Here is a 57671-nt window from a genome sequence, read left to right as displayed (position 1 = left end):
TCACGCATTCCAGTGCGGCGTCGGTGTCGGCCACGTTGTTGAAGGAGAGTTCCTTGCCCTGCAGCTGCACGGCGGTGGAGACGCTGGCCTCGCCCTTCTTCGCTTCCACGTAGAACGCCGCGCTCTGGTGCGGGTTCTCGCCGTAGCGCATTTCCTGGGCCTTGACGAACTGGCTGTTGAAGGTGCGCGGGAAGGCGCCACGGTCTTCAGTGGACAGCGTGTCGCGAGCCTGGTCGATGGTGCCCAGGTAGTTGGCGATCATGCCGTCGTAGGCGGAGGTGTGCTCGAACGCCTTGAGGGCCAGGTCGAAACGCTGGGCGTAAGTCAGGCCGCCGGCCTTCAGGCCTTCGAGGACGCTGGCGTAGTCGCTGGCGTTGACCACGATGGCGACGTCCTTGTGGTTCTTCGCGGCGCTGCGGACCATGGTCGGGCCGCCGATATCGATGTTCTCGATGGCGTTCGGCAGGTCACAGTCAGGCTTGGCGACGGTGGCCTCGAAGGGGTAGAGGTTGACCGCAACCAGGTCGATCGGCTTGATGCCGTGCTGTTCCATTACCGCGCCGTCGAGGTCGCGACGACCGAGGATGCCACCGTGGATCTTCGGGTGCAGGGTCTTCACGCGGCCGTCCATCATTTCCGGGAAGCCGGTGTAGTCGGCGACTTCCACGGCGGCGATGCCGTTGTCCTTGAGCAGCTTGTAGGTGCCGCCGGTGGAGAGGATCTCTACGCCGAGGGCAGCCAGTTCACGGGCGAACTCGACGATGCCGGTCTTGTCGGAAACGCTGATCAGGGCGCGGCGAACGGGAAGGCGGGTGGTCTGGTCGGTCATTTCGGAACCATTCGAGTGGGAGAAGATTTAGCGGTTGGGCCTGAAACCGGAAGCCGGAAGGCTGAGCGTCGGGTGGTGTTCCCGCTTCAGGCTTCCGGCTTCAGGTTCCCGCCTTTCAGAGCAGGTCGTATTGCTTGAGCTTCTTGCGCAGCGTGCCCCGATTGAGGCCGAGCATTTCGGAAGCCTTGGTCTGGTTACCCTTGACGTAATTCATCACGGATTCCAGAAGCGGCGCTTCCACTTCGGAAAGCACCAGGTTGTACACGTCCGTGACGGCGGCGCCCTCAAGATGGGCGAAATAGTTATGCAGCGCCTTCTCGACGCTACCGCGCAGGGTCTGGCCCTCAGCGGTCGGCGCCGTCAGATGCTGCTTCAGGTTGGCGTTGTCACTCACGGGTGTTGCCCCATCAAAAAAATTCTCGGTCATCGTCGTCATGCGGCCCTTTCCCCTTCGTTGTGACGCTCGGCGAAGAACTCCCGAACGTTGGCGCACTGCGCGTCCGTGGACTCCAAACGATTGAACTTGGCGCGAAACTCCCTGGCGCCCGGCAGGGTTGCCAGATACCAGCCGACATGCTTGCGGGCGATGCGAACGCCCATCTCGTCGCCGTAGAAGGCGTGCAATGCGGCCAGGTGTTCCAGCAGTATCCGTTCCACTTCGATCAAGCCCGGCGCCGGCAGAAGTTCACCGGTCGCCAGGTAATGCGTGATCTCGCGGAAAATCCAGGGTCGCCCCTGGGCCGCTCGACCAATCAGCAGGGCATCGGCACCGGTGGCGTCGAGGACCTGCCTGGCTTTCTGTGGCGAATCGATATCGCCGTTGGCAAAGACCGGAATGGACACCGCCTGCTTGATCGCAGCGATGGTGTCGTACTCGGCTTCGCCGGTGTACAGGTCGGCACGGGTCCGGCCGTGGACGGCCAGGGCCTGGATACCAGCCTGTTCGGCGATCTTCGCCACGTTGATGCCGTTCCTGTTCGATCTGTCCCAACCGGTACGGATCTTCAGGGTGACGGGCACGTCGACGGCCTTGACCACGGCGTTGAGGATGTCGGCCACCAGGGCTTCGTCCTTCATCAGCGCCGAGCCGGCGGCCTTGTTGCAGACCTTCTTCGCCGGGCAGCCCATGTTGATGTCGATGATCTGTGCACCGAGCTCAACGTTGGCCCTGGCCGCCTCCGCCAGCATGTCCGGATCACCACCGGCTATCTGGACGGAGCGGGGCTCCGGATCTCCCTCGTGGAGCAGGCGCAGGCGCGACTTGCGGCTGTTCCACAGGCGCACGTCGCTGGTGACCATCTCCGATACCACCATGCCGGCACCGAGGCGGCGGCAGAGTAGGCGGAACGGCCTGTCGGTCACGCCCGCCATGGGGGCGAGAATCACCGGATTGGGCAAGGCATAAGGGCCAATGCTAACCGCCGACATAGGTCTTCCCTGTTTGGGGCCTGCTGAGTGCTGGGGGAGTTCGAAAAAGGGTGGGCATGATACCCGCTCTCGGTGACTGGATAAAGGCTGTTTTGAACAAAATCTGAACAGCCCTGTGCTTATCGCCGGGAGTTAGAAATTGCCTGGAGACTCCGGAATCCGGCGTCTCCAGCTTATTCGGGGGAGTGGAAGCTGAGGCTGTAGTTCACGGCCTTGGTGCCCGGATCGAGGATGTCCAGGCTGACGTGAATGGGGGTTTGCGGAGGCATTTCCGCCTGTCCGGCCAGTTCGCCGGAAAGGTATTCGCCCGGTTTGAAGCGACGGCTGGCCAGCAGTTGGCCATTGATGTCGGCAAAGCGCAGTTCCAGCAGAGGGAACGGCTGCGCGAAGGCGGCGCGGTTGTAGAGGATGGCGTCCACCACCAGTGCGCCGGAGAACTCGGGATGGCTGCGCACCACGAGGTTGCTGCTCTTGATCAGGTCGATATCCACCTTGGAGGGCAGCTGGCAGCCGATTTCCGGGCAGATCTGCTGGAACCAGGGGCGGTACTGGTCCTGTCGGGCCAGTTCATCGAAGTGGTACCAGATGTACTGGATGGCCAGTGCGCCGATTGCGATCAGGTTCAGCAGGAGCCAGCCGATCCAGCGGCCCCAGGGACGCCTGCTTTCCTGCCAGTCCAGCTGCAACGGTTCCTCATTCAGGTCGAGCAGGCCATCTTCGCGAAGGGCGGGCTCGTTCCGCTGGTGCTGTGGGCGCACGGGTTCGGTCGCCGGCGGTGCGTCCGGCTCATCGTCGAAGTCGTCGCGCAGGTCTTCGGGTTCGTCGTCGCGGGCGGAACCCAGGCTGAATTCCGGACCGGGCTCGTCTTCCACCAGGTCCATGGACAGGCTGGGCTCGGTGCGCTCCACGGGGGCGGGCCTGGGCGGTTCTGCCGGCGTGCGGCTCACCGGCTCGGCAACAGGCTCGGCGCGCAGGTCGAAATCGGTCTCAGGTTCGGCTTCGAAATCGTCGTCCCGATCGGCTGCCAGTTCCGCAGACGGCTTGTGCTCCTCGGCCTCCAGCAGGGCTTCGGCCCAGCCTTCGTCGTGACGCGGCGCGGGTTGCGCCTCGGTCCGTAGCGGTGCGGCGGGACCCAGCAGGTCGCGGGACAGGCGCTGTTCTTCCTGTTCCAGCTTGGCGAGTTCTTCGTCCAGGTCGAGGCTGTCGAGGTCCAGGTCGTCGTGAATCCACAGCGTGTCGCTACTGGCGGGCTTGGTCGGCGGCGTGTGCGGCGCGGCCGGCTGCTTGAGCACGGTAGCGACGCTTGGCACGGCCGCGGGGGATTCCTGGGGGGCTGCCGGCCTGGGAGGCACTGCCGGTGCAGCAGGTTTGGGCTTCGGCGTTGTCGGGGTCGCCGCCTGGCCCTTGGCCGCCAACAGCTGCTGAGCCGCATTGAACACATGCAGACAGGCACCGCAGCGCACGGCGCCATGGGCAACGGCCAGCTGTGCGCGGCTGACGCGGAAACTGGTCTGGCAATGCGGGCACTGGGTGACGAAGCTGTCGGTCATGCGGCGATCCGGTCGAAACGAAAGGCTATTTTACTCGATCTGCGGGCTTTCAGCGGCGCACGCCGCTGATGCGTACCCAGCCGTCCTTCTCCGCGGTGGGATCGAGGTCGAAGGCGTCCGCGTAGGCGGCGCGTACTTCCTCGGCCTGCTCGGCAAGGATGCCCGACAGCGCCAGGCGTCCGCCGGGCGCAACCAGGCTGGTGATCTGCGGAGCCAGCGAGACCAGCGGGCCGGCGAGGATGTTCGCCACCACCACTTCGGCGGGTTTGGCTGGCAGGTCGGCCGGCAGGTAGACCGGGAAGCGGGCTGGGTCGATGCCGTTGCGCGAGGCATTGTCGCGGGAGGCTTCCAGGGCTTGCGGGTCGATGTCTGTGCCGACTGCCTGGCGCGCGCCCAGAAGCAGCGCGGCGATGGCGAGAATGCCCGAGCCGCAGCCGAAGTCCAGCACGTCGCAGTCGCCGAGTTCCTGGCCGTCCAGCCATTCCAGGCACAGGGCGGTGGTCGGGTGCGTGCCGGTGCCGAAGGCCAGGCCCGGGTCCAGCAGGAGGTTCACCGCGTCCGGCTCGGGGGCATCGTGCCAGCTCGGCACGATCCACAGGCGGCGGCCGAAGCGCATGGGTTGGAAGTTGTCCATCCAGCTGCGTTCCCAGTCCTGGTCCTCGATGCGTTCGATCTGGTGCTCCGGCAGCGCGCCGCCGGTCAACAGTTCCAGGTGCGCAACCAGGTTGGCTTCGTCGGTATCGGCCTCGAACAGGGCAAGCAGGTGGGTATGGGACCAGAGCGGGGTGGTGCCGAGGTCCGGCTCGAAGATCGGTTGGTCTTCTGCGTCCATGAAGGTTACCGAGACGGCGCCCACTTCCAGCAGGGCGTCCTCGTAGGTTTCCGCCTGTTCCGGGGTGATGGCGAGTCGAACTTGTAACCAGGGCATGGCGGGACCTCTTGAAAATTCAGCGTGCACGTGCGGCAGGCGCGCAAGCTTACTTGAGCACAGGCCGGAAAAACACAAGGGCCGCCATATGGCAGCCCCTGTGTCGTGGATCAGGCACCTTGGATCAGTGCTTGTCCATGCCGAGTTTCTTTTCCAGGTAGTGGATGTTGATCCCACCCTTGCAGAAACCCTTGTCGCGCGTGAGGTTGCGGTGCAGCGGGATGTTGGTCTTGATCCCGTCAACGACGATCTCGTCGAGCGCATTGCGCATGCGCGCCATGGCTTCGTCGCGGTCCTTGCCATAGGTGATCAGCTTGCCGATCAGCGAGTCGTAGTTCGGCGGAACCGCGTAACCGCTGTACAGGTGCGAATCGACGCGAACGCCGTTGCCACCCGGGGCGTGGAAGTAGGTCACCTTGCCGGGGCTCGGCATGAAGTTGTCCGGGTCCTCGGCGTTGATCCGGCATTCCAGCGCATGGCCACGGATGACCACGTCGTCCTGCTTGATCGACAGCTTGTTGCCGGCAGCGATGCTGAGCATTTCCTTGACGATGTCGATGCCGGTGACCATTTCGGTAACCGGGTGCTCCACCTGCACGCGAGTGTTCATCTCGATGAAGTAGAAGCGACCGTTCTCGTAGAGGAACTCGAAGGTACCGGCGCCGCGGTAGCCGATCTCGATGCAGGCCTGGACGCAGCGGTCCAGTACTTCTGCACGGGCTTTCTCGTCGATACCGGGGGCTGGGGCTTCTTCCAGCACCTTCTGGTGGCGGCGCTGCAGGGAGCAGTCGCGGTCACCGAGGTGAATGGCGTTGCCCTGGCCGTCGGACAGGACCTGCACTTCGACGTGGCGCGGGTTGGTGAGGAATTTCTCCAGGTAGACCATGGAGTTGCCGAACGCGGCACCGGCTTCGGTGCGGGTCAGCTTGGCCGACTTGATCAGCTCTTCTTCCTCGAACACCACGCGCATGCCGCGACCACCGCCGCCGCCGGCGGCCTTGATGATCACCGGATAGCCCACTTCACGGGCGATGGCGATGGCGGTTTCCTCGTCTTCCGGCAGCGGGCCGTCGGAGCCCGGCACGGTCGGGACGCCGGAGCGCTTCATGGCGTCCTTGGCCGATACCTTGTCGCCCATCAGGCGAATGGTGTCGGCTTTCGGGCCGATGAAGGCGAAACCGGAGTTCTCCACCTGCTCGGCGAAGTCGGCGTTCTCGGCGAGGAAGCCGTAACCCGGGTGGATAGCAGTGGCGCCGGTGACTTCGGCGGCGCTGATGATCGCCGGGATGTTCAGGTAGGACTGGGCTGCCGAAGCCGGGCCGATGCAAACGGTCTCGTCGGCCAGGGACAGGTGCATCAGTTCACGGTCGGCCGTGGAATGCACCGCCACCGTCTTGATGCCCAGCTCCTTGCAGGCGCGCAGGATGCGCAGGGCGATCTCGCCACGGTTGGCGATCAGGACTTTTTCCAACATCGCAGGCTCTCCGCGGTTCAGACGATGGTGAACAGCGGCTGGTCGTACTCAACCGGCTGACCGTTTTCCACGAGGATGGACTCGATCACGCCACTGGCTTCGGCTTCGATGTGGTTCATCATCTTCATCGCTTCGACGATGCAGAGGATGTCGCCTTTCTTCACGCTCTGACCGACTTCGACGAAGTTGCCCGAGGTCGGGGAGGCTGCGCGATAGAAGGTGCCGACCATCGGCGAGCGCACGACGTTGCCGTTCAGCTTCGGAGCTGCCGGGGCAGCGGCTTCAGCGGCAGCGGCCGGAGCGGCAGCAGCAACGGGGGCTGCGACCGGCGCCGGGGCAGCGGCATAGATCGGCTGGGCTGCGAAGGCCTTGTTGCTGTGACGGCTGATGCGCACGGACTCTTCGCCCTCGCGGATCTCCAGTTCGTCGATACCGGACTCTTCCAGCAGTTCGATCAGTTTCTTGACTTTACGGATATCCATTAATCATCAACTCCCGGGGTGAGGTCAGGGGCGTTCAAGGTGTTCTAGCGCCGCGTCCAGGGCCAGGCGGTAGCCGGTGGCACCCAGACCGCAGATCACTCCCACGGCTACGTCGGAGAAGTAGGAGTGATGGCGGAAAGGTTCACGTTTGTGCACGTTGGACAGGTGCACTTCGATGAATGGGATGCTCACTGCGAGCAATGCGTCACGTAGGGCGACACTTGTATGCGTGAAAGCAGCAGGATTGATGATGATGAAGTCCACTCCTTCACCACGGGCTGCATGAATCCGGTCGATCAATTCGTACTCGGCATTGCTTTGCAGGTACATCAGGTGATGACCAGCCTCGCGAGCGCGGCGCTCAAGATCCTGGTTGATCTCGGCCAGGGTCGTGGCCCCGTATTTGTCGGGTTCGCGGGTGCCCAGCAGGTTGAGGTTGGGACCATGCAGGACGAGCAGGGTGGCCATGCAGTTTGTTCCTTATTGGAGGCCAGGCGGCACTATGCCGGATAGCCGAAAAGGCTGTCCAGTTGCCAACAATAGTCGACAAGATGCCCGGTGTTTACGGCAAATATATGACGTTGCTGCATCAGCGCGATGCATTCGCCTGTTGCAGGCGGGCGGCGAAGGCCATGGCATCGACTTCACCTACGACACGCAGATCGGCCAATTCGTCACCCTTGCCGTTGAAGAACAGGATGGCCGGCGGCCCGAACAGCTTGTAGCGGTCGAGCAGGGCGCGTTGTTCCGCGTTGCTCTCGGTCATGTCGAAGCGGATGAGGCGGTAGCCGCCCAGCTGCGAGGTAACCTCCGTGGCGGTGAGGACTTCACGCTCGATCACCTTGCAACTAATGCACCAGTCGGCATACCAGTCCAGCAGCAAGGGCTGGCCAGAGCCTTTGGCTTCGGCGAGCACCCCGGCGAGTTCCGCCGGGGTCGTGATCGTCTGCCATTCGCCAGCGGTTGGGGCGACGGACGGTGCACCAGCCAGGGGCGCCCGACCCAGCGGACGCAGCGGATCGGATTCGCCCTTGAGCGCGCCCGACCAGGCAGCGACCGCGTACACCAGCAGCACCAGGCCCGCCAGTTGGCCCAGGCGCTCGCGCGGCGCCTTCGGGGTGAACTCCAGGGCGCCGAGGAACAGCGCCACGCCGCCCGCCAGCAGGCCCCAGAGGCCCAGCGCCAGTGGGCCGGGCAGGACGCGTTCGAGCATCCACACCGCGACCGCCAGCAGCAGTACGCCGAATGCATTTCTTACGCTGACCATCCATTGCCCGGCCTTGGGCAGCAATGCGCCGCCGCCGGTGGCAAACAGGACCAGCGGGGCGCCCATGCCCAGGCCGAGGGCGAAGAGCTTGAGGCCGCCACCCAGCGCATCACCGCTTGCACTGATATAGAGCAGCGCTCCGGCCAGCGGCGCAGAGACGCAGGGCGAGACCAGCAGGCTGGAGACGACGCCGAGCAGTGCGGCGCTCCAGATCGAGCCGCCCTTGGTGCTGCCGGCCAGGGAATCCAGCGGGCCGCTGATGAAGCGCGGCAGGCGCAATTCATAGAGGCCGAACATGGCCAGGGCGAAGGCGGTGAAGAACGCCGCGAAGGGCACCAGTACCCAGGGCGACTGCAGGCGCGCCTGAAGGTTGAGTTCGGCACCGAACACGCCCATCAGCGCCCCCAGGAGGGCAAAGCAGGCGGCCATGGGCAGGACGTAGGCCAGCGACAGCACCAGGCCGCGCCCGCCGCCCGCCTGTCCGCGCAGGACCACGCCGGAGAGGATCGGCAGCATCGGCAGCACGCAGGGGGTGAAGGTCAGGCCGAGGCCCGCAAGGAAGAACAGGGCCAGTTCGTGCCAACTCCAGCCCTTGCCGGCGGTGCTGCTGCCCAGTTCGGCAATGCCGCTGCCCGGGCCGGCTTCGGCCAGTTTGATGACCTCGGTCTCCGGCGGATAGCACAGGCCCTTGTCGGCGCAGCCCTGGTAGGTCACCCGCAACTCGGTGGGTGCCTTGCGTGTCGGGTCCACCGGCAGGTTGATGTCGGTGACGCCGTAGTACACCTCGACATCGCCGAAGTATTCGTCGGTCTTGTGCTTGCCGGCGGGCAGTACCGGCTGGCCCAGTCCGCTGTCGGCGGGCTCGGCGCGGAACTGGAAGCGATGGCGATAGAGGTAGTAGCCCTCGGCATTGGTGAAACGCAGTTTCACCAATGTGGGAGTGCTTTCCACGAGGCTGAGGCGGAAGGCCTCGCGAACCGGCAGGAAGTCGCCACTGTTATTGAGGGAGGCACCCAGGGTCGGGCTCGGGCGGTTGTCCAGCAACCCTGCGGCGGCGGGCAGGGCCACCAGCAGAAGGATCAGGCTCAGCAGACGGCGCATGGAGGTCTCTTGGGTGGAAAATGCCCGCATCATAGCGGACCTCGACGACTTCCTGCAGGCTCCCGGCTGTAAGCGGTTTTGTCCTCGGCGTGAAAGGTCGGGTTGCGTAGGGTAGGAGCGAGCTTGCTCGCGAAGAGTGTTTCGCGAGCAAGCTCGCTCCTACGGAAAAGCCAATCGCGCCGTTTCGTCAGACGCGGAAAGCCTGCACGGCGGTGTGCAGTTCGCCACCCAGACGCAGCAGACGCTCGCCCTGGCTGCGGCTTTCGTCGATCCGGGCGAGGTTGCTGCCGCCGAGCTGATGAATCTGTTCGCTATGGTCGCGGATGTCACTCACCGCGCCGGTCTGCTGCGCGGTCGCGTCGGCAATGCGCTCGGCCATGCTGGCGATGGTGCGAATCGCGCTGACCACCTCCACCAGTGCGCCATCGGCGGCAGCAGCCTGTTCGGCACTGGCCTCGGCGTGTTCGACCTGGATACGCATGGCATCGACCGATTGCCGTGCGGCCTGCTGGAGGCGCGCGATCAACTGCTGGATTTCAGCCGTGGCGCCTGTGGTGCGCTGGGACAGGGAGCGTACTTCCTCGGCGACCACCGCGAAGCCTCGACCCATTTCACCCGCGCGGGCGGCCTCGATGGCGGCGTTGAGTGCCAGCAGATTGGTCTGCTCGGCGATGCCGCGGATCACCGTCAGCACCTTGTCGATGGTTTCGGTCTCTTCCGCCAGGCGTTCCACTGCCTGGGCGTTGGTCTGCACTTCACCCACCAGTTGGTGCAGGCCGGCCAGGCTCTGGTCGATCACGCTCTGGCCCTGCTCCACAGCCAGCCCGGCGGCGCGGCTGGCATCGGCGGCCAGGCTGGCATCGCCGGCCACCTGCTGGATGGTGTTTTCCAGTTCGCCCAAGGCGTCGCGAATCTGCGCGGTACCACCTGCCTGGTCTTCGGCGCCGGCGTGGAGACCGTTGTTCAGATCGGCCAGGGTGCTGCTACTGCCGGCGACTTTCTCGGCGTGCTGGCGAATGGTGCCTACCAGTTCGCCGAGGTAGTCGCGCAGGCGATTGAGCGAGTCTTCGATGCGGCGCAGGTCGAGCGTGCTGGAGCCCAGGGCGATAGGGCGGCTGAAGTCGCCAGCGGCCCAGGCTCCCAGGGCGCTGACCAGACGGCCGAGCACCTGGGTCAGGCGGCGCTGGATGCGGTCGATGCACAGGGCGATGAGCAGGATCAGGCCGATCATCAGGCCTTGCATGATGCGCACTTCAGCCTGGATGCGCCCGTGCTCGGCACGCACTTCGGGCTCCAGGGCGGCCAGTGCGGTCTGCAGGGCATCCACGCGCTGGGCGGTGGCCGCGGCGAGTTCGTGGCGCCGCTGGATCAACTCGCGGGTGCGCGCCAGTTCTCCCGGGTAGCGCTTGAGCAGGCCGCCCAGTTCGCGCTTGAGGGCGATGCCGCGATCCTCGGTCTGGCTGGTTTCGTTACTGCTTTCCAGGCCCATCATGGCGGCGAAGTCGTCGGCGGCGGAGCTGCTGCTGTCGGCCACGCCGAGCAGGGGCAACTGGTCCAGCCGAGCGCTGTCGCGACCCAGGGCCTCCAGTTCGCGCTCGACGTCGGCGGCCAGCTCGTCGCGACCGCTGGCCACCAGCTTGGCGCGGGCCTGGCTGAGGCGGTTGAGGTGCTGGGCAGCGGCGAACAAGGGTGCGCGGTAATCGCTCGCAGCCGGCGTACTGGCGGAGTCGGCGTACTGCGCGAGCTGGTCGAGAGAGCCGGCAATCTCCCGTTCGGCCTGGATCAGCAAACCCTGCGGGTCGCCCGCCAGCTTGCCGGCGGCGAGCAGTTCATCGCGGGTGAATTCGCGCAGCTCGTTGAAGCTGGGCAGCAGGTCCCGGGTCAGTTCGCCCGGGAGTTGTGCGAGGCGCTGTTCCAGGCTGTCGATGCCCTGGGTGGCGGCGCTGTGACGCAGCGCATCGCCGCTGTTCAGGTAGGCCTGGACGTTGTCCTCCACCTCCCCCTGGAAGCGCTGGGCCAGGTCCAGGTACTGCTCCATGAGTTGATAGGGACGTTCCAGCGCCCGCTGTGACCACCACAGCGTGGCGCCCAATGCCAGGCAGACGGTGACCAGCAGCAGGGTGATCAGGTTGGTGAGCAGTTTCAGGCGCATCGCGTCCTCGACAGACAACTGAGGGGATGGCCAGATGATATTGCCGTTTAGTGACAGTCCCGTGACGGCGGGGCTCAGTCGCGATGCAACTCCACCCGATTACGACCACCGTGCTTGGCGCAGTAGAGCGCTTCGTCCGCCTGCTTGGAGAGCTGGTTGATGTCGAGATCGTCATGCAACTGGGCGATGCCGCAGCTGAAGGTGCAAGACAGGTCGTGGGGTTGCGCCGGGTAGCGGATTTCCGCGAAGCGCCGGCGGATCTCCTCCAGCACGCGATGGGCCGCTTCGAGGTCGGTATCGGGCAGCACCACGGCGAATTCCTCGCCGCCGTAGCGACCGATATGGTCGGTCTTGCGCAGGCGCTGCTTGAGGAACAGCGCAAGGCTCTTGATCACCCGGTCGCCCATGGGATGGCCATAGGTGTCGTTGACCTTCTTGAAGTGGTCGATGTCGAGCATGGCGAAGCACAGCGGCTTGCCTTCCCGACGCGCGCGGGAGCTGGCGTCTTCCAGCAGTTGCAGTGTGTGGGTGTGATTGAACAGCCCGGTGAGGCTGTCGCGCACCATCCGCGCCTTCAGGCTGCGCGCGCGCTTGGCGCGGGTGCGCACTGTCGCGATCAGGTGGCGCGGCTTGATTGGCTTGGTGAGGAAGTCGTCGCCGCCTTCGCTCATCGCATCCAGCTGTTTATTGAGGTCATCCTCGGCTGACAGATAGATGATCGGCACGCTCACATAGCGCTCGTGCTGGCGGATCACCTTGGCCAGCTCAGTGCCCAGGCACTCCGGCATGTACATGTCGAGGATGATCAGGTCCGGCTGGAATTCGGCCAGGGCCAGCAGGGTCTTCACCGGCTCGGTGATGACGCGGGTGACGATGCCGGCGGAGTTGAGGATCAGCTCGGTGTGGGTGGCCTGGGCGCGGGAGTCGTCCACCACCAACACCTTGAAGGGGTCGTAGTGCGCGGTGCGGGTCAGGGTCTCCAGTTTTTCCAGCAGGCTGGAGGCATCCAGGGCGCCGGTGAAGAACTCCTGGCCGCCGGCACGTACTGCCGCCAGGCGTGTCGGGGCATCGGCCTCTTCGTGGCTGAAGAAGATGATCGGCAGCTTCTGTTCCAGCCCTTGCTGGGCTTCGCGTGCCAGCTCCAGGCCCTTGCCGGGACCGGCGAAATCCACTTCCAGCACGATCGCTGCCGGATGCCGTTCGGCCATGGCCGAGCGGAAGGCGTTGGCGCTTTCGAAGAGCTGCGCGTTGAGGCCGAAGAATTCCAGTTGCTGGGTCAGGCGCTCGGCGCGGTCCTTGCTCTGCAGCGCCAGGTACACCGGCTTGCGCAGGGGCGGCAGGAAGGTCTGCTCGAACTGGTCGCCATGCCGCAGCCCGGTGCGCGACAGGCGCTGCATCAATAGGCTGAGTTCGGTGATCAGGTCGCTGGAGAGTCGTCCACGGTTCTCTTCCACGCCACGCAGGCAGTTGCCGATGGCCACGGCCAGGCGCGTGTGTTCCGGCTGTTCGAAGCGTTCGGCGTAGCGCTGCAGGTTGAGGCTGGCCTCGGCCAGCTCGGTCATGCAGGCCGCGCTCCATTCGCTGCGTTGCAGGCGCTGCCAGATCTCCAGAACATGCCGCGCCTGGTTGATTACCCGCTGGGCGAAGTGGTTCTTGAGTCGGTCGCGGCTGGGATCTTCGTGCTCGGTCATGGCCGGTGAGGTCGCCTGGAGACGATCTAAATGATGGCTCTATGCTATCACCTCGTAGCCGGTACGCCAGTGCCATCTGTCCCGATTTTGCGGGATATGCCAGATAAATAGTCCTCAGCCTGGAGCCATGGCCCCGAAACCGCTGAACTCACCGGAGGTTGGTTTGGTGCGCGGGCACTGCGCCGCGCGTGCTCATCCCTTATAGTTGCTGGAGTCGGCCGCAACGCTCTCTGCGGATCGTGGTCGAACCTATCCGTGCTGATCGAAATTCGAAGGACACTGCCATGCTGGACTGGAAGAAGCGTATGGGGGATGCGCGTGAGCGCGTCGATGATTCGGTTGACGATGTACGCAGCTACCTCGGTGGCATCTGGCTGAGTCGTGCCCTCGGCAGCCTGCTGGCGATCTACCTGATCGGCAGCGTGATTGTGGGCTGGTACTGGAGCCGCGAGCCCGATCTCTTCCCCGTACAGCAGAACGCCCAGGCGGCCGCCGAGCGCGCGGGCCGGCAGATGGTCAGTGGCTACACCACCGTGGAAACCCTGAAGACCGTGGGGCAGACCCTGCTCGACAAGAGCGGTGGCTACCTCTCCAACGACCTCGCCCCGCCCGGCCTCTGGCTGGACAACATGCCCAGCTGGGAATACGGCGTGCTGGTCCAGGTGCGCGACCTGTCCCGCGCCCTGCGCAAGGACTTCGCCCGTTCCCAGTCGCAGTCCACCGAAGACCCGGACCTGGCCAAGGCCGAGCCACGCTTCAACTTCGACAACAAGAGCTGGGCGCTGCCTGCCTCCGAATCCGAGTACAAGGAAGGCATCCGCTCGCTGGACCGTTACCTGGCCCGCCTGGCCAATCCGAACCAGCCCAGCGCGCAGTTCTATAGCCGCGCCGATAACCTGAACAACTGGCTGGGCGACGTCGCGACCCGTCTCGGCTCGCTGTCCCAGCGCCTGTCCGCCAGCGTTGGCCGGGTGCGCCTGAACACCGACATCAGCCCGGAAGCCGCCGCCGCCACCGGCAAGGTGCCGGAGGTGAGCGAGGAGATCGTCGAGACGCCTTGGCTGCAGATCGACAACGTCTTCTATGAAGCCCGTGGCCAGGCTTGGGCGCTGTCCCACATCCTGCGCGCCATCGAAGTCGACTTCGCCGACGTGCTGGCGAAGAAGAACGCCACCATCAGCGTGCGCCAGATCATTCGCGAACTGGAGGCCGCCCAGGAGCCGCTGTGGAGCCCGATGGTGCTGAACGGCAGCGGCTACGGTGTGCTGGCCAACCACTCGCTGGTGATGGCCAACTACATCTCCCGCGCCAACGCCGCCGTGATCGACCTGCGTCAGTTGCTGGAGCAGGGCTGATGGCCATCGACGATCGTGAGGCGGCCCACCGCGCTGCCTCCGACGCCGAGCGGGTGGCCTGGGTCGATGAGCAGGACCGCCCCCTCGGCGGCCTGCCCCGCGCCGAGTTGCGCGAGCGCGGGCTGATCTCCCGCGGCACCTTCATTCTCCTGTTCAACTCCGCCGGCCAGCTCTGCGTGCATCGCCGCACCCTGAGCAAGGCGCTCTATCCCGGCTACTGGGACGTGGCGGCCGGCGGCATGGTGCAGGAAGGCGAGGACTACGCCGAATCCGCCGCCCGCGAGCTGGAAGAGGAACTTGGTGTTGGCGGCGTGCCGCTGCGTGAGCATGGCCGCTTCTATTTCGACGAGCCGGGCAACCGGCTCTGGGGCGCGGTGTTCTCCGCCGTCTCCGATGCGCCGCTGACGCTGCAGCCGGAAGAAGTGCTGGAAGCGCGCTTCATGAACGTGGACGAAGCGCTAGCCCAGAGTCCGTGCTGCCCGGATTCGCTCAAGGCGTTGCGACTCTATTTGGCAAGTCATCCCTGAGCTCCCCTGTAGGAGCCAGCTTGCTGGCGAACCCTTCCTGTAGGGGCGATTTCAATCGCCAAGGGTTGCGTAGCAGCCCCGCGATCTCGAAGGGCAGACCTTCGGCCTGCTTGGCGAATGAATTCGCCCCTACAAGAAATCGCACCCACAGTGAAATGCATCATTAACCCCGGCCAAACCCACGCCCAGCGCGGGTTTGTGCAATATTCCGGACCTTTTCGTGCGGGATGCTGCACGAGGTCGCCAATCTGTCGATCAATGGCGCATTTTCGTACTTAGCATTCGCCGCGAATGCTGATAAATTTCGCCGCCTTTCAAGCCCGGCCACACACCGGGTTGCGCTGCCCCTGCCAGAGTGGGGCTTCGCGGTCGGCTCCCCGCCGACCAGTCGCTATCCTGACCCCTACGAGGAAAGCCGGTGGTCAAGAAAGCTTCGTCCTTAGCCGCCCTCGGCGGCCTGGTGTACTCCACCGACAGCGGCCGGCATTGCCCGGATTGCCGCCAACCCATCGATGCGTGCATCTGCCAGCAAGCCGTCGTGCCTGCTGGCGATGGCATTGCCCGCGTGCGCCGTGAAACCAAGGGCCGTGGTGGCAAGACCGTCACCTCCGTCAGCGGCGTGCCGCTGGCCGAAGATGGCCTGAAGGAACTGGCCACGGCGCTCAAGCGTCGTTGCGGGACGGGTGGAGCCTTGAAGGACGGCGTGATCGAGATCCAGGGCGACCACGTGGACCTGTTGCTTGAAGAACTCGCCAAGCGCGGCTTCAAGGCCAAGAAATCCGGCGGCTGAGCCACGGCTTTCTAAACTGACCGTCAGAGCGGCGGTCAACACTCCAACGTCATACGACCGAATTAACCTGTCCAGGCCTCCGGCATGATCCGGCGGGCATGGCGCTTTTCTATCCCATAGGGGGAAACCGATGTCTGCACGACGCACGCGCAAGGACGATGGCACCAGCTGGACCGTGGCCGACAGCCGCAGTGTCTATGGTATTCGCCATTGGGGGGCCGGCTATTTCGCAATCAACGAAGCGGGTCGCGTCGAAGTGCGCCCCCGTGGTGCCGGCAGCGAGCCGGTGGACTTCTTCGACATCGTCGGTGACCTGCGTGAAGCGGGCCTGTCCCTGCCGCTGCTGGTGCGCTTCCCCGACATCCTGCAGGACCGCGTGCGCCAGCTGACCGGTGCCTTCGATGCCAACATCGAGCGCCTGGAATACCAGAGCAAGTACACCGCGCTGTACCCGATCAAGGTCAACCAGCAGGAAGCGGTGGTGGAGAACATCATCGCCACCCAGAACGTCTCCATCGGCCTGGAAGCCGGCTCCAAGCCCGAGCTGCTGGCCGTACTGGCGCTGGCGCCGAAGGGCGGCACCATCGTCTGCAACGGCTACAAGGACCGCGAGTTCATCCGCCTGGCGCTGATGGGCCAGAAGCTCGGCCACAACGTTTTCATCGTCATCGAGAAAGAAGCTGAGGTGGAGTTCGTCATCGACGTCGCCGCCGAGCTCAAGGTCGCGCCTCAGGTTGGCCTGCGCGTGCGCCTGTCGTCCCTGGCCTCGTCCAAGTGGGCCGACACCGGTGGCGAAAAATCCAAGTTCGGCCTTTCCGCCGCGCAGATCCTCTCGGTGGTCGAGCGCTTCCGCAAGGCCGGCCTGGACCAGGGCGTGCGTCTGCTGCACTTCCACATGGGTTCGCAGATCGCCAACCTGGCCGACTACCAGCACGGTTTCAAGGAAGCCATCCGCTACTACGCCGAGCTGCGCAGCCTCGGCCTGCCGGTCGATCACATCGACGTCGGCGGCGGCCTCGGCGTGGACTACGACGGCACCCACTCGCGCAACGCCAGCTCCATCAACTACGACATGGACGACTACGCCGGTGTGGTGGTGGGCATGCTCAAGGAGTTCTGCGACGCCCAGGGCCTGCCGCACCCGCACATCTTCTCCGAGAGCGGCCGCGCCATGACCGCGCACCACGCCGTGCTGGTGATGCAGGTGACCGACGTCGAGCGTCACAACGACGCCGTGCCGAAAATCGACAACGTCGCCGAACAGCCGGAGATCGTGCGCTGGCTGATGGACATGCTTGGCCCGACCGATGCCGAGATGGTCACCGAGACCTACTGGCGCGCCACCCACTACATGGGAGACGCCGCTACTCAGTATGCCGAGGGCAAGCTCACGCTCGCCGAGAAGGCCCTGGCCGAACAGACCTACTTCGCCATCTGCCGCCGCCTGCACAACCAGCTCAAGGCCCGCCAGCGTTCCCATCGCCAAGTGCTCGACGAGCTGAACGACAAGCTCGCGGAGAAGTACATCTGCAACTTCTCGGTATTCCAGAGCCTGCCGGACACCTGGGCGATCGGCCAGGTGCTGCCGATCATCCCGCTGCACCGCCTCGACGAAGAGCCCCTGCGTCGCGCCGTGCTGCAGGACCTGACCTGCGACTCCGACGGCAAGATCAACCAGTACGTCGACGAGCAGAGCATCGAAACCAGCATGCCCGTGCACGAAGTGCGCGAAGGCGAGGACTACCTGCTGGGCGTGTTCCTGGTGGGCGCCTACCAGGAAATCCTCGGCGACATGCACAACCTGTTCGGCGACACCGACTCGGTGAACGTCTACCAGCACGACGATGGCAGCGTTTACCACGCCGGCATCGAGACCCACGACACCATCGAAGACATGCTGCGCTACGTGCACCTGTCTCCCGATGAGTTGATGGCGCTGTATCGCGACAAGGTCTCCAGCGCCAAGCTGAGCCCGCGCGAGCGCACCCAGTACGTCGACGCCCTGCGCCTCGGACTGACCCGCTCGTCCTACCTGTCTTCCTGACAGTTGCGGTGAATGGAAAAGCCCGGCCTAAGCGCCGGGCTTTTCCATTGGAGCTTGCGAAGCCGTAGGGTGGACCACGCTTCATCGGTCCACCGTCGGTGGTCTGGCCGGACGCCGAATGGTGGAAATGAAAAGCGATTTCCACCCTACGACTACCGGGGGCTACGATTACCACTCAACGTGGAGTCAACCCGACCAACTCCCTGGCCAAATCCCCCATTCGACGCTTTCATTTCCGCCAGCCTTTCTAAATCTGTCGGGAGCCCCACCATGCCACGCGTCCTCCTGCTCGAATGCAGCCCCAACGACCTGGCCTCACCCGGCGGCCAACTGGCCCGGGAAATGGCTCGGCGCATCCACCCCAAGGCCGAGGTGATCGTCCGCAACCTGGTGCGCGAGCCGCTGCCGCCGCTCTGCGCGGGTTATGCCGAGGCGGTGGTGGGCAAGTCGGATTGCTCGGACGAACATTTCGCCCTGTCCGAGCAACTGATCGGCGAGCTGGAGCGCAGCCACTACCTGATCATCTCCACGCCCATGCACAACTACATGGTGCCAGCGGCGCTGAAGCTCTGGCTGGACTACGTGGTGCGCATCCGCCGCACCTTCGAGATCCACAACGGCCAGCGTGACGGCCTGCTGGAGGATCGACCGACCTTCGTGGTGCTGAGTTCAGGCGGCCATTACCTGGGCGCCAAGGCCAAGCAGATGGATTTCCTCTCCCCCTACCTGCGCCATGTGCTCGGCATCATCGGCCTGCACCATGTGGAGTACCTCCACCTGCAGGGCCTGGCCGACGGCGAGGAGGCAGTGGCAGCGGCCCTGCAACAAGCGCGGGAGCGCCTGTCGTTCAATCCGGTGTTCGCCCCAGAACCCTTCCCCGACGTGCAGTTGTAGGGGCAGAGACGCCGGTAGGGTGCGCCGTGCGCACCGGCGGTTGAGCATTGCGCCTGAGCCGGCCCGGAATCGGTGCGCGCGGCGCACCCTACGGGGAGCCAGGTGCCGCTATCAGCCTTAGCTCCCCATCACCCCATAACCCCGCGCCATCAGCACCGCGAACAGCGGCAGCAGCAGAGCAAGCAGCAATTCCAGACGGATCACCATGATCACCGCCTTGGCCTTGCCGGGGCTGATCTGCGGCACCTGGCCGGCCTTCAGGGCATTGCGCCAGTTGAGGAAGACGAAGGTCGGGAAGCCCGATAGCAGGGCGATCAGCACGAACAGCCCCATCTTCGCGTGGAACATCGAGTTGTGCAGGTAGTAGTCCACGCCCTTGCCGTACCAGAACACCCGCGCCAGACCGGTGAGCAGTACCGCGCCAGCGGCCATGCCGTAGACGAGATCGATGCGCACCAGGCTGCGGGCGCGCTCAAGGTCCAGTGGCAGCTTGAACAGGCGGTGCTCCAGAACGAGCAGCGCGAACAGAACGAAGATCGAGAGAAAATGCAGGTATGCGGCGACAGCTTGTCCCATGGGAACTCCTTCAGGTCATCAGGTCGATCGTTGTGGTTATGGTCATGCTTGCGGGTGCAATCGGTGCGGCCGGGCGAACCAGGCGTCCTGCCGGTTCAGGCGCACGGCAAGCGCACCGAGGCTGATCCCGCGCAGCGCCATGAAGGCGAGGAAGGCCAGCCAGAGTCCGTGGTTGCCGAGAAACTGTAGTCCCCAACCCAGCGGCAGGCTAAGGGCGACTGCAAGCAGCATGGCGTCGCGCATTTCGCGAGCCCGCGTGGCACCGATGAAAAGTCCGTCCAGCAGATAGCTCCAGACCGCGATCAGCGGCAGCAGCGCCAGGTAGGGCAGGAAGGTGTGCGCCACTTCGCGTACCGCCGCGATATCGCTCTGCATGTTGATGAACAGCCCGCCAGCGACGGCGAAGAACAGCGCGAAGGCCAGGCTCGCCAGCAGCGACCAGCCGCCGGCCACCAGCAGCGAACGGCGCAGCGCCGCGCGATCGCCGGCACCGATGGCGTGGCCGCACAGCGCCTCCACCGCGTGAGCCAGGCCGTCCAGGGCGTAGGCTGTGACCAGCAGGCCGTTGAGTAGCAGGGCATTGGCCGCCACCGTGGCGTCGCCCATCCGCGCGCCCTGCACCGTCAACAGGAAGAACACCAGTTGCAGGGCCAGCGAGCGGATAAAAATGTCGCGGTTCACCGCCAGCAGCGGTCGCCAGTTGCGCCACAGCTGAAGGGCCGGCCAGTCGATATGTCCGGGATACCGCCGCAGCGCGCCGCGCGTGAGCGCGAGGCCGATCAGCGCGCCGCTCCATTCGGCGATCACCGCCGCCCGCGCCGCGCCGGCCACGCCCCAGTCCAGACCCAGGACGAACCACAGCGCCAGGGCGATGTTCGCCAGGTTGGTGCCCAGCAGGATGGCCAGCGGTGCGCGGGCGTTCTGGGTGCCGAGGAACCAGCCCACCAGTGCGTAGTTGGCCAGGGCCGCCGGCAGGCCGAGCAGGCGCAGGTGGAAGAACTCGCGGGTCAGCGCGTCCAGCTCGGCTGAAGGATTTATCAACTTCAGGGCCAGGTCGCTGAAGGGCACCGCCGGCAAGCCCAGCAGCAGGGCCAGGCCCAGCGCCAGGCCCAGCCCCTGCAACAGCACCTGGCGCAACGTGCCCCCGTCCGCACGGCCAGCGGCCTGGGCGGCGAACCCGGTGGTGCCCATGCGCAGGAAGCCCAGCACCCCGAGCAGCAGCATGTACAGCGTGCTGCCGACTGCCACGGCGCCCAACTGGTGGGCATGGGGGAGGTGGCCGACCACCGTGCTGTCCACCAGGGCGACCAAGGGCACGGATATGTTCGAGAGGATCATCGGGGCGGCCAGCGCCCAGACCTTCCGATGGGTCGGGGTGTGCCGCCAGGCGTCGAGGAACAGGCTCATGCAGGGCTCCAGTCAGGCCGCGCAGTATAGCGGCGTGCCGTTTCATGAGGCGCATCGCTCCTGCTGTCATCCAGCTGCCACCGGAGCGCCCGGCTGGTCTATAGTTCGCCGCCTATACGCACTCCCCATCGAGAGCCTGCCATGCCGAAGAAAGGACTACTTCTGGCCGTGGTGCTGAGTCTCCTCAGCGCCTGCGATTCCTCCACCCCCGAGCAGGCGGCGAGCAAGTCACCACCCGCCGCTACCCAGGACGCGGCGCGCCCTGCCGTCGACACCGCCGTCCTGGCCAAGCGCTACGCAGGCCGCGAGCTGCAGGTGATCGACGTATCCGAAGTGCAGCTCGACGGCGCGAGTGCGCTGACGGTGACCTTCTCGGTGCCGCTCGATCCGGAGCAGACGTTCGCCGAGCGCCTGCACCTGGTGGACAGCAAGGACGGCAAGGTGGATGGCGCCTGGGAACTCTCCGACAACCTGATGGAGCTGCGCCTGCGTCACCTGGAGCCCAAGCGCAAGCTGGTGCTGACCATCGACCCCGGCCTGCGTGCGGTGAACGACGCCCGTCTCGCCGAAGAGCACGTCACCCGCCTCGAAACCCGCGACCTGCAGGCCACCGTCGGCTTCGCCAGTCGTGGTTCGCTGCTGCCCACGCGTCTCGCCGAAGGCCTGCCGGTGATCGCGCTGAACGTCGACAAGGTGGATGTGGACTTCTTCCGCGTGAAGACCGAATCCCTGCCGGGCTTCCTCGCCCGCTGGGGCAAGCGCGGCGCCCTGGACGTCTGGGAGGCGCGCGAACTGCTGAAGATGGCGGACCTGGTCTACACCGGCCGCTTCGATCTCAAGCCTGCACGCAATACCCGCGAGACCCTGCTGCTGCCCATCGCCGGCCTCGAGCCGATGAAGCAGCCGGGCGTTTACCTCGCGGTGATGAAGGAGTCCGGCAGCTACGCCTATTCCAATCCGGCGACGCTCTTCACCCTGAGTGACATCGGCCTTTCCGCGCACCGCTACAGCGACCGTCTGGATGTCTTCACCCAGGCCCTGGAAGGCGGCGCCGCGCAGGCCGATATCGCCCTGGAACTGCTGGATGGTGAAGGCCGCGTGCTGGCCGAAGGCAAGACCGACGGCAAGGGCCACGCCGAAATTCCCCTGGCGCCCAAGGCCGAAGTGCTGATCGCTCGCAAGGACGAACAGACCAGCCTGCTGCGCCTGTCCGCGCCAGCGCTGGACCTGGCCGAGTTCGACATTGCCGGCCCGGCCAGCCATGCCCTGCAGTTCTTCGTCTTCGGCCCACGCGATCTCTACCGTCCGGGTGAAACCGTGCTGCTCAATGCCCTGCTGCGGGATGCCGATGGCCGCGCGGTGAAGGATCAGCCCGTTACCGTCGAAGTACGTCGCCCCGATGAACAGGTCAGCCGCCGCTTCGTCTGGGCAGCCGGGGAGGGTGGTTTCTACCAGTACCAGCTGCCGCTCGCCGCCGAAGCGCCCACCGGCCGCTGGCAACTGCTGTTCGACCTGGGCGATGGCAAGCCGCAGCTCTATGAATTCCTCGTGGAAGACTTCCTTCCCGAGCGCATGGCGCTGGAACTCAAGGGCAGCGATCAGCCCTTCGCCCCGTCTGACAATGCCCGCTTCCAGGTCAGCGGTCGCTACCTCTATGGCGCGCCGGCTTCCGGCAACCGCCTGACCGGCCAGCTCTACGTGCGTCCGCTGCGCGAAGCGGTGAAGGCGCTGCCCGGCTACCAGTTCGGCTCGGTGATGGAGGGCGAACTGAGCCAGGACATCGAACTCGACGACACCCAGCTGGATGCCGACGGCAAGACCGAGCTGAATATCGACACCCGCTGGGCCGAGGCCAAGTCGCCCGTGCAGTTGATCCTCCAGGCCAGCCTGCAGGAATCCGGCGGCCGTCCGATCACCCGCCGCCTGGTGCAGCCGGTGTGGCCGGCCGAGCGCCTGCCGGGCCTGCGCGCCCTGTTCGACGGCGAGGAGACCGACGCCGACAGCGTGGCCGAGTTCGAGCTGCTGGTGGCCGACCCCGAAGGCAACAAGCTGGCCGCCGACAACCTCAAGGTGCGCCTGGTGCGCGAGCGTCGCGACTACTACTGGAATTACTCCGAGAGCGATGGCTGGACCTACCACTACAACGAGAAGTACCTGAACCTCACCGAAGAGCAGGTGCAGGTCGCCGCCGGCGGCACCGCGAAGGTCAGCTTCCCGGTGGAGTGGGGCCCCTACCGCGTGGAAGTGGAAGACCCGTCCACCGGTATCACCAGCAGCCTGCGCTTCTGGGCCGGTTATCGCTGGCAGGACAACGCGGAAGGCGGCGCGGTACGTCCCGACCAGGTCAAGCTGGCCCTGGACAAGCCGGGCTATGCCGCCGGCGACACCGCCAAGGTTACCGTCACGCCGCCCAGCGCGGGCAGCGGCTACCTGTTGGTGGAGTCCGCCGAGGGCCCGCTGTGGTGGCAACCCATTGACGTGCCCGCCGAAGGCAAGAGCTTCGACATCCCGGTGGCCAAGGAATGGGCGCGCCACGATCTATATGTCAGCGCGCTGGTGATCCGTCCCGGTGAGCGCAAGGCCAGCGTCACGCCAAAGCGCGCCGTGGGCCTGTTGCACCTGCCGCTGGAGCGGGCGCCGCGCAAGCTGGCGCTGACCCTCAGCGCGCCGGAGAAGATGCGGCCCAAGCAACCGCTGAAAGTCCAGGTACAGGCGAAGAATGCCGATGGCAGCGTGCCGAAATCAGTGAACGTGCTGGTGGCCGCCGTGGACGTGGGCATCCTCAACATCACCCGCTATGCCACGCCCGATCCCTTCGCCAGCCTGTTCGGCCGCAAGGCCTACGGCGCCGACCAGCTCGACGTCTACGGCCAGCTGATCGAGGCCGGCCAAGGCCGTCTGGCGACCATGGCCTTCGGTGGCGACGCCGCACTGGCCGGTGGCGGCAAGCGTCCGCAGACCAGCGTCACCATCGTTGCCCTGCAAAGTGCGCCAGTCGTCCTGGACGAGCAGGGCCAGGGCGAAGTCAGCGTCGACATTCCAGACTTCAACGGTGAGCTGCGCCTGATGGCCCAGGCCTGGACCGACGAACGCTACGGCATGGCCGAAGCCAAGACGGTGGTGGCCGCACCGCTGGTGGCGGAACTCGCGGCGCCGCGCTTCCTCGCCGGTGGTGACCAGACCACCCTCGCGCTGGACCTCACCAACCTGTCCGGCAAACCCCAGCGCCTGGACATCGAACTGGAAAGTGCCGGCCAGCTGGACCTTACCCAGAGCGGTGGCGGGCAGGCCGTGCCGGTGCAGCTCGCCGACGGCCAGCGCACCACCCTGCGTATTCCTGTGCGCGCGGTGGGCGGTTACGGCCAGGGACAGTTCAAGGTGACGGTGAATGGCCTGGAGCTTCCGGGTGAGAACCTGCCGCCGTTCAGCCGCGAGTGGACCCTCGGGGTGCGTCCGGCTTATCCGGCGCAGCTCAAACAATTCCGCGCGGTGCTCAAGGGCGACAGCTGGAGCCTGCCGGCTGGCACCCTGGATGCTTACGAGCCAGACGGCCGCGAGGCGCTGCTGCAACTGTCCAGTCGCCCGCCGCTGAACCTCGGCGAGCAGATCCGCGCGCTCAAAGCCTACCCGTACGGTTGTGCCGAGCAGACCACGAGTGGCCTGTATCCGTCGCTGTACGCTGACGCCGCGTCGCTCAAGCGCCTCGGCCTGGAAGGCGAGCCGGATGACGCGCGGCGCACGTCCATCGATCTTGGTATCGAACGTCTGCTGGGCATGCAGCGCTACAACGGCAGCTTCGGCCTGTGGAGTGCCGACAGCGAAGAGGAATACTGGCTGACCGCCTATGTCACCGACTTCCTCCTGCGCGCCCGCGACCAAGGCTTTGCCGTGCCGCCGGAAGCCCTGAAGAAGGCCAGCGAGCGCCTGCTGCGTTACCTGCAGGAGCGCAGCCTGATCGAGGTCAGCTACAGCCAGAACGCCGACCACACCCGCTTTGCCGTGCAGGCCTACGCCGGCTACGTCCTGGCGCGCAGCCAGCAGGCGCCGCTGGGCGCGCTGCGCAGTCTGTGGGAACGCCGTGCCGATGCTCGCTCCGGCCTGCCGCTGGTGCAGCTGGCTGCGGCCTTCAAGCTGATGGGCGACGCACCGCGCGCCGACCAGGCCCTGGAACTCGGCCTGCGTATCCAGCGCGACAGCCACGACTGGCTGGCCGACTACGGCAGTCCGCTGCGCGACCAGGCGCTGATCCTCGCCTTGCTGGAGGAGAACGATCTGGCTGCCGGTGCCCGCGAGCAACGTCTGTTCGACCTCGCCGATCTGGTGGCCGGCGAGCGCTGGCTGTCCACCCAGGAGCGCAACGCGTTGTACCTGGCCGGTCGCGGCCTGCTGGGCAAGCCCGAGCCGAACTGGAGCGCGCAGCTCAGCGCGGGCGGCCAGCAGCGCGAGCTGAACAATCAGCAGCCGGGGCTCAAGCTGGAGGGTGACCTGCTGGCTGAACCGCTGAGCATCGCGTCCGCCGGCACCGAACCGCTGTACCAGCAACTCACCCTGTCCGGCTATCCGCTGGCTGCGCCGGCGGCGGGCGGCGAGAACCTGTCCATCCACCGCGAGTTCCTCGGCGCGAATGGCGAGCGCCTCGACCTCAACGCCCTGGACAGCGGCGAGCTGGTGCTGGTGCACCTGACCATCGAAGCGAAGGAGCGCGTGCCTGACGCCCTGGTGGTGGACCTGCTACCCGCCGGCCTCGAGCTGGAAAACCAGAACCTCGCCCAGAGCGCCGCGAGCCTCGACGACGCCAGCAGCGCGGTGAAAGAATGGCAGAAGTCCATGCAGAACGCCGCCATCAAGCATCAGGAGTTCCGCGACGACCGCTACGTGGCGGCCCTGGATGTCGGCGAGTACGGCACCACCCACCTGCTGTACCTGGCCCGTGCCGTCACCCCCGGCAAATACCGCGTGCCGCCGCCCACGGTGGAGTCCATGTACCGGCCGAACTGGCAGGCCCTGGGTGATGCGCCAGAGCAGTTGGTGGTGCGCGGCAAGTAAGTACCAATCCGCAACCCCTCTCCCTTTCGGGAGAGGGGAACACCGTCAGCTCGGAATGATGTGGTCGCCGCCCCCGAAGGTCGCCGTTACCTGTTGAACGCCGGTGATGGTGACCAGCTCAACGAAATTCGCGCCTCCAGTGCTGCCGTTGACATCCACCTGCACGGAGATGTCTGTACCGACCTGCACCGCTTTGACGTAGTTGGCGATATCCCCTGACGGTGGGGCGGCGAACAGCGCCGAGATATCGAGCTTGTCATTGGCGCTGTAGTCGAGGATGCGGTCCTCGGCCTCGCTGAGGTTGTTGAACCTGAACACGTCAGCGCCGCCCCCGCCGCTCAACTGGTCTGCACCCAGACCGCCGACCAGGACGTCGTTGCCGGTACTGCCGGTCAGCGTGTCGCTGAAGATCGAACCGATCACACCTTCCATGTTCCGGTAGTTGTCGATGCCCAGGCCGACGGAGGTCAGGCTGATCGCGGTGTCGCTGCCGCTCTGCACCAGGGTGAGATTGAGCGCACCAGTTGCATCGGACAGGTCGAGCAGGTCGCTGCCCGCACCGCCATCCAGGATGTCATTGCCGGCGCCGCCGCGAAGGACGTCATTGCCGGCGCTGCCGGTCAGGGTGTCGCCGAAGGCTGAGCCGATCACGCCTTCCATGTTCCGGTAGTTGTCGTTGCCCAGTCCCGGGGCGGACGGACTGACTGGGGCGTTGATACTGCTCTGGACCAAGAGGATGTTGAGCGCGCCGGTTGCATCGGACAGGTCGAGCATGTCGACCCCGTCGCCACCGTCCAGCGTATCGTTGCCAGCACCGCCACGAAGACTGTCGTTGCCACTTCCACCTATCAGCGTGTCATTGCCGGAGCCACCAATGAAACGGTCGGCCGCACTTCCCGCACCGGTAATGCCATCGTTGCCAGCTCTCCCGTCTATGAACGATGCCTGGTAGGCATTGCCGGCGAGGTTGACCGTGTCGTTTTCGTTACCCGGGTCGGTGCTCTGGCGGAGGTCTTTTCCGATCAGGTTTACGGTCCCCGTCGACTGGCCACCGTTATTGTCGGACAGCGTGTAGGTGAAGCTTCCGAAGTCCGTCTGGTCTGTGGCCGTATCGAATTCGATCAGGGTGTTGTTGCTGCCTGCCACGAAGCGCAGGTTGGTCACGTTGTTCAGTCCGCCACTGCCGAGGTTCGTGATGCTCAGGTAGGCGCCGTCGACATCGAAATCGTTGTCGAGCAGGGCGGCGACGGACATGACCACATGGGTGCCGTCGGACACGATCAGGGTGTCAGTTGTCGCCACCGGTGCGTTGTTCACCAGCGTCACCGTGACGCCCAGATTGTCAACGTCGCTGGCGGCGCCATCGCTGGTGGTCATGGTCAGCGTGTCTTGGCCGCTGAAGTTGGCGGCAGACAGGTAGCCGATATTGGCCGCCAGCGTCGCGCTGATCTGGGCGAGCGTTCCGTTGAGGGTCAGTGTCGAGGTGTTGAGCCCCCCAATGGATGCCCCACCCACGATGGACTGTGCGGAGAGCGTGCCGTGGGCGACCTGCAGCGTCACGGTCAGGTTGCTTGAGCCTGCGTCCACATCGGCAATGCTCAGGCCGCTTATGCTCTTGGGGGTTCCGGCCGGCGTGGTTTGTGGACCGGGCAGGGTATTGACCGGGGCGTCGTTCACCGGGGTGATGTCGAGGCTGGCACTGCCGGACGTGCTCAGCGCGCCGTCGCTGACCGTGTAGCTGAAGCTGACGGAGCTGTCATCGTTGGGGGCCGGTGTGTAGTTCCAGGTGCCGTTGCCATTGCTGACCAGAGAGCCGCCACCCGAGGTGATCTGCAGGTTGCTGGCAGTCAGACCGGCGCTGTCGACATCCTGCGCGCCCGCCAGCAACTGGAGCTGGGTGATCAGGCGGGTCCCGCTGTCCTCGGCGATGGCGGCGAGGGTTACCGGAATGGTGGTGGGTGCGTCGTTGGTGCCCTTGATGGTCACCGTGACACTGGTTTCGGTGCCGTCGTCGCTGAACACCTGGAAGGTGTCGGTGAGGCTGTCATCGACATTCAGTTCGTCGAAGGCCGAGTCGGCGACGTAGGTCCAGACACCATTGGCGGCGATGCTGAACTTGCCGTAGTCGCCGGCGACGTTGCTCTGCGCCTCAAAGGTCTCCGGGCTGTCGACGTCACTGATGGACAGGGTGCCGCCAGTGCTCAGCGGGAGATTGGATTCATCCAGTTCGACGCTGGCGGAACTCAGCACCGCGGCATCGTTGGTGCCGGTGATGGTCACCGTGACACTGGTTTCAGTGCCGTCGGCGCTGAACATCTGGAAGGTGTCGGTGAGGCTGTCGTCGACATTCAGTTCATCGAAGGCCGAGTTGGCGACGTAGGTCCAGGCACCGTTGGCGGCGATGCTGAACTTGCCGTAGTCGCCTTCGACGTTGGTCTGCGGAATGAAGGTCGCCGGGCTGTCGACGTCGCTGATGCTCAGGGTGCCGCCAGTGCTCAGCGGGAGATTGGTTTCATCCAGCTCGACGCTGGCCGAGCTCAGCAGCGCAGCATCGTTGGTGCCGGTGATGGTCACCGTGACACTGGTTTCGGTGCCGTCGTTGCTGAACACCTGGAAGGTGTCGGTGACGCTGTCATCGACATTCAGTTCGTCGAACGCCGAATTGGCGGTGTAGGTCCAGACGCCGTTGGCGGCGATGCTGAACTTGCCGTAGTCGCCCTCGACGTTGCTCTGCGCCTCGAAGGTCTCCGGGCTGTCGACGTCACTGATGGACAGGGTGCCGCCAGTGCTCAGCGGGAGATTGGATTCATCCAGCTCGACGCTGGCCGAACTCAGCACCGCAGCATCGTTGGTACCGGCGATGGTCACCGTGACACTGGTTTCAGTGCCGTCAGCGCTGAACACCTGGAAGGTGTCGGTGAGGCTGTCGTCGACATTCAGTTCGTCGAACGCCGAGTTGGCGGTGTAGGTCCAGACGCCGTTGGCGTCGATGCTGAACTTGCCGTAGTCGCCTTCGACGTTGCTCTGCACCTCGAAGGTCTCCGGGCTGTCGACGTCGCTGATGCTCAGGGTGCCGCCAGTGCTCAGCGGGAGATTGGTTTCATTCAGATTGACGATGGCCGAGCTCAGCACCGCGGCATCGTTGGTGCCGGTTATGGTCACCGTGACGCTGGTTTCGGTGCCGTCGGCGCTGAACACCTGGAAGGTATCGGTGAGGCTGTCGTCGACATTCAGTTCGTCGAACGCCGAGTTGGCGACGTAGGTCCAGACGCCGTTGGCGGCGATGCTGAACTTGCCGTAGTCGCCCTCGACGTTGCTCTGCGCCTCGAAGGTCGCCGGGCTGTCGATGTCGCTGATGCTCAAGGTGCCGCCGGTGCTCAGCGGGAGATTGGTTTCATCCAATTCGACGCTGGCCGAACTCAGCACCGCAGCATCGTTGGTGCCGGTGATGGTCACCGTGACGCTGGTTTCGGTGCCGTCGGCACTGAACACCTGGAAGGTGTCGGTGAGGCTGTCATCGACATTCAGTTCGTTGAAGGCCGAGTTGGCGACGTAGGTCCAGGCACCGTTGGCGTCGATGCTGAACTTGCCGTAGTCGCCCTCGACGTTGGTCTGCGGAATGAAGGTCTCCGGGCTGTCGACGTCGCTGATGCTCAGGGTGCCGCCGGTGCTCAGCGGGAGATTGGTTTCATCCAGCTCGACGCTGGCCGAGCTCAGCACCGCGGCATCGTTGGTGCCCTTGATGGTCACCTTGACACTGGTTTCGGTGCCATCGGCGCTGAACACCTGGAAGGTGTCGGTGCGGCTGTCACCGACATTCAGTTCGTCGAAGGCCGAATTGGCGGTATAGGTCCAGGCGCCGCCAGCAGTGATGCTGAAGTGCCCGTAGGTCCCGGCAGTGTCGGCCTGAGCCATGAAGGTCGCCGGGCTGTCGACGTCGCTGATGGTCAAGGTTCCGCCGGTGCTCAGGGGGGCATCGGTTTCATTCAGATTGACGATGGCCGAACCCAGCACGGCAGCATCGTTGGTGCCCTTGATGGTCACCTTGACGCTGGTTTCGGTGCCGTCGGCGCTGAAGACCTTGAAGGTCTCACTGCGACTGTCGCCGAGGTTCAGTTCGTCGAACGCCGAGTTGGCGGTGTAGGTCCAGACGCCGCCAGCGGTGATGCTGAAGTGCCCGTAGGTCCCGGCGGTGTTGGCCTGAGCCATGAAGGTTGCCGGGCTGTCGATGTCGCTGATGCTCAGGGTGCCGCCGGTGCTCAGCGGGAGATTGGATTCATACAGCTCGACGTTGGCCGAACCCAGCACGGCGGCATCGTTCACACCCTCGAGCTGCACCGTCGCAGTGGCCCAGCTGAGGGTGCCGTTACCCATGCGGATGGCGTAGGTGAAACTGTCGGTCAGCAGCTCGCCGGCCCCCAGGCTTCGATAGGCATCGCTGTTGAAAATCGCGCTGGCGTCGTAGAAGACCTTGACCGCCCCACCCAGCGGGTCTTCGGCAATCCAGATCCGTGCGCCATAAGCACTCGTGCTCAGGATGGCATGGGTCAGGAGGTCGGCCTGGATCTCCGCACGGGTTGCAGTGCTGCCATCGTCGTGCACGCCATCGGCCAGCGAGTAGAGGGTCTTGGCCTTGCCGCCCAGGTCATTCGCCATGACGTCCAGGCAGATGTAGTTGGAACCGGTCCGCACCAGGTCGTCGTAGATGAAGCTGTCGCCTTTGGCCTGGGGAGTGTTGCCGAAGGAGATGGGGGAGATGGCCATGCTGGGTTCCTTGCATTGAGTTTGTTGGACGTATGGGCTTTACCGGGGCCGGGCGACAGCGCCGGGTGGCCCATGGAAGTCTGCGGCGGACCGCTGCGGCAGGCGCGCACGAAGCCCGAAGGCAGCGCGCAGGAATCTGCGAGCACCCATGCAAGGGACTCCTGAATTGAGTAAGGGACCGTGAAGAAGAAGGGCACCGACTACAGCGACGGCCAAAGCACTGATGTCAGTTTGATATTCGTTTAGGAGGGGGCCGAGCCTCTGTAAAGGAACGGCCTGGGGCGAGGTGTACTGACGGTCAAAATCACGACGAACGGCGAATTGGAGTCAGGAATTTGACTGACGGTGTGATGACGGCCCGCTCGCGGAGTACGGTGACTTGTAGTGAAACCCGGATGGGACGACCATCTGCCCCTTGATTCGGCCCTGCCCTGGAGAAGACATGGCCCGGCACCCGCAGGTCGACCCGGTATCCGCCAGGATGGCGTGGATAGGGTCTGGCCGCCCCTGGCGCGTCCTGCGCCGGCCCTCGTTGCTGATACCGCTGCTGATGCTGGCGCTGCTCTGGTCGGCCGACCGCCTGTTCCCGTTGCCCCTGCCGGACGACGATCTGGCGCGGGTGGTACTGGCCGAAGACGGCACGCCGCTCTGGCGCTTCGCTGATGCCGAGGGCGTCTGGCGCTACCCGATCAGCCAGGACGAGGTGTCGCCCTTTTACCTTGAGGCGCTGCTGACCTATGAAGACCGCTGGTTCTACCAACACCCCGGTGTAAATCCCCTGGCCCTGGCGCGCGCGGCCTGGCTCAACCTCACGGGCGGGCGTGTGCTTTCCGGTGGCAGCACGCTGTCGATGCAAGTGGCACGGCTGCTTGATCCGCACTCGCGCACCTTCGCCGGCAAGCTGCGCCAGCTGTGGCGCACCGCGCAGCTGGAGTGGCATCTGTCCAAGGACGAGATCCTCGCGCTCTACCTCAACCGCGCGCCCTTCGGCGGCACCTTGCAAGGCGTGGCGGCGGCCAGCTGGGCCTACCTCGGCAAACCGCCATCCCAACTGACCCGCGCCGAGGCTGCGCTATTGGCGGTGCTGCCCCAGGCGCCCAGCCGGCTGCGCCCGGATCGCCACCCCGAACGTGCCCAGTCGGCGCGTGACAAGGTGCTGCGGCGCCTGGCGCAGTTCCAGGTGTGGCCGGACGGCGCTGTGAAGGAGGCCATGGAAGAACCGGTGTTACTGGCGCCACGGCAGGAGCCCAGCCTTGCGCCGCTGCTGGCAAGGCGACTGAACACCGCGGGCAGCCCGCCGCTGATCCGCACCACCCTCGATGCCGCCTTGCAGCGGCGACTGGAAGACCTGTTGCTGGGCTGGCGTGCGCGCCTGCCGGAACGCACCTCGGCGGCCATCCTGGTGGTGGAGCACCAGACCATGGCTGTGCGGGCCTACCTGGGCTCCGTGGATATCGCCGACGAGCGCCGCTTCGGCCACGTGGACATGGTCCAGTCGTTGCGCTCCCCCGGCTCAACGCTCAAGCCGTTCCTCTATGGCATGGCCCTGGACGCCGGGCTGATCCACTCCGAATCCCTGCTACAGGACGTGCCGCGACGCTACGGTGACTACCGCCCCGGTAACTTCGCCGCGGGCTTCATCGGCCCGGTGTCCGCCAGCGAGGCGCTGGGCATGTCGCTTAACCTGCCGGCGGTACAGCTGCTGGAGGCATACGGGCCGAAGCGTTTTGCCGGCGAGCTGCGCAATGTCGGCGTGCCGCTGGTGCTGCCGGCGGCCAGCGAGCCGAACCTGGCACTGATCCTCGGCGGCGCCGGCAGCAAGCTGGAAGAGTTGGTCAGCGGCTATAGCGCCTTCGCTCGTCAGGGGCGCGTCGCTCACCTGCGGCTACAACCCCAGGATGCACTGCAGGAACGCCGCCTGCTGTCGCCCGGTGCCGCCTGGATCATCCGCCGCATCCTCGCCGGCCAGGCGCGACCGGACCGCGACCCACGCGCGCGGCTGACGCAGCGCCCGGTGCTGGCCTGGAAGACCGGCACCAGCTACGGCTTCCGCGACGCCTGGGCGATTGGCGTCGGCCCGCGCTACCTGATCGGCATCTGGATCGGCCGCCCCGACGGCACACCGGTGCCTGGCCAGTTCGGCCTGGCGTCGGCTGCCCCGTTGCTGTTGCAGGTGCATGACCTGCTGGTGAACCGCGATACCCAGCGCGGCATTGCCCAGCCGGTGGACCCACAACCCCCTGAAGTCGGCGTCGCTGCCATCTGCTGGCCCCTTGGCCAGCCCATGGCCAAGGGTGATCCGAACTGTCGCCGCCAGCGCTTCGCCTGGACCCTGGAAGGCACCACACCGCCTACGTTGCTGGCCGCCGACCAGCCACTTGGACTGGGGCTGCGCCAATCCCTCTGGGTGGACGCAGGGGGACGCCAGGTGGCCGCCGGTTGCAGCGGCGCCCAGGCTCGCGAATACGTGCTCTGGCCGGCGCCCCTGGAGCCCTGGCTGCCGCGCCGCGAACGGCGGGCAACGCGCCTGCCGGCGGTGGCCCCGGTCTGTCCGCCACCACTGCCGCCAGCCGCCGCACCGCTGTCGATCGTTGGCGTTCGCGAAGGCGACCAGCTGCGTCGCCCGTCGGGCAGCGCCGGGCCATTGCGCCTCCAGCTCTCCACTCTCGGTGGCAGCGGCAGGCGCTGGTGGTTCCTCGACGGTACGCCCCTGACCGCCACAGGGCCGGATGAGAGCTTCAACCAGGAGTTTCTGCGCAGCGGCCGGCACCAACTGAGCGTGCTGGACGAAGCCGGGCAAACCGCTCGTCTGGAGTTTGCCGTCACGGACTGACCGCTCGTTCAAGTTTTCGCTGACGCGCGCCGATAAATCTTGTTGGCAAAGAATGGGAATATTGTCGAACAATTTGTATACAATCTCCCGCCCCTCGTCTCGCCTCCAACAAGCACTCCAAGGAGACAACTCCATGCGCCTCTGGCAACGCAGTATTCAGTGGCAGCTGATCCTCAGCATGGGTGCAGCCCTGCTCGCCGGCATCCTCATCGTCATTGGCATCTATTCGGTGTTGATGAACCGCCTGACCGAACGTTTCCTGCTGGATGAAGCCTTGCCGGCCCGCGTACAGGCGATCGGCAACTCCCTGGAGCGCACGCTGGCCGCCCCCATTACCGCCAACGCCGGCATCGCCGAGAACGCATTGGTGCAGGACTGGCTGGCCGAAGGCGAAGAGCCGGCCCGCGCCGAGGCCTTTGCCCGCTACCTGGAAGGCGTACGCGCCCAGCAGAACGCCACCACCACCTCCATCGCGGTGCTGGACAGCGGTCACTACTACACGGGCCAAGGTCTGGCGCGCACCATTTCCCGCAGCCAGCCGGAGAACCAGTGGTTCTACAAGCTGGTGGACAGCGACCGGAATCGGGTGCTGGAAATCGATATCGACAAGGGCACCCGCCTGCCAACCCTGTTCATCAACCAGCGCATCAGCCGCAATGGCAAGACGCTCGGTGTTTCCGGCCTGGGCTACAGCCTGCAGTCCATGTCCGAGATGATCCGCGACTTCCGCTTCGGTGAGCGCGGCCGCGTCTTCCTGATGGACAGCGAAGGCGACATCAAGGTGCACCCCGACGCCGCCCTGAATGGCAGCGCCCGCCTGACCGACGTTTTCGGTGCCGATTCGGCGGCGCAACTGCTGGCGGCTGGCGGCAAGGCCATTCGCTTCAACCGCGATGGCGAGGATTACCTGGCCCTGGCCCGTCCCCTGGAAAGCCTCGGCTGGCAACTGGTGAGCGAAGTGCCTGAGGCGGAAATCTATGCCGAAGCGCGCAAGGCCATGTGGACCAGCAGCTTCGCCGGGTTCGGTGTGCTCGCCCTCTGCCTGCTCTTGGTGGTGGTGCTGGCGCGCGGCTTGGTACGGCCCATTCGCCAGGTCACCGCGGCGCTGGTGGAAATCGGTGGCGGGGGTGGCGATCTCACCCGTCGCCTGGACGAGTCCCGTGCCGATGAACTGGGCGACCTCGCCCGCGGCTTCAACCGCTTCCTGGAAAGCCAGCGCAGCCTGATCGGCGAAGTGCTCGACACCAGCCAGCGCCTGCACAAGGTGGTGGGTCAGGTGGCCCAGGTGGTGGACAACACCGCGACTCGCTCCGGCCAGCAGCAGGAAATGACCGACATGGTCGCCACCGCTGTGCATGAGATGGGTCTCACCGTGCAGGAGATTGCCCGCAACGCCGGCACCGCCGCCCAGGCTTCGCAGCAAGCCCGCGACGAGTCCTTGCAGGCGCGCCAGGTGGTGGGCGAGTCCGTCGGGCACATCGAGAAGATGTCCAACGAAATCGGTGTCGCCGCCTCGGCGGTGAGCGAGCTGGCCAGCCAGGTTGCCTCCATCGACCAGGTGCTGGCGGTGATCCGTGGTATCTCCGAACAGACCAACCTGCTGGCGCTGAACGCCGCTATCGAAGCCGCGCGTGCCGGCGAAATGGGACGAGGCTTCGCCGTGGTCGCCGATGAGGTGCGTACCCTGGCCAGCCGAACCCAGGCCTCCACCGATGAAATCCAGCAGATGATCCAGCGCCTCAAGCACGGCGCCGACACCGCAGTGCATTCCATGCACGCAGGCCAGGCGGCGACCGGCACCGGGGTCGAGGCCAGCCAGCGCACCGGCACCTCCCTGGGCGCCATCACCGATCAGGTGGAGCGCATCAGCGACATGAACCACCAGGTCGCGGCGGCCACCGAGGAGCAGTCGTCGGTGACCGAGGAAATCAACCGCAACGTCCAGGGCATCGCCGACCTGGCCCACGCGACTGCCAGCGAAGTGCGCGGCTGCCGCGAGGAATGCCAGACCTTGAGCCGCCTGGCCGGAGACCTGGCGCAGCAGGTGGGTAAGTTCAGGTTGTGAGCAGGAGATGGGCAGCCCTTTGGGCTGCCCAGCGATTGAAATCGCCCCCACAGGGATCATGGCTCCAGTGAAACTCGGAGCTACGGGTAGGGTGCGCCATGCGCACCAATTACGGAATCAGCCCCGCTGCAATGCACCGGTGCGCGCGGCGCACCCTACCGGGAATGCCTACGCCGACAAGCTCAGCCGTCGGCCATCTCCAACCTGTCCCGCCCCAGCGCCTTCGCGCGGTACAGCGCGTCGTCCACGCGTTTGAAGAAGGCTTCCGCACTGCCGCCGTCGCGCTCGTCGAAGCAGCCGAGGCCCAGGCTCGTGGTCACCGGCAAGTGCTGACCGTCAAGCTGAAAGCCGCGATTGGCCAGGTCCTCGCGGAACTGCTCGGCCAGGTGACGGGCCTGTTCCATGCTGGTATCCGGCATCAGTACGCCGAACTCCTCACCGCCCAGGCGCAGCAGCGCATCGCTGTCGCGGCGGAAGAATTCGCGCATGCGCTCGCCGAACGCGCGCAGGCAGGCATCGCCCACGCTGTGGCCGTGTTCGTCGTTGATCCGCTTGAAGAAGTCGATGTCCATCAGCAGCAACGACAGCTCACTGCCGTGGCGTTGGGCGCTGGCGCACATGGCCGGGAACAGGTTGTTGAACTGGTAGCGGTTGCCCAGTTGGGTCAGGACGTCGGTGCGGCTCAGGGTGTCCAGGCGCTGGCGCTGCTCCAGCAGCTGCAACTCCAGGGCGAGCATGGTGCCGTATTCACGGTGGCTGCGATTCAGCGCCAGCAGCAGGTAACTGAGGTAGAAGGCGAGGGTGACCAGCTCTGCACGTGTCCCTTCTGGAGAGACGCCCAGCACCACCAGGCCCGGCAGGTACAGCAGCAGGATGGCGATGATCGCGCGGCGCCGACGCATGGCGAAGTTGAAGGCCATTGCGGTGCTGAAGGCGATGGTGGCCAGGGTGCCGATCAGGCTCGAGGGGCGGAATTCGGGCGCCAGCAACACCCACGCGTGGGCCAGTCCCCAGCCGATGGACGACACCAGGATCACGCCCCAATGCCGGTCCAGCCAGCGCTGCAATTCGGGTTCGCTGCCCCCTACCGGAGGTTGGTGCAGCAAGCGCGCTGCCAGCATCAGGGCGAAGAAGCCGCTTCCAAGCAACCCCACGCCAAAGTGTTCCATCGGCGCTGCACTGAACAGCCAGCAGAGCAGCCAGGCCAGGAGGTAGTAGACGCCGCCGAGTCTCGTACGTGTGCGGGTGTCCTGCACTTCACGCCAGAGTCTGAATCGCTCTGGAGAATGAGGTAGATCGGCATCGGTCATCTTTTTGTGATCACAGATACAGCAGAGGTCGGCTGAGCTTAGCCGTTCTGCCACAGCATTGACATCAGATTGATATCGCTGCCGTTTATCCCCGACGAATGAGCCAGACGCCGCCTACGATCAGCGCCAGACCGGCCAGTTTGCCGATGCTGATGGGGGCCTCGCGGAAGCCGGCCCAGCCGAAGTGATCCAGTGTCAGTGCCATGCTCAACTGCCCAGCCAGCACCAGTGTCATGAACAGCAGCGCACCGATACGTGGGCCGGCAAAGGCGGCGGTGGCGATGAACACGGCACCCAGCAGGCCGCCACTCCACTGCCACCAGCTCACACCCTTGAGCGCATCGAAGGTCGGCAATTCGCGCTGGATCAGTACCACCGTGAGCAGGGCCAGGGTGCCCACCACGAAGGACACCAGGGCAGCGCTCATGACGCTGGAAATCTGTTTGGCCAACTGGCCATTGATACCGGCCTGCAGGGGCAGGAAGGCACCGGCGACGAAGGGCAGGGCGAGCAGCCACCAGGCCTTGGGCATGGGGATCTCCGGGAGGAAGTCGAGGGGCGCCTAGTATGCCCGAGGCGCTCTTTTGTGAGCGTACTGGTTGCTGTCCGAGGGTCCACCTGAGCGTTGAAGCCCGCGTCCAGGGCACCCATCTGGCAATACCCCCGAACCTGACTAACCTTTCAAGAGGTACGCCTGGCATGCACCGGGTACCGCCTGCCTGATAAGGGAGAGCACGATGGACATGAACCGTCGACAGTTCTTCAAGGTCTGTGCTGTGGGCCTTGGAGGATCGAGCCTGGCGGCTCTGGGGGTCGCCCCCCCGGCAGCCTTCGCCGACCAGGTACGTCATTTCAAACTGGCGCGCACCATCGAGACGCGCAACACCTGCCCTTACTGCTCGGTCGGCTGTGGCCTGATCATGTACAGCCAGGGCGATGCCGCGAAGAACGTCGCGCAGAACATCATCCATATCGAAGGCGACGCGGATCACCCGGTGAACCGCGGCACCCTCTGCCCGAAAGGCGCGGGCCTGCTGGATTTCGTCCACAGCCCCAACCGCCTCAAGTACCCTGAGATTCGCGAGCCCGGCTCCAGCGAATGGAAGCGCATCGAGTGGGATGACGCCCTCGACCGCATCGCCAAGCTGATGAAGGCCGACCGCGACGCCAACTTCGTCACGCAGAACGCCCAGGGCCAGACCGTGAATCGCTGGCTGAGCACGGGCTTTCTTGCTGCGTCGGCTTCTTCCAACGAAGCGGGCTACATCACCCACAAGGTGGTGCGTTCCCTGGGCATGCTGGGGTTCGATAACCAAGCGCGTGTCTGACATGGCCCGACGGTGGCAGGTCTTGCCCCGACGTTTGGCCGAGGAGCCATGACGAACCACTGGACCGACATCAAGAATGCCGATCTGGTGCTGATCATGGGCGGCAACGCCGCCGAAGCCCACCCCTGTGGATTCAAATGGGTCACCGAAGCCAAGGCGCACAACAACGCCCGGCTGATTGTGGTCGACCCGCGCTTTACCCGTTCGGCCGCCGTCGCCGACTACTACGCGCCGATCCGCACGGGGACCGATATCGCCTTCCTCGGCGGCTTGATCAACTACCTGATCACCCAGGACAAGATCCAGCACGAGTACGTGCGCAACTACACCGACGCACCCTTCATCGTGAACGACGGCTTCACCTTCCAGGACGGCCTGTTCAGCGGTTACGACGAAGCCAAGCGCGCCTACCCCGACAAGTCCACCTGGAGCTACGCCAAGGGCGAGGACGGCTACGTCCGTTCCGACATGACCCTGCAGGACCCGCGCTGCGTGTTCCAGTTGATGAAGCAGCACTACAGCCGCTACACGCCGGACCTGGTCAGCAGCATCTGCGGCACGCCGAAGGAACAGCTGGAGAAAGTCTGGGCCCAGGTGGCGGAGACCTCCGATCCCCGCAAAACCATGACCATCATGTATGCCCTGGGCTGGACCCAGCACTCGGTGGGCTCGCAGATGATCCGCACGGGCGCCATGGTGCAGCTGCTGCTGGGCAACATCGGCATGCCTGGCGGTGGCATGAACGCCCTGCGCGGCCACTCCAACATCCAGGGCCTGACCGACCTTGGCCTGCTCTCCAACTCCCTGCCGGGTTACCTGACCCTGCCGGCCGACGCCGAGCAGGACTACGCCGCCTACATCGACAAGCGCGCGACCAAGCCCGTGCGGCCGGGGCAGATGTCCTACTGGCAGAACTACGGCAAGTTCCACGTCAGCCTGATGAAGTCCTGGTTCGGCAAGTCGGCCACCGTCGAGAACAACTGGTGCTACGACTGGCTGCCCAAGCTCGATGTACCGGCCTACGACGTGCTGCGCTACTTCGACCTGATGTATCAGGGCAAGGTGAACGGCTACTTCTGCCAGGGTTTCAACCCCATCGGATCGTTCCCCAACAAGGCCAAGGTCACCGACAGTCTCAGCAAGCTGAAGTACCTGGTGGTCATGGACCCGCTGGCCACCGAGACCTCGGAGTTCTGGCGTAACGCCGGCGAATTCAACGACGTCGACACCGCCAGCATCCAGACCACGGTGTTCCGCCTGCCGGTCACCTGCTTCGCGGAGGAAGACGGTTCGCTGGTCAATAGCGGGCGCTGGCTGCAGTGGCACTGGAAGGGCGCCGAGCCACCCGGCCAGGCACGCACCGATATCGCCATCATGGGCGGCCTGTTCCATCGCCTGCGGGCGGCGTACGCAAAAGAGGGCGGCGCTTTCCCCGATCCGATCCTGGGCCTGGACTGGAACTACCTGCGTCCGGACGAGCCGGGGCCCGATGAAATCGCCCGCGAGTTCAATGGCAAGGCCCTCGCCGACCTCACCGATCCGGCAACCGGCGCGGTGCTGCTCAAGGCCGGCGAGCAAGTGCCCGGATTCGCCGTGCTGAAGGACGACGGCACCACCGCCAGCGGCTGCTGGATCTTCGCCGGCAGCTGGACTGCCGCAGGCAACCAGATGGCCCGTCGCGACAACGCCGACCCGTACGGCATGGGCCAGACGCTGGGCTGGGCGTGGGCCTGGCCGGCAAACCGGCGCATCCTCTACAACCGCGCCTCGGCCGACCCGTCCGGCAAACCGTGGAACCCGGACAAGAAGCGCCTGGTGTGGTGGAACGGCAAGGCCTGGACCGGCACCGATGTGCCCGACTACAAGGCCGATCTCGCGCCGGAAGCCGGCATGAGCCCGTTCATCATGAACCCCGAAGGCGTGGCGCGTTTCTTCGCCCTCGACAAGATGAACGAGGGCCCGTTCCCCGAGCACTACGAGCCCTTCGAAACCCCGATCGGCCGCAACCCGCTGCACCCGGACAACGCCAAGGTCACCAGCAACCCGGCGGCGCGAGTGTTCAAGGGTGACTGGGAGATGTTCGGCAAGGCGGACCAGTTCCCCATCGCCGCCACCACCTATCGCCTCACCGAGCACTTCCACTTCTGGACCAAGCACTGCCGGTTGAATGCGATCACCCAGCCCGAGCAGTTCGTGGAAATCAGCGAAGCCCTGGCCAAGGAACTGGGCATCGTCGCCGGCGACCGGGTCAAGGTCTCCTCCAACCGCGGCTTCATCAAGGCCGTGGCGGTGGTGACCAAGCGCCTGAAGCCACTGACCGTCGACGGCAAGACCGTGCACCAGGTCGGCATCCCGCTGCACTGGGGCTTCTCCGGCGTGGCCAAGCCCGGCTACATCACCAACACGCTTACGCCCTTCGTGGGTGACGGCAACACTCAGACGCCGGAATTCAAGTCGTTCCTGGTCAAAGTGGAAAAGGCATGAGGAGCTGAGCCATGGCATCACAAGACATCATCGCCCGCTCCGCCACCACGACACCCATGCCGTCCGTTCGCGAGATGGACGAAGTGGCGAAGCTCATCGACGTATCCAAATGCATCGGCTGCAAGGCCTGCCAGGTGGCCTGTTCGGAGTGGAACGACCTGCGCGACGAGGTCGGCCAGAACCACGGCACCTACGACAACCCGGCGGACCTCAGCGCCAACACCTGGACCCTGATGCGCTTCACCGAGCACGAGAACGAGGCGGGCAATCTGGAGTGGCTGATCCGCAAGGACGGCTGCATGCATTGCGACGACCCCGGCTGCCTGGCGGCCTGCCCGAGCCCGGGCGCCATCGTGAAGTACGCCAACGGCATCGTCGACTTCAACCAGGACAAGTGCATCGGCTGCGGCTACTGCATCACCGGCTGCCCCTTCAACATCCCGCGCATCTCGCAAAAGGACCACAAGGCCTACAAGTGCACCTTGTGTTCGGACCGCGTGTCCGTAGGGCTGGAGCCGGCCTGCGTGAAGACCTGCCCGACCGGAGCCATCGTCTTCGGCACCAAGGAAGACATGAAGGAGCACGCCGCCGAGCGCATCGTTGACCTCAAGTCCCGTGGCTTCGAGAACGCCGGGCTGTATGACCCGCAGGGGGTCGGCGGCACCCACGTCATGTACGTGTTGCACCACGCCGACCAGCCGTCGCTCTACGCCGGCCTGCCGAACGACCCGGCCATCAGCCCCATGGTCAGCCTGTGGAAAGGCGTGACCAAACCCCTGGCTCTGCTGGGGATGGGCGTTGTGGCGCTGTTCGGTTTCTTCCACTACGTGCGGGTCGGCCCAAACAAGGTGGAGGAAGACGAAGCCCCGCGCGGTGATCCGGCGGTGCACAAGGTCGACCCGTCGGTGCACAGCTTCGATCCCAAGGCACCGAGTTGATGTGCTTTTTTACTCCCTCTCCCTCTGGGAGAGGGGCGGGGTGAGGGAAGCCTGCCCCGAGCATGGAGCCCAACATGAACAAAGACATCGAACGCTACACCCCCTCCGAGCGCAGCAATCACTGGGCGGTGGCCATCCTGTTCTTCCTCGCCGGGTTGTCCGGCCTGGCGTTGTTCCATCCGGCGCTGTTCTGGCTCACCAACCTGTTCGGCGGCGGCCCCTGGACACGCATCCTGCACCCCTTCCTCGGCGTTGCCATGTTCCTCTTCTTCATCTGGCTGGCCATGCGCTTCGCCCACCACAACCGCTGGGAAAAGTCCGATAGCCAATGGCTGAAACAGTGGAAAGACGTGGTGAATAACCGCGAGGAGCGGTTGCCGGACGTGGGGCGCTACAACGCCGGGCAGAAGCTGCTGTTCTGGGTGCTGCTGCTCAGCATGCTGGTGCTGCTGGCCACGGGCGTGGTGATCTGGCGGCAGTACTTCAGCCATCTGTTCGGCATCGAACTCATCCGCCTCGCCGCCCTGCTGCATGCCCTCGCGGCCTGGGTGCTTATCTGCAGCATCATCGTCCACATCTACGCCGGTATCTGGATCAAGGGCTCCATCAGCGCGATGCTCCACGGCTGGGTCAGCAGCGGCTGGGCCCGCAAGCACCACAGGGGCTGGTACAAGGATTTGGCCAAGGGCGAAGACAGCAAGCGCTGAGGCCGATCGGGTAGGGTGCGCCGTGCGCACCGGCGGTTTGACCGGGTGCCGAAGCTGGCCCGGAAGTCGGTGCGCACGGCGCACCCTACGGTCCAGACCGGGCTAAAGAGGTCGACGTTGTGCTCGGTGGTGGATTCGCCCCCACGTTCTAAGGAACGTGGATGTTTACTCGCGAAAGGTTCGTAGGGTGGGTTGAGCGCAGCGATACCCATCGATTGGGCGCAAACGACAGGTAACGCATGGCTCAACCCAACCTACACATACGTCATCGGTGCCCATCAACAAGGAGTCCTGCGTGACAGTCGAGATACTCGAGCCCGGCCAGATCGAAGCCGCCGCCAACATCCCGCCCTTTCTCCACCTGCCTGGGCCCGACCTGTTCCGCATTCGCGCAGCACGCCTGCGCCAGCTCGCCGAAGGTCATCCGCTTGCCGGCTACCTGCTGCTGGTGGCTGCACTCTGCGATGCGCAGCAACAGGTGCTGGACCATCCGCCGCCACTTCCCGGCCCGGCTCCCGAAGCCGTGGCGCGCAGTCTCGAACACGGCATGCCGCCCATTGCCTACGAAGCGCTGGTACGCGCCGATGGCTGGCTCGCCGCCCTCGATGCCCTGCTGGCGCGCTTCCCTGCACCGGCCAACGCGGCCGTCGCCGATGCCTTGCGACAGCTGGGCGAGGCCGATACCGCCCAGCGCAAGACCTGGGGCGTTGGCCTGCTCAGCGGCCAGTTCGACCTGCTGCCACCGGCCATCGCGCCCTTTGTCGGCGCTGCCCTGCAAATCGCCTTCAGCCATTGGCTGCTGGCCCTGCCCGAAGGCGCGATTGTCGAGAACGAGGCCAAGGTCCTTTGCCCGGCCTGCGGTTCGCCGCCGGTCAGCGGCATGATTCGTCATCGTGGCAAGCACAACGGTCTGCGCTACCTGGCGTGTTCGCTGTGCTCGTGCGAATGGCACTACGTGCGCCTCAAATGCAGCCATTGCCAGGAGAGCAAACACCTCGCTCACCTCTCCCTCGAACGCGAGGGCGTGAAGAGCGAGCAGGCGCCCATCCGCGCCGAGACCTGCCCAAGCTGCCAGGGTTACCTCAAACAGTGCTACCTGGAGTTCGATGCCGAGGCCGAATCCCAGGCCGACGACCTAGCCAGTCTCGACCTCGATGTGCGCCTGAGCGAAGAAGGTTATCTGCGCCGCGCCCCCAACCTCCTGTTGGCCCCCGGATCGGAATAAACACCTAGACTCAAGACGGACCCAATGCCCCCGCGCTAAGGAATGCCAATGTCGGCCGCTCGCTTGCCCTCTGTCGACCGCCTGCTGCGCAGCCCGGCCTGCGCTCCACTGCAACAGCGCTACGGCCGCGAGGCCCTCCTCAAGACCCTGCGTGACCTGCTCGACGAATTGCGCGAGCCGGCGCGACATGGCCAGCTCGCCGCTATCGAACTGACTGATGCGGTGCTTGCCGGCCGCGCGGGCGAGCGCCTTGCCGCAACCCATTCCAGCCAGGTGCGGCGGGTGTTCAACCTCACCGGCACCGTGCTGCACACCAATCTCGGTCGCGCCCTGCTGCCGGATGAAGCCATCGAAGCCATCACCCTTGCCGCCCGCTACCCGCTCAATCTTGAGTTCGACCTCGCCAGCGGCAAGCGCGGCGACCGCGACGACCTCATCACCGGCCTGGTCCGCGAGCTGACCGGCGCCGAAGCGGTCACCGTGGTCAACAACAACGCCGCAGCAGTGCTGCTGGCGCTGAACAGCCTGGGCGCGCGCAAGGAAGGAGTGATTTCCCGAGGCGAGCTAATCGAGATCGGCGGCGCCTTTCGCATTCCCGACATCATGGCCCGTGCCGGCGTGAAGCTCGTCGAAGTGGGCACCACCAACCGTACCCACGCCAAGGACTACCAGGCCGTCATCAACCCGCGCACCGGCCTGCTGATGCGGGTGCACACCAGCAACTACAGCGTGCAGGGCTTCACCGCCAGCGTACCCACGGCGCAGCTGGCGGCCATCGCCCACGCCCATGGCTTGCCGCTGCTGGAAGACCTCGGCAGCGGCACACTGGTGGACCTCACTCGCTGGGGCCTGCCCAAGGAACCCACCGTGCAGGAGGCCCTGCGCGACGGCGCCGACATCGTCACCTTCAGTGGCGACAAATTGCTGGGTGGACCCCAGGCGGGGCTGATCCTAGGCAGCAAGGAGCTGATCGGCCGGATCAAGAAGAACCCACTCAAGCGCGCCCTGCGCGTGGACAAACTGACCCTTGCCGCGCTGGAGGCCGTGCTCGGCCTGTATCGCGACCCGGAACGCCTCGCCGAACGCCTCACCACCTTGCGTCTGCTCAGTCGCCCGCAGCAGGACATCCAGGCACAGGCCGAACGCCTTGTGCCACCGTTGGCGGCGCAACTTGGCGCCGGCTGGCTGGTGAGCGCGGCACCGGCACTCGGCATGATCGGAAGTGGCGCGCAGCCGGTGGCACGCCTGCCCAGCGCAGCCCTCTGCCTGCGCCCGCAACAGCCCAAACGCCTACGCGGCCGGGCCCTGCGCTTGCTGGAAGAAAACCTGCGTACCTTGCCCATTCCGGTGATCGGCCGTCTCGACGATGACGCCCTTTGGCTCGACCTGCGCCAACTCGACGACGAACCCGCCTTCCTCGCGCAACTGCCGCAATTGCAGGGGGCCGTTGAGTGATAGTCGGCACCGCAGGCCATATCGACCATGGCAAGACCGCGCTGCTGAAGGCCCTCACCGGCCTGGAGGGCGACCGACGCCCGGCTGAGCGCGAGCGCGGCATCACCATCGACCTCGGCTACCTACATGCGGACCTGGGTGACGGTCAGCCCACCGCCTTCATCGACGTGCCAGGTCACGAACGCTTCATCCACAACATGCTGGCCGGTGCCTGCGGTATCGACCTGTTGCTGCTGGTCGTGGCCGCCGACGACGGCGTGATGCCGCAGACCCGCGAACACCTTGCCATCGCCGAGTTGCTGGGGGTTCGCAGGGCCGTTGTCGCGCTGACCAAGCTCGACCGCGTTGATGCCAGGCGCGTGGACCAGGTACGCGCTGAAGTCACTGCGCTGTTGGCGCCGGGGCCACTGGCGGACGCGGAAGTCTTTCCTGTGGACAGCCTCAGCGGCAAAGGCATCGACGCCCTTCGCCAGGCGCTTCTGGCGGAAGCCGCGCTCCGCACTGAAGGCGGCACGGATGGGTACTTCCGTCTGCCGATCGACCGCGCCTTCAGCGTTTCCGGTGCGGGTGTGGTGGTCACCGGCACTGCCTTTGCCGGGCAGGTGAAAGTGGGCGATGAACTGGTCCTCAGCCCCTCAGGCAGGACGGTGCGCGTGCGCGGTTTGCACGCACGCAATCAGCAAGTCGAAGAGGCCCAGGCGGGGCAACGCGTGGCCCTCAACATCACAGGCGACCGCCTGAGCCTGGACCAGATTCATCGGGGCGATTGGTTGCTGGCTCCAGCCTTGCTGGCGCCCACCACGCGGGTGGACATCGATCTGCGCCTGCTACCCAGCGAGCCCCATGACCTCGCCCACTGGACGCCGGTGCACATTCACCTCGGTGCTCAGGATGTGACCGGGCGCGTGGCCTTACTGGAAGGAGAGCGCCTGCCACCTGGCCGTCGCACCGTCGCCCAGTTGCTGCTGAATGCCCCTGCCCATGCGGTGCACGGCGACCGTCTGGTGCTGCGCGACCAGTCGGCCCAGCGAACCCTCGGCGGCGGCCGCGTACTTGATCCCTTCGCGCCTGCGCGCAATCGCCGTACGCCGGAGCGATTGGCGCAACTGCAAGCGCTGCGCGGCGAAGGTCTGGAAACCGCCTTGCCCGCCCTCCTTGGCACGGCCAGCAACGGCCTCGATCCGCATTTGCTGGAGCGGCAATTCAACCGTCCCCGCGCCGGCTGGGCGCTACCTACCGAGGCGGTAGAAATCACCACCCGTATCGGTCAGCGGCTGTTCGCCAGGGAACGCTGGCAGGCACTGGAACAGCAACTGCTAGAGGGCCTGGCACGCTTCCACGCCGAACTCCCCGACGAACTCGGCCCCGACCGCGACCGCTTGCGCCGTTACGCACTCTCCGGACTGGAAAGGCCCGTCTTCATCGCCCTGCTGGAACAGCACCTGAGCGCGGGCATGGTCCAATCCAGCGGGCCATGGCTGCATCTGCCCGATCATCAGGTCCAACTGAACGATGCCGACGAAGCCTTGCGCCAACGCATCTGGCCGCTCCTGGAGGCCGGCCGATACGACCCGCCCTGGGTTCGCGACCTGGCCAAGGAGCTGGGAGTAGAGGAGGGCGCCATGCGCCTGCTGCAACGCAAACTCGCCCGCCTCGGCCTGCAGCACCAGGTGGTCAAGGACCTGTTCTACCTTGATACGACCATCCACCAACTGGCTACACTGGCTCGGCAACTGCAGGACGAACACGGCACCATCAAAGCCGCCGCCTGGCGCGACCGCCTCGCCATCGGCCGTAAGCGCAGCATCCAGCTACTCGAATACTTCGACCGCATCGGCTACACCCGCCGCATCGGCGACCAACGCAAGATCAGGGAAGACTCCGCACTGGCCCAAGCGCCCAGCCCCTGATCACAAGTTATGGAAGGCAAGCACGCCCGGTGGCGTGGCCGGGCTTCAAACCCGGTGGGGGACGGCAGCCGTTCCTGGGTGAGTTCGACTCTCACTGCCTTCCGCCAATCCCCTCTCTGAAAGTCCCGTCTTGCGGGCGATGGATTTATTTTTCGTCGCTCTGCATCCAGGCCGGGATATCGCTCGTCCCATTCAGTACCCGCCACACATCGATGTGATCGTCACGCTCGATGTAGAAGACCAGGTAGGGATAGCGCTTCAGCATCCAGGAACGCAGTCCCGGCAGATCGAGTTCGTGGGCGTATCGCGATGAGCCCGACTCGGGATGCCGGCTGATGTGCTTGTAGCTCCGCTCCAGGGCGTCGATGAAACCAAGTGCGGCTTGCTCGGCTCCTTCGCTCAGGTAGTGGCTGATGGCCTCGTCGATGTCCTGGTTGGCCAGTGCCCGGGGGATGATGGGCTTGGCCTTCATGCCTTGGCGTTCCGTACCCGGTTGCGCAGGGCCTCGAAGTAGTTGTCATCAGCCGGGGCGGCGGGAGCGGACGCGGCGCCTTCCAGAAGCAGGTGGCGCAGACGCTGGCGGTCCTGGTCCTTGCGGATCAGTTCGCGGACATACTCGCTACTGGTGCCGTAGCCGCGCTGGCTGACCTGCTCGTCGACGAAGCTCTTGAGGGCGTCGGGCAGGGAGATGTTCATGGTGCTCATGGGACCTCACCTTTTGGCAAAATTTGCCAAAGCATGTTAGCACCGGTTGCAGATTCACTTTTAATACCGATCGTCCCGTCCCATGGTGTACCCACCAAACATCTACCCCTCGTTCTGGTCGATATGGAAAAGCACATACGGATAACGCTTGAGCTTTTCAGGAGCGAAATTTGGCCCTCGGTTTTTTTCTTGAGTTTCCGTGGCTTGCGCCCGCTTCTTAGTGTCGATCCTGACATTTAGACAGACGGTCAGTCCGCTTGTGCGCGTGGTTCTTGCAGGCTTGCGTCGTGCTCATCACTATTCAATGCAGTTCTCTCGCAGTTGCTTCAAGGGGAGCGGGCAGCCGGTAGTTTGCTGCTCATTCAGTTGAACGTACCGCAATGACACAGGTATCACCGCTCAAGGCAGCGCCTCTGAGAAGGCGCACTGAAGCAAGCGATTATCAGGAGTTGACATGACTATCCGATTCGCATTCGGCAGCGCGCTGGTCCTTATGGCGAGCGTGGCATTTGCTGGGCCTCCCGCAGCCAAGAAAGACAGCGATAACTATTACCTGAACTGGCAGGAACGTAACGGCGCCATCGCGCTGGATACTGTGTGCAGCAAGAACGAGAAAGGCACCAAGCAGTTCCGCAATTGCCAACAGCATGCCCAGGTAATCTTCCGCAACTCCTGCACCAAGGCGAAGGACCCGGCCAGCAAGTGGTGCGTTGCGCAGACCCAATACAAACCCTGAGTTCGTCTCGATCACGGAGGAAGGCATCAACTTCCTCCGTACCTCTCTCGAAGCCTCGATTTGCGAGGCTTTTCTCTGCTCTTTTCCTGCGTTCTGGACCGTTGGGTCGAGAGGCATGGCTGCCTCCAAACGCCCGCTTATAGTGGATAAGTGAGCAACGGCGCTTCTCACCGTGGGAGGCCAGCGATGAATGCAGCAAGGTATCTGGCACTGATCACTGCCGTTTTCGGACTGTGCGCGTGCGCGGGCCCGGCAGGCGACGCCAAAAAAGAGTTGCTCGAAGTCAGATTGAACGCCACGCCGAAGAACGCCGGGCGTATCGCTCAGGCGACGCTGGTGCCGCGGGGCGATGAAACGAGCATTTCGTTTGTGATCAGCGGCGTACCGTCCTTCACGACTCGCCCCGTCCGCCTTTACACCTTCATCTATCCGGGAAGTTGCGCGCATCCGGGGGCATCGCCCGCCTATGAGTTGAACAATACGGTAACCACCGAGCGCCATTTCCGCGGTGACGTCTGGCGGATGTCGAAGTCCGCGCCTGTTCCATTCTCGGCGTTACGCGCAGGCGATTACTCACTCGTACTGCGGACGACGCCCGCAGATGGCAACTACGACATTTTCTGTGGGGATATCCGGTAAGGAACTGGCAAGCCCACTTCACAAATGAACGGTGTGGCTCCGGGAGCGAACTCTTTCGCGAATGAATTCGCTCCCACAAGGCGGCGGCTATTCGCAGAGTTTCCCGCTCTTGGCTTCCGGCATCAGCGCCATGTATTGCTTGCCGCTCATGTGCACCAGTTCGTCATGGCGGCCGGATTCGAAGTAGATGTCCGGTTGTTCCGCCAGGGATTGGTCGATGAGGGTGTCGAGGCCGAACAGGTTACCCACGGCGGGGATGGCGCCGGTTTCGCAATTGGCGAAGCGTTTGCCGAAGTCCCGTTCGCGCACCAGGCGCCAATGGCGGTGGGTGAGTTTGTGGACCTTTTCCAGGTCGACATGACGTGACGCGGGCACGACGGCCATCATCCAGTGGCCCTGGAAGTCGTCGAGTATTACCGGTTTGGCCATTTGCTGCGGCGGCACGCCGGCGCGGCGGGCGGCTTCGCGGGTGGTCATGGATGCGGTGTGATTGAGCACGTCGAAGCGTGTCTTGTGCTGCATGAGGCTGCTTTGCAGCTGGGTGATCATGGTCATGGGACACCTCCTGCCAGGCGGCGGTTCATCGCTCCCGATAAGCCTGCGTAGCCGGCACTCGAGGAGGAGCCTCCCGCTCCCCACCCGGCATCGGTGTTTGCCGGTGCCATGTGGATAAGTTTAGTGAGGGGCTGGGCTGTCGGACCTAAAGGCGCCGATCGGTTCAGGGCAGGTCGCGGCGCATGGCCAGTCGGTTGCGCAAACGGGCTCAATCCGTGAGGGCTTTGTCCATCTGCACCAGGGCGACGCGCCGGCCGTCCGCGGCGAGACGTTCGACGATGGCGCGTGGCTGGTAGCCGAGCCGGGTGTAGAGAAGCAGGCCGCCAGCATTGGCGTTGAAGCAGGAGACCTTCATCAGCCTGGCCTTGTACTGCTCGCGGGCCTGGCGCTCCATGACGCCGATCAGGTACTGGGCGACGCCATGGCCGCGTGCCCAGAGCGCCACCATCATGTTGCCGAGGGCGCAGAACTCGCCGTGCTGCCATTGGTAGAAGTTGGCGAAACCGGCGACTTTGCCGTCCAGCAGGGCGACGGTACTCCCGCGACGCTCGGCCATGGCAGCGGCGAGTTGGCCGACGGTGAGGGGCCAACTGGCCTTGGGGTAGGCGAAGAACAGTTCGTCCGCATCCTGGGGGAAGCGGACGATATCGTGGAGGTCTTCGACGCTGGCGGGGCGGTACTGCAGTTGGGGATTAACAGCGGGCATGAGGTCCTCAGTGCGGCGGGTATTGGGCGATCACCTTGGCGACCGTTTCGCGGATGGCGGCTTCACGTTCAGCCGGAGTCGGCGGCGAGTTTTTCATGATCTGTTCTGCACTTCCGCGCCAGACCAGCTTGCCGTCCTTGGTGTCGTACAGGTCCACCTGGATGGTGGCGACCTTGTAGGTGTACACGCGGGTTTCGGTGTAGGCCGGTCCACCCCAGTAACCTCCCCAATAGCCGCCCCAGTAGCCGCCGTAGTTGTAGCTGCTCTGCTGTTGGCGCTCATCGACTATCAGCCAGGATTGGACATCCAGGTCGGCCTTGCCGCTGGTGGCCGGGCGCAGGCCGCGCTGGTCGAGCTGCTGGCCGACGGCGTCGCGGATGCGCTGTTCGGTGAGGTCACTCTTGATGCGCGGGTCGTCGGGGCTGTACTGCAGGGCGGGCTCTTTCCAGCTCCAACTGCGGTACGCGCCGAAATCGCGAGAGCTGTCGTAATCGCGGTTGACGTTGTAGTTCTGGCAGGCGGCCAGGAGCACGACGGTGGAAAGGAGTAGCGTGAGGCGGGTCATGATCGGATCTCCTCTGCCGGAATCATTATCGAAACGCAAGGCAAGACAGTCGGCAAGGGGAATTTGAGGGCGCTCTATCCCGAGGCTTTCACTCAATTCGGCGGATAGTCGTCCAGGGCTTCCTTCACCGCTTCGCGCAGCGCGGCCACGCCGTCGGAGCGGCTGCCGTTGGCGTAGGTTTCGCCGCTGCCACTCCACACCGGCTGGTTGTCGCGGGCGTCATAGAACTCCAGGTAGACCACGGCCACCTGTTCCTCATAGGTGCGCACGACCGGCACGGTGGCCCATGCCCCGTACTGGTCGCGCCACGGGCCGCTGCCGTAGTAGGCGCCGCCATAATCGTCGTACTGCCGCAGGCGCCGTTCGTAGCGCAGGCTGGCGCTGACCTTGAGATCGGCCTGGCCGGGATTGCGTGCCTGGCGCAGGCCGTGCTGGTCGAGGCCGGAGTTGACCATGTCCGCCATCTGCTCGGGCGTCGCCCAGTTGTTGCCGGCGGGAAGCTGGCCATCGAGCCAGGTCCAGCTGCGGTAGCGGCCGAAGTCGCGCGGCGCGGCGGGGTAGGCGCTGCTGTCGAAGGTGGTTGCCGCGCCCGGCGGGGCGGGAGGCAGCGGGCGAGACTCGGCCTTGTACGGGTTCTGGCTCTGGCAGGCGGACAGCAACAAGGCAAATGCGAGCAGCGCGGGCTGTTTCATGGGGCCTCCGTTCAAACCTGCTCACGATTTCGTGAGCTAGCGAAGAGCAAGGCGCAACGACCAACGGGAGTAACAGCCGCAGGCTGGCCCGAAGGGAGAGCGCCAGCGAATCAAATGGCTGAGGAAGCGGAGTTTACGGATGTAAATGAGCATTCCGAAGCCATTTTCAACGCAGCTATTCCGACGCGCAGCTAATTGTGAGCTGGTTTTCAGAGTGGGCGGCAAATCCAGTGCAGGTAGCGACCTAATCCCGAATAGCTGGGGTGTCGGCGGTAGGCCAGTTCCATTTCCAGCAGGTCCACCAGTTCGGCCTTGGCCTGGAACTCCTGGGGCATGTAGTCGTGGAACACACGCACGCCGCTCTGGTTTTCGACTTTCCAGTGGCCTTCGAGTTGTGTCGCCAGGTCACGCGGGTCCAGCGGCTGCTGCGGGGTCAGGCTTTGTCCTTCGCCGGCGAACTTGTGTTTGCGCAGCTTGCGGAAGTGCCCCTTGAGCAGGTTGCGGTAGATCAGCGCGTCCTTGTTGTAGAAGGCCAGCGACAGCATCCCATCCTTGGCGGTGAGCTGATGCAGCACGGGCAGGATGGCGTGCGGGTCGGCCAGCCATTCCAGCACGGCGTGGCAGAGCACCAGGTCATAGGGCTCGGTGAGCTGGCCGAGCAGCTCCTGCCAGGGCGCCTGGATGAAGGTGGCAGCCTGGCCGGCCTCGGCAAAGCGCTGGCGGGCGCCTTCGAGCATGGGTTCGGCCGGCTCTGCGAGGGTGACCTGGTGGCCGCGCTCGGCCAGCCAGAGCGCCATGTGGCCCAGACCGGCACCCACATCGAGCACGCGCAACGGGCGGTCGGGCAGGACTTCAGCGAGGTCGGCCTGCAGCACGGCGAGGCGGATGGCGCCCTTGGCACCGCCGTAGATCTTTTCGGCGAAGCGCGTCGCCAGTTCATCGAAGTGACGGTCGCTCATGTGAAGCGCCTTTCGCTGTCGGCCAGCTTGGCACGGACCACGGCGTCCATGTCCAGGCCGAGTTCGGCGCAGAGCAACAGGAGGTAGAGCACGATATCGCCCACTTCCTGGCCGGCGTGGGCGAGTTTTTCGGGGGGCAGCTGGCGTGACTGGTCTTCGCTCAGCCACTGGAAGATTTCCACCAGCTCGGCCATTTCCACGCTGGCGGCCATGGCCAGGTTCTTCGGACTGTGGAATTGCCGCCAGTCGTTGTTATCGCGGATGGCATGCAGGCGGGCGGTGATTTCGTCGAGGTTCATGGGGCTCTCCTTGAGCCGCCTATGGTCCCGCTGGCCGCCCGGCCGCGCAAGGGTTATCCCTGCGGGCGCCAGCTTCCCGCCATATGCGGAATGTCGCCCTTGCCGAGCAACGCGAGTTGGCCTTCGGCGGCCGGCGCGCTGGCCAGCAGGGTGACTTCGGCCGGCAGGAGAACGGGCTTCTGGAAACGTACTTCCAACTCGTAACCGGCGCTGGGCAGGTGGATTTCCAGCGCAGCCAGGCAACGAGCCTTGTTCCACAGCCCATGGGCGATGGCGCGGGGGAAACCGAACAGCCTGGCGGTGGCGGCCGAAAGGTGGATGGGGTTGTAGTCGCCGGCCACGCGGGCATAGCGCCGGCCGATGTCGGCAGCGGCGTACCACTGGTCCAGGTGCGTCAGCGGCAGGCTTTCCTGGGGAGTGCGTGGTTCGGGCGTGCCGGGCAGGCGCAGGCCGCGGAAGAGGATGCGGCTGTCGCCCTCCCAGACCAGGCCGAGCTGGTCTTCCAGGCGGGTGATCAGGCTGAAGGTGGCACCTTTCTCGTGGGGCTGGAGATCGCTTACCTGCACGCTGGCCACGAAGGGCCCCAGGCCACCCAGGGCGCGCAACACGCGGATACGGTTTTCCAGGTGCACCAGACCCAGCAGCGGGAAGGGGAAGCGCGGGTCGGTGAGCAGGCGCATCTGCAGCGGGAAAGCGAGGACGTGCGGGTAGGTCGCCGGCATCAGCCCCTTGTCGCTGAAGCCGCAGACGGCGCGATAGCGCGCCAGATGACCAGGGTCGACGCTCACCTGGCAGCGCACGCCCAGCTCGGGCAGGGCCTTGCCGCGCATGCCACGGCGCACGGCTGCGCGGGCGAACAGGCCGGGAAGGGCGGGAGGTGCGGAAAGGTCGAGCCAGTCGGTGGCCATGCGTGATCTCCTCAAGGCGAATGGGGCTCAGCATAGTCAGCGGATTGTGTCGCACATTGGCCGGCCGTCCCGGGAGTGCGGCAGGGCAGTCAATCGCGGCCTTGAGCGGGGATGAAAAAGCCGAATAAGATGGCCGCGCCTCGCAGACAATAAGAATTCTCCGAAAATGATGCGTGATCTGACCGACGATGTGGCGCTGATGCGCCCGGTGATCGACGCCCTGCGTGCCAGCGGCACCGACCCGGACAAGGTTCTGGTGCGCGTCGGCCTGCCGCCAGGCGGACTGCCCGCGGGTCGCTTTCCCCATGCTGCGCAAACCCAGTTCTGGAAGGCTGCCGCCGCCGAGTGCGGTGAGGAGCACGTCGGCCTCTACCTGGCGGGTCATTTGCCGGCCTTCCACGGGCTGCTGCTGGAGTACCTGTTCCTCTCCAGCGGCACCTTCGGCGAGGGGCTGCGGCATGCCCTGCGCTATGTGCGCCTGCTCTCCGACACCCTGAGCGCCCATCTGGAAGTCGAAGATGATCGCGCCGTGCTCTCCCTCGGCCGGCACGCGGGTAGCAACCGGCACTTCCCGGAGATGCTCGCGGGTGCGGTGATCCGACTTTTCCATGCCCTGACCGATGGGCAGTTCAAACCCCACGAAGTGCAACTGATGCACGCCGAGGGCGCCCCCGCCGAGCGTTACCACTCGGTCTATGGCTGCCCGGCGAGGCTGGGGGCTGATCGCTACGCGCTGATCTTCGATGCCGAAGTGCTGGACAAACCCTCGCGCCACGCTGCGCCGGACCTCCTGCGCATGCACGAATCCCTGGCCCGTCGCCAACTGGCGGAGGTGGAACGCCTGGACCTCGTGCGTCAGGTGCGCGAGTTGATCGGCGAACTGCTGGTGGATGGCGGCGCGACCCTGGAGCAGGTCGCCGCACGCCTGAACATGCCGGCCCGCCGCCTGCGGGAAAGGCTGGCCACGGCCGGGGTGCGATTCAACGACCTGGTCACCGACTACCGTTGCCGGCTGGCCAAGGAGCTGCTGCTGAAGACTGACGAGCGCATCGAGGTGATCGTCGAACGCACCGGCTTCTCCGAACCGAGCACCTTCTACCGGGCCTTCAAGCGTTGGGTCGGGGACACGCCGGTGGAGTTCCGTAGGAAGGGGAAGGGCGAGGGCTGAAACCTCGCACGTTTAGTCGGGATGAAATGCGCTTGTAGGAGCGAATTCATTCGCGAATGCAGGCCTGAAGTCTGCCCTGCTGGGTTTATTGGGGCGGCTTTGCCGCCCTTTCGCGAATGAATTCGCTCCCACCCGGTAGGGTGCGCCGTGCGCACCAGCGGTTTGACGGGGGACCCGGAGTCGATCCCTGAGTCGGTGCGCACAGCGCACCCTACGGTCCTGAATCGTCGCAAGGGGCCGGCCTCAAGCCCCCAACAGACTCTGCCCGCACACCCGCATCACCTGCCCGGTCAGGGCGCCTGAGCCCGGCTGGGCGAACCAGGCGACGGCTTCGGCCACGTCCTGGGGCAGGCCGCCTTGGCTCATCGAATTCATGCGGCGGCCCGCTTCGCGGATGGTCAGGGGAATGGCAGCGGTCATCTGGGTTTCGATGAAGCCGGGCGCCACGGCGTTGATGCTGATACTGCGTTTGGCCAGCAGCGGCGCCCAGTTCTGCGCCAGGCCGATCACGCCGGCCTTGCTCGTCGCGTAGTTGGTCTGGCCCATGTTGCCGGCAATTCCGCTGATGGAGGCGATCAGCACCACGCGGCCGTTGTCGTGCAGCTTGCCGGCGTCCAGCAGGGCCTGGGTGAGCACCTGCGGGGCACGCAGGTTGACGTTGAGCACCGAGTTCCAGAATTCGTCGCTCATCTTTGCGAGGGTCTTGTCGCGGGTGATGCCGGCGTTGTGCACCAGGATGTCCACACCTCCAGGCAGGGCTTCTACCAGTTGGCTGGCGGCATCTTCGGCAGTGATGTCCATGACGACGCTGTGGCCGCCCAGGCGTGCGGCCAGGCCGTCGAGGGCGTCCTTCGCCGGGGGCACGTCCAGCAGCACCACCTCGGCGCCGTCGCGGGCCAGGGTTTCCGCGATGGCGGCGCCGATGCCACGGGAGGCACCGGTCACCAGCGCGCGCTTGCCGGCCAGTGGGCGGGTCCAGTCGAGGACCTTCTCGGCGCAGGCTGTCAGGCGCAGTACCTGCCCTGAAATGTAGGCGCTCTTGGGTGAAAGGAAGAAACGCAGCGCGCCTTCGAGCTGGTCCTCCGCACCTGCGCCCACGTAGATCAGCTGGACGTTGCCGCCGCGGCGGATTTCCTTGCCGAGGGAACGGGTGAAACCCTCCAGGGAGCGTTGCACGCTGGCGGCGACCAGGTCCTCTGTCGCTTCGGGGGCGCGGGCCAGGACCACCACTTTCGGGCATTTACCCAGCCCCTTCATGGCCGGTTGGAAGAAGTTGCGCAGCTCGATCAGTTGCTCGAACCGGGTCAGCCCGCTGGCATCGAAGATCAGCGCCTTGAGTTTCGGGCTGTGCTCGGCCGTCCAGCGCGACAGGCCGAAACGTCCGTCTTCGTCGGCGAAATTCTGGTCCGTGAGTTTGTTCAGTACGCCGCTGGCCGCTTCGGCAAGCGCGCCCTGGCCACCAATCAGCAGGGCTCCGTCTACCGGCCGTGCCCGGCCTGCCATCCAGCGCTCCAGGCGAACCGGCGCCGGCAAGCCCAGGGCGCCCACCAGGCGCCGGCCAGTGTTGGAGTTGGCGAAGGCGAGGTAACGGTCGTTCATGGGGTAGCTCCTGCTGGTCAATCGAAAGTGGGCTCACTCTACGCAGACACGCGTTGAGCGCAATTGACCGCGCTGACCTGCCGAGCGGCGAGGCGGCCAATCCAGCCGTCTAGTCTTGTACCCGACACTGCAACCCGCAAACCCTCATCGCAAGGAGTCACCATGGCCCAGCTTCGCCGGGTCGCCATCGTCGGCGGCAACCGCATCCCCTTCGCCCGCTCCAACACCGTCTACGCCACGGCGAGCAACCAGGACATGCTGACCAGCGCCCTGGAGGGCCTGGTGGAACGCTTCAATCTGCACGGCGTGCGCGTGGGCGAATTCGCCGCCGGTGCGGTGCTCAAGCATTCCCGCGATTTCAACCTGGCCCGTGAATGCGTGCTGGGTTCGCGCCTGGCGCCGGAAACTCCGGCCTACGATATCCAGCAGGCCTGCGGCACTGGCCTGGAGGCTGCCATCCTGGTGGCCAACAAGATCGCCCTGGGCCAGATCGAATGCGGCATCGCCGGCGGGGTGGATACGACCTCCGACGCGCCCATCGGCGTACATGAGGAGCTGCGCAAGATCCTGCTGGAAGCCAACCGTGGCAAGACCACCGGCGACAAGATCAAGACGTTGCTGAAGGTGCGCCCGCGTCACCTGGCGCCGAACATCCCGCGTAACGGTGAGCCGCGCACCGGGCTATCCATGGGCGAACACTGCGAGCTGATGGCACAGACCTGGGCCATCCCCCGCGATGAGCAGGACCAGTTGGCCATCGCCAGTCACCAGAAACTCGCGGCGGCCTATGCCGAAGGCTGGCAGAACGACCTGATGAGCCCCTTCCGTGGCCTGAACCGCGACCAGAACCTGCGTCCCGACATTAATGCCGAAAAGCTGGCGGGCCTGAAACCGGTGTTCGAGCCCGGCCCGCGGGGCACCCTGACGGCGGCCAACTCGACGCCGCTGACCGACGGCGCCTCGGTGGTGCTGCTGGCCAGCGAAGAGTGGGCCAAGGCACGCGGGCTGCCGGTCCTGGCCTACTTCCGGGACGGCGAAGCGGCGGCGGTGGATTTCGTCAGCGGCGAGGAAGGCCTGTTGATGGCGCCGGTCTACGCAGTGCCGCGCCTGCTCGCGCGCAACAACCTCTGCCTGCAGGACTTCGATTACTACGAAATCCACGAAGCCTTTGCGGCCCAGGTGCTTTGCACCCTCAAGGCCTGGGAGGACGCCGACTACTGCAAGAGCCGTCTCGGCCTGGACAATCCGCTGGGGTCCATCGATCGCAGCAAGATGAACGTCAAGGGCAGCTCGCTCGCCGCCGGACACCCCTTCGCGGCTACCGGCGGGCGCATCGTCGCCAACCTGGCCAAGCTGCTTTCGGTGGCGGGCGAGGGGCGAGGACTCATCTCGATTTGCGCTGCAGGCGGCCAGGGTGTGACCGCGATCCTGGAAAAGTAATCCAATACCCGTGGCGGCAAGTCATCGCCGCCACGCGATGTAAGCAACTCCGTGATTTAGGGCGGCCCGCAATGTCGGGGCCGCCCTTTTTTTTGGTTCTTCGCGGATTTCCGGGGAGCCATGAAAAAAGAACGGCGATT

General features: G+C 65.2%; 44 protein-coding genes and 1 tRNA gene (1 of these 45 running past the window's edge). 19 read left to right on the top strand and 26 right to left on the bottom strand.

Features of this window, described 5'->3' with window-relative positions; translation table 11 throughout:
• The 11 genes from purH to MnOB_RS07860 all read right to left on the bottom strand — a co-directional run.
• Positions 1 to 829: the 5' portion of a bifunctional phosphoribosylaminoimidazolecarboxamide formyltransferase/IMP cyclohydrolase gene (purH, locus tag MnOB_RS07910; protein WP_077523677.1), read on the bottom strand. The gene continues 779 nt to the left of window position 1, outside the view; 829 of the gene's 1608 nt are visible here — the first part of the coding sequence; it begins with the start codon at positions 827 to 829; its stop codon lies beyond the left edge, outside the window.
• 115 nt (positions 830 to 944) lie between these two features.
• A complete protein-coding gene (fis, locus tag MnOB_RS07905) occupies positions 945 to 1265 on the bottom strand; it encodes a DNA-binding transcriptional regulator Fis (protein WP_028630726.1) in 321 nt (106 codons plus the stop codon).
• Complete coding sequence (gene dusB, locus MnOB_RS07900) at positions 1262 to 2257, bottom strand: tRNA dihydrouridine synthase DusB (RefSeq protein ID WP_077523676.1); 996 nt, start codon at positions 2255 to 2257, stop codon at positions 1262 to 1264. The genes fis and dusB overlap by 4 nt, the downstream gene beginning before the upstream one ends.
• A 173-nt stretch (positions 2258 to 2430) precedes the next feature.
• The gene (locus MnOB_RS07895) at positions 2431 to 3807 is read right to left on the bottom strand and encodes a DUF3426 domain-containing protein (protein ID WP_077523675.1); all 1377 of its coding nucleotides are present in this window, start codon (positions 3805 to 3807) and stop codon (positions 2431 to 2433) included.
• A 49-nt stretch (positions 3808 to 3856) separates the two neighbouring features.
• The gene (gene prmA, locus MnOB_RS07890; protein ID WP_077523674.1) at positions 3857 to 4735 is read right to left on the bottom strand and encodes a 50S ribosomal protein L11 methyltransferase; all 879 of its coding nucleotides are present in this window, start codon (positions 4733 to 4735) and stop codon (positions 3857 to 3859) included.
• 124 nt (positions 4736 to 4859) lie between these two features.
• On the bottom strand, positions 4860 to 6209 hold the full coding sequence (accC, locus tag MnOB_RS07885) for an acetyl-CoA carboxylase biotin carboxylase subunit (RefSeq protein WP_077523673.1): 1350 nt from the start codon (positions 6207 to 6209) through the stop codon (positions 4860 to 4862).
• 17 nt (positions 6210 to 6226) lie between these two features.
• Positions 6227 to 6691 carry an acetyl-CoA carboxylase biotin carboxyl carrier protein gene (accB, locus tag MnOB_RS07880; protein WP_077523672.1) on the bottom strand — a complete coding sequence of 155 codons (465 nt, stop codon included), beginning with the start codon at positions 6689 to 6691 and terminating at the stop codon, positions 6227 to 6229.
• Between the two features lie 24 nt (positions 6692 to 6715).
• Positions 6716 to 7159, bottom strand: a complete 444-nt coding sequence (gene aroQ / locus MnOB_RS07875; protein WP_028630732.1) for a type II 3-dehydroquinate dehydratase — start codon at positions 7157 to 7159, stop codon at positions 6716 to 6718.
• 121 nt (positions 7160 to 7280) lie between these two features.
• A complete protein-coding gene (locus MnOB_RS07870) occupies positions 7281 to 9059 on the bottom strand; it encodes a protein-disulfide reductase DsbD (protein ID WP_077523671.1) in 1779 nt (592 codons plus the stop codon).
• A gap of 187 nt (positions 9060 to 9246) precedes the next feature.
• The gene (locus MnOB_RS29790) at positions 9247 to 11211 is read right to left on the bottom strand and encodes a methyl-accepting chemotaxis protein (protein ID WP_077523670.1); all 1965 of its coding nucleotides are present in this window, start codon (positions 11209 to 11211) and stop codon (positions 9247 to 9249) included.
• Positions 11212 to 11285: 74 nt separating this feature from the next.
• Positions 11286 to 12902 (bottom strand): response regulator, encoded by a 1617-nt coding sequence (locus MnOB_RS07860; protein WP_077523669.1) that lies wholly within the window; start codon positions 12900 to 12902, stop codon positions 11286 to 11288.
• A gap of 284 nt (positions 12903 to 13186) precedes the next feature.
• Here MnOB_RS07860 and MnOB_RS07855 point away from each other — a divergent pair, with 284 nt between their 5' ends.
• The 5 genes from MnOB_RS07855 (at position 13187) to MnOB_RS07835 (ending at position 18512) form a co-directional block, all read left to right on the top strand.
• The gene (locus tag MnOB_RS07855; RefSeq protein WP_077523668.1) at positions 13187 to 14257 is read left to right on the top strand and encodes a DUF2333 family protein; all 1071 of its coding nucleotides are present in this window, start codon (positions 13187 to 13189) and stop codon (positions 14255 to 14257) included.
• Positions 14257 to 14784 (top strand): NUDIX hydrolase, encoded by a 528-nt coding sequence (locus MnOB_RS07850; RefSeq protein WP_077523667.1) that lies wholly within the window; start codon positions 14257 to 14259, stop codon positions 14782 to 14784. Before MnOB_RS07855 ends, MnOB_RS07850 begins: the two co-directional genes overlap by 1 nt.
• 418 nt (positions 14785 to 15202) lie before the next feature.
• Complete coding sequence (locus MnOB_RS07845) at positions 15203 to 15574, top strand: translation initiation factor Sui1 (protein ID WP_077523666.1); 372 nt, start codon at positions 15203 to 15205, stop codon at positions 15572 to 15574.
• Between the two features lie 130 nt (positions 15575 to 15704).
• Positions 15705 to 17618, top strand: coding sequence for an arginine decarboxylase (gene speA / locus MnOB_RS07840; RefSeq protein WP_077523665.1), 1914 nt, complete (start codon positions 15705 to 15707; stop codon positions 17616 to 17618).
• A gap of 270 nt (positions 17619 to 17888) precedes the next feature.
• Positions 17889 to 18512 (top strand): FMN-dependent NADH-azoreductase, encoded by a 624-nt coding sequence (locus MnOB_RS07835; protein ID WP_077523664.1) that lies wholly within the window; start codon positions 17889 to 17891, stop codon positions 18510 to 18512.
• 117 nt (positions 18513 to 18629) lie between these two features.
• On the opposite strand, the gene MnOB_RS07830 is transcribed toward MnOB_RS07835, so the two are convergent.
• Positions 18630 to 19088: a DUF2214 family protein gene (locus MnOB_RS07830; protein WP_077523663.1), complete on the bottom strand. Its 459-nt coding sequence runs from the start codon at positions 19086 to 19088 to the stop codon at positions 18630 to 18632.
• Positions 19089 to 19130: 42 nt separating this feature from the next.
• Complete coding sequence (locus MnOB_RS07825; protein ID WP_077523662.1) at positions 19131 to 20495, bottom strand: MATE family efflux transporter; 1365 nt, start codon at positions 20493 to 20495, stop codon at positions 19131 to 19133.
• A gap of 141 nt (positions 20496 to 20636) precedes the next feature.
• Here MnOB_RS07825 and MnOB_RS07820 point away from each other — a divergent pair, with 141 nt between their 5' ends.
• Positions 20637 to 25541: an alpha-2-macroglobulin family protein gene (locus MnOB_RS07820; protein ID WP_077523661.1), complete on the top strand. Its 4905-nt coding sequence runs from the start codon at positions 20637 to 20639 to the stop codon at positions 25539 to 25541.
• Positions 25542 to 25586: 45 nt separating this feature from the next.
• On the opposite strand, the gene MnOB_RS07815 is transcribed toward MnOB_RS07820, so the two are convergent.
• Positions 25587 to 30305, bottom strand: coding sequence for a beta strand repeat-containing protein (locus MnOB_RS07815; RefSeq protein ID WP_077523660.1), 4719 nt, complete (start codon positions 30303 to 30305; stop codon positions 25587 to 25589).
• Positions 30306 to 30786: 481 nt separating this feature from the next.
• Here MnOB_RS07815 and pbpC point away from each other — a divergent pair, with 481 nt between their 5' ends.
• Together pbpC and MnOB_RS29785 are read left to right on the top strand one after the other, a co-directional pair.
• Entirely contained in the window at positions 30787 to 33138 is a 2352-nt protein-coding gene (gene pbpC, locus MnOB_RS07810) for a peptidoglycan glycosyltransferase PbpC (protein ID WP_077523783.1), read from the top strand.
• A 133-nt stretch (positions 33139 to 33271) separates the two neighbouring features.
• Positions 33272 to 35203 carry a methyl-accepting chemotaxis protein gene (locus MnOB_RS29785; RefSeq protein WP_077523659.1) on the top strand — a complete coding sequence of 644 codons (1932 nt, stop codon included), beginning with the start codon at positions 33272 to 33274 and terminating at the stop codon, positions 35201 to 35203.
• 182 nt (positions 35204 to 35385) lie between these two features.
• On the opposite strand, the gene MnOB_RS07800 is transcribed toward MnOB_RS29785, so the two are convergent.
• On the bottom strand, positions 35386 to 36513 hold the full coding sequence (locus MnOB_RS07800) for a GGDEF domain-containing protein (protein ID WP_077523658.1): 1128 nt from the start codon (positions 36511 to 36513) through the stop codon (positions 35386 to 35388).
• 85 nt (positions 36514 to 36598) lie between these two features.
• The gene (locus MnOB_RS07795; RefSeq protein WP_077523657.1) at positions 36599 to 37045 is read right to left on the bottom strand and encodes a DMT family transporter; all 447 of its coding nucleotides are present in this window, start codon (positions 37043 to 37045) and stop codon (positions 36599 to 36601) included.
• Positions 37046 to 37250: 205 nt separating this feature from the next.
• On the opposite strand from MnOB_RS07795, the gene fdnG reads away from it, so the two are divergent.
• The 7 genes from fdnG to MnOB_RS07755 all read left to right on the top strand — a co-directional run bounded on the left by fdnG (position 37251) and on the right by MnOB_RS07755 (position 46667).
• Positions 37251 to 40325, top strand: a complete 3075-nt coding sequence (gene fdnG / locus MnOB_RS07785; RefSeq protein WP_158713778.1) for a formate dehydrogenase-N subunit alpha — start codon at positions 37251 to 37253, stop codon at positions 40323 to 40325.
• Positions 40326 to 40336: 11 nt separating this feature from the next.
• Positions 40337 to 41263, top strand: coding sequence for a formate dehydrogenase subunit beta (gene fdxH, locus MnOB_RS07780; protein ID WP_077523654.1), 927 nt, complete (start codon positions 40337 to 40339; stop codon positions 41261 to 41263).
• A gap of 74 nt (positions 41264 to 41337) precedes the next feature.
• A complete protein-coding gene (locus MnOB_RS07775) occupies positions 41338 to 41970 on the top strand; it encodes a formate dehydrogenase subunit gamma (protein WP_077523653.1) in 633 nt (210 codons plus the stop codon).
• Between the two features lie 295 nt (positions 41971 to 42265).
• On the top strand, positions 42266 to 43195 hold the full coding sequence (fdhE, locus tag MnOB_RS07770) for a formate dehydrogenase accessory protein FdhE (RefSeq protein WP_077523652.1): 930 nt from the start codon (positions 42266 to 42268) through the stop codon (positions 43193 to 43195).
• Between the two features lie 48 nt (positions 43196 to 43243).
• The gene (gene selA / locus MnOB_RS07765; RefSeq protein ID WP_077523651.1) at positions 43244 to 44650 is read left to right on the top strand and encodes an L-seryl-tRNA(Sec) selenium transferase; all 1407 of its coding nucleotides are present in this window, start codon (positions 43244 to 43246) and stop codon (positions 44648 to 44650) included.
• A complete protein-coding gene (gene selB, locus MnOB_RS07760) occupies positions 44647 to 46560 on the top strand; it encodes a selenocysteine-specific translation elongation factor (RefSeq protein WP_077523650.1) in 1914 nt (637 codons plus the stop codon). Before selA ends, selB begins: the two co-directional genes overlap by 4 nt.
• Before the next feature lie 11 nt (positions 46561 to 46571).
• Positions 46572 to 46667: transfer RNA gene (locus tag MnOB_RS07755), tRNA-Sec, on the top strand.
• 38 nt (positions 46668 to 46705) lie between these two features.
• Here MnOB_RS07755 and MnOB_RS07750 read toward each other — a convergent pair.
• Both MnOB_RS07750 and MnOB_RS07745 read right to left on the bottom strand, forming a co-directional pair.
• Positions 46706 to 47032, bottom strand: a complete 327-nt coding sequence (locus MnOB_RS07750) for a type II toxin-antitoxin system RelE/ParE family toxin (protein ID WP_077523649.1) — start codon at positions 47030 to 47032, stop codon at positions 46706 to 46708.
• Positions 47029 to 47265 carry a type II toxin-antitoxin system ParD family antitoxin gene (locus MnOB_RS07745; RefSeq protein WP_077523648.1) on the bottom strand — a complete coding sequence of 79 codons (237 nt, stop codon included), beginning with the start codon at positions 47263 to 47265 and terminating at the stop codon, positions 47029 to 47031. The genes MnOB_RS07750 and MnOB_RS07745 overlap by 4 nt, the downstream gene beginning before the upstream one ends.
• Positions 47266 to 47719: 454 nt before the next feature.
• Between MnOB_RS07745 and MnOB_RS07740 the strand changes: the two genes are divergently transcribed.
• Both MnOB_RS07740 and MnOB_RS07735 read left to right on the top strand, forming a co-directional pair.
• Positions 47720 to 48001, top strand: coding sequence for a hypothetical protein (locus MnOB_RS07740; protein WP_077523647.1), 282 nt, complete (start codon positions 47720 to 47722; stop codon positions 47999 to 48001).
• Positions 48002 to 48187: 186 nt separating this feature from the next.
• Positions 48188 to 48640 carry a hypothetical protein gene (locus tag MnOB_RS07735; protein ID WP_077523646.1) on the top strand — a complete coding sequence of 151 codons (453 nt, stop codon included), beginning with the start codon at positions 48188 to 48190 and terminating at the stop codon, positions 48638 to 48640.
• A gap of 87 nt (positions 48641 to 48727) precedes the next feature.
• Here the strand turns inward: MnOB_RS07735 and MnOB_RS07730 are convergent, their stop codons facing one another.
• From MnOB_RS07730 to MnOB_RS07700, 7 genes are all read right to left on the bottom strand, one after another.
• The gene (locus MnOB_RS07730) at positions 48728 to 49195 is read right to left on the bottom strand and encodes an aminoacyl-tRNA deacylase (protein ID WP_077523645.1); all 468 of its coding nucleotides are present in this window, start codon (positions 49193 to 49195) and stop codon (positions 48728 to 48730) included.
• A gap of 208 nt (positions 49196 to 49403) precedes the next feature.
• On the bottom strand, positions 49404 to 49901 hold the full coding sequence (locus MnOB_RS07725; RefSeq protein WP_077523644.1) for a GNAT family N-acetyltransferase: 498 nt from the start codon (positions 49899 to 49901) through the stop codon (positions 49404 to 49406).
• A gap of 7 nt (positions 49902 to 49908) precedes the next feature.
• On the bottom strand, positions 49909 to 50466 hold the full coding sequence (locus tag MnOB_RS07720) for a DUF4136 domain-containing protein (RefSeq protein WP_077523643.1): 558 nt from the start codon (positions 50464 to 50466) through the stop codon (positions 49909 to 49911).
• Positions 50467 to 50558: 92 nt separating this feature from the next.
• The gene (locus MnOB_RS07715) at positions 50559 to 51158 is read right to left on the bottom strand and encodes a DUF4136 domain-containing protein (protein ID WP_077523642.1); all 600 of its coding nucleotides are present in this window, start codon (positions 51156 to 51158) and stop codon (positions 50559 to 50561) included.
• 209 nt (positions 51159 to 51367) lie between these two features.
• Positions 51368 to 52117 carry a methyltransferase domain-containing protein gene (locus tag MnOB_RS07710; RefSeq protein ID WP_077523641.1) on the bottom strand — a complete coding sequence of 250 codons (750 nt, stop codon included), beginning with the start codon at positions 52115 to 52117 and terminating at the stop codon, positions 51368 to 51370.
• A complete protein-coding gene (locus tag MnOB_RS07705) occupies positions 52114 to 52416 on the bottom strand; it encodes a MazG-like family protein (protein ID WP_077523640.1) in 303 nt (100 codons plus the stop codon). The genes MnOB_RS07710 and MnOB_RS07705 overlap by 4 nt, the downstream gene beginning before the upstream one ends.
• 53 nt (positions 52417 to 52469) lie before the next feature.
• Positions 52470 to 53324 carry a MaoC family dehydratase gene (locus tag MnOB_RS07700; RefSeq protein ID WP_077523639.1) on the bottom strand — a complete coding sequence of 285 codons (855 nt, stop codon included), beginning with the start codon at positions 53322 to 53324 and terminating at the stop codon, positions 52470 to 52472.
• Positions 53325 to 53493: 169 nt separating this feature from the next.
• On the opposite strand from MnOB_RS07700, the gene MnOB_RS07695 reads away from it, so the two are divergent.
• On the top strand, positions 53494 to 54492 hold the full coding sequence (locus MnOB_RS07695) for an AraC family transcriptional regulator (RefSeq protein ID WP_077523782.1): 999 nt from the start codon (positions 53494 to 53496) through the stop codon (positions 54490 to 54492).
• Between the two features lie 243 nt (positions 54493 to 54735).
• Here the strand turns inward: MnOB_RS07695 and MnOB_RS07690 are convergent, their stop codons facing one another.
• Positions 54736 to 56091 carry a 3-oxoacyl-ACP reductase gene (locus tag MnOB_RS07690; protein ID WP_077523638.1) on the bottom strand — a complete coding sequence of 452 codons (1356 nt, stop codon included), beginning with the start codon at positions 56089 to 56091 and terminating at the stop codon, positions 54736 to 54738.
• Between the two features lie 162 nt (positions 56092 to 56253).
• Between MnOB_RS07690 and MnOB_RS07685 the strand changes: the two genes are divergently transcribed.
• Positions 56254 to 57531, top strand: coding sequence for an acetyl-CoA C-acetyltransferase (locus tag MnOB_RS07685; RefSeq protein WP_077523637.1), 1278 nt, complete (start codon positions 56254 to 56256; stop codon positions 57529 to 57531).
• Positions 57532 to 57671 lie beyond the last annotated feature (140 nt).

This window comes from Metapseudomonas resinovorans (genome assembly GCF_002003485.1).
GTDB classification, from domain to species: domain Bacteria; phylum Pseudomonadota; class Gammaproteobacteria; order Pseudomonadales; family Pseudomonadaceae; genus Metapseudomonas; species Metapseudomonas resinovorans_D.
Note: the sequence above shows the minus strand (reverse complement) of the source record. Positions and strands in the feature narration are given on the sequence as shown.

Bases quoted from the DNA above. Each gene is read 5' to 3' on its own strand.
- prmA (WP_077523674.1), bottom strand. From the start codon at position 4,735: ATGCCCTGGTTACAAGTTCGACTCGCCATCACCCCGGAACAGGCGGAA.
- MnOB_RS07870 (WP_077523671.1), bottom strand. From the start codon at position 9,059: ATGCGCCGTCTGCTGAGCCTGATCCTTCTGCTGGTGGCCCTGCCCGCC.
- MnOB_RS07735 (WP_077523646.1), top strand. From the start codon at position 48,188: ATGAATGCAGCAAGGTATCTGGCACTGATCACTGCCGTTTTCGGACTG.
- MnOB_RS07850 (WP_077523667.1), top strand. From the start codon at position 14,257: ATGGCCATCGACGATCGTGAGGCGGCCCACCGCGCTGCCTCCGACGCC.
- MnOB_RS07725 (WP_077523644.1), bottom strand. From the start codon at position 49,901: ATGCCCGCTGTTAATCCCCAACTGCAGTACCGCCCCGCCAGCGTCGAA.
- accC (WP_077523673.1), bottom strand. From the start codon at position 6,209: ATGTTGGAAAAAGTCCTGATCGCCAACCGTGGCGAGATCGCCCTGCGC.
- MnOB_RS07800 (WP_077523658.1), bottom strand. From the start codon at position 36,513: ATGACCGATGCCGATCTACCTCATTCTCCAGAGCGATTCAGACTCTGG.
- MnOB_RS07815 (WP_077523660.1), bottom strand. From the start codon at position 30,305: ATGGCCATCTCCCCCATCTCCTTCGGCAACACTCCCCAGGCCAAAGGC.
- MnOB_RS07690 (WP_077523638.1), bottom strand. From the start codon at position 56,091: ATGAACGACCGTTACCTCGCCTTCGCCAACTCCAACACTGGCCGGCGC.
- MnOB_RS07860 (WP_077523669.1), bottom strand. From the start codon at position 12,902: ATGACCGAGCACGAAGATCCCAGCCGCGACCGACTCAAGAACCACTTC.
- MnOB_RS07720 (WP_077523643.1), bottom strand. From the start codon at position 50,466: ATGACCCGCCTCACGCTACTCCTTTCCACCGTCGTGCTCCTGGCCGCC.
- MnOB_RS07825 (WP_077523662.1), bottom strand. From the start codon at position 20,495: ATGAGCCTGTTCCTCGACGCCTGGCGGCACACCCCGACCCATCGGAAG.
- MnOB_RS07795 (WP_077523657.1), bottom strand. From the start codon at position 37,045: ATGCCCAAGGCCTGGTGGCTGCTCGCCCTGCCCTTCGTCGCCGGTGCC.
- MnOB_RS07835 (WP_077523664.1), top strand. From the start codon at position 17,889: ATGCCACGCGTCCTCCTGCTCGAATGCAGCCCCAACGACCTGGCCTCA.
- fis (WP_028630726.1), bottom strand. From the start codon at position 1,265: ATGACGACGATGACCGAGAATTTTTTTGATGGGGCAACACCCGTGAGT.
- MnOB_RS07710 (WP_077523641.1), bottom strand. From the start codon at position 52,117: ATGAGCGACCGTCACTTCGATGAACTGGCGACGCGCTTCGCCGAAAAG.
- MnOB_RS07775 (WP_077523653.1), top strand. From the start codon at position 41,338: ATGAACAAAGACATCGAACGCTACACCCCCTCCGAGCGCAGCAATCAC.
- MnOB_RS07895 (WP_077523675.1), bottom strand. From the start codon at position 3,807: ATGACCGACAGCTTCGTCACCCAGTGCCCGCATTGCCAGACCAGTTTC.
- MnOB_RS07705 (WP_077523640.1), bottom strand. From the start codon at position 52,416: ATGAACCTCGACGAAATCACCGCCCGCCTGCATGCCATCCGCGATAAC.
- MnOB_RS07820 (WP_077523661.1), top strand. From the start codon at position 20,637: ATGCCGAAGAAAGGACTACTTCTGGCCGTGGTGCTGAGTCTCCTCAGC.
- MnOB_RS07715 (WP_077523642.1), bottom strand. From the start codon at position 51,158: ATGAAACAGCCCGCGCTGCTCGCATTTGCCTTGTTGCTGTCCGCCTGC.
- dusB (WP_077523676.1), bottom strand. From the start codon at position 2,257: ATGTCGGCGGTTAGCATTGGCCCTTATGCCTTGCCCAATCCGGTGATT.
- MnOB_RS07750 (WP_077523649.1), bottom strand. From the start codon at position 47,032: ATGAAGGCCAAGCCCATCATCCCCCGGGCACTGGCCAACCAGGACATC.
- MnOB_RS29785 (WP_077523659.1), top strand. From the start codon at position 33,272: ATGCGCCTCTGGCAACGCAGTATTCAGTGGCAGCTGATCCTCAGCATG.
- accB (WP_077523672.1), bottom strand. From the start codon at position 6,691: ATGGATATCCGTAAAGTCAAGAAACTGATCGAACTGCTGGAAGAGTCC.
- MnOB_RS07855 (WP_077523668.1), top strand. From the start codon at position 13,187: ATGCTGGACTGGAAGAAGCGTATGGGGGATGCGCGTGAGCGCGTCGAT.
- aroQ (WP_028630732.1), bottom strand. From the start codon at position 7,159: ATGGCCACCCTGCTCGTCCTGCATGGTCCCAACCTCAACCTGCTGGGC.
- MnOB_RS07685 (WP_077523637.1), top strand. From the start codon at position 56,254: ATGGCCCAGCTTCGCCGGGTCGCCATCGTCGGCGGCAACCGCATCCCC.
- MnOB_RS07730 (WP_077523645.1), bottom strand. From the start codon at position 49,195: ATGACCATGATCACCCAGCTGCAAAGCAGCCTCATGCAGCACAAGACA.
- speA (WP_077523665.1), top strand. From the start codon at position 15,705: ATGTCTGCACGACGCACGCGCAAGGACGATGGCACCAGCTGGACCGTG.
- pbpC (WP_077523783.1), top strand. From the start codon at position 30,787: ATGGCGTGGATAGGGTCTGGCCGCCCCTGGCGCGTCCTGCGCCGGCCC.
- MnOB_RS07695 (WP_077523782.1), top strand. From the start codon at position 53,494: ATGCGTGATCTGACCGACGATGTGGCGCTGATGCGCCCGGTGATCGAC.
- MnOB_RS07830 (WP_077523663.1), bottom strand. From the start codon at position 19,088: ATGGGACAAGCTGTCGCCGCATACCTGCATTTTCTCTCGATCTTCGTT.
- MnOB_RS07740 (WP_077523647.1), top strand. From the start codon at position 47,720: ATGACTATCCGATTCGCATTCGGCAGCGCGCTGGTCCTTATGGCGAGC.
- MnOB_RS07700 (WP_077523639.1), bottom strand. From the start codon at position 53,324: ATGGCCACCGACTGGCTCGACCTTTCCGCACCTCCCGCCCTTCCCGGC.
- fdxH (WP_077523654.1), top strand. From the start codon at position 40,337: ATGGCATCACAAGACATCATCGCCCGCTCCGCCACCACGACACCCATG.
- selA (WP_077523651.1), top strand. From the start codon at position 43,244: ATGTCGGCCGCTCGCTTGCCCTCTGTCGACCGCCTGCTGCGCAGCCCG.
- MnOB_RS29790 (WP_077523670.1), bottom strand. From the start codon at position 11,211: ATGCGCCTGAAACTGCTCACCAACCTGATCACCCTGCTGCTGGTCACC.
- MnOB_RS07745 (WP_077523648.1), bottom strand. From the start codon at position 47,265: ATGAGCACCATGAACATCTCCCTGCCCGACGCCCTCAAGAGCTTCGTC.